This is a genomic window from Oceanobacillus halotolerans, from assembly GCF_010993955.1.
Taxonomy (GTDB): Bacteria; Bacillota; Bacilli; order Bacillales; family Amphibacillaceae; genus Oceanibacillus_A; species Oceanibacillus_A halotolerans.
Genome location: NZ_WIXL01000011.1, coordinates 57,672 through 104,108 on the forward strand (window position 1 = coordinate 57,672; position 46,437 = coordinate 104,108).

Here is a 46,437-nt window from a genome sequence, read left to right on the forward strand (position 1 = left end):
CATCATATTGCCAACATCTAATGTAGATTCTGCTACCATATGTACCATTCGTTCTAATCCTAGCCTTTGCACATAGGAATCAAAAGATTGCGTTTCAACCTCTTCTAATAAGGAATCCATATAGTTTAACGTTTCTTCTATTTTTTTTCGATCCACAAAATACATGTTATACCCCCCATGCCTACTATTACTATCATATCATATGTCAGATGAATAATTGAGTAAAACATGATATAGTTAAGGAAATGTTAAAAGTTTGGAGGAGTTGGAATATGAGAAATCAATTCGAACTTATAAGAGATGAAACGGTAACGAAAAAGGTGCGCTATGTTAGTTTTATGGGTAACTTCAAACGGTATGATTTTGCCTTTATGGAAAGTGAAGATCCTGACAAAACGGCAATTATTGATTTAACTACCAAACGATATGCGGTATTAGGCAAAAATGATTTATCAGAAGGTATATCTATTGCACACACATTTCAGTTATCTGAAATGGAGGCGGACGAAGTTAGGAAATTTTTGGAGGGCGTTTTATAACTATACATACTAATGCCATTCGTGAAATCAAATCACAAATGGCTTTTTTGGCTAATCTTCTATACTCCATCCTTTAATATTATCAAAAAATAAAACCATTTTTTCAATTTTTATTAGGATCAAACATTACATCACAAAGGGATAGTTAAAAATTCCCACGATTGATGCACCTTTTTTCGTTAAACCTAAAAACGAAGAAAGGGTGATAACATGAGTAGAAAAGATGAAAAAAGGTTTTCCGATTTTTCGAATGTAAATAATGTCAGAAATAATTTAATACCAGAAGAATTTCCTGAAGGTTCTTTTGGTTCTTCTATAAATAAAGATGAACCCGTATATGGAAAGTCAACACCATGGGGAAAAGGGCAACAACGTCAAAGTGCTTTTGTCTTTCCATACAAAGAATTGCATGAAGATTTACCTCGACAAGTTCCTGGTTCACATGTGATTCATGACGAACCTGATGATGTACACCCTCAACAAGAAGATGATCAGTAGTTCTTTAGTAACTACTGATCATTTTATCATTTATCGACTTTTTTTAAGACAAAATAGGCACAACCAAAATTACAGTATTCATATAAGTAATCCTCTAATGTGCTTATTTTTGTATCAAACGAGGCCTTACTGTTGTTATCATCATAAAACCCTTTCAAGCGTAGCTGCTCATATCCCCAATCACCTACAATATAATCATACTTTGCAAGTATATCTGAATAACGTTCTTTCAATGTTTCCATTTGAAAGCCGTTCCTATTATTTTCAATTATTTCATACTTTTTCCCTTGTATTTCAACCACTACTCCTCACCCCTTTATGCCTAGTTATAGTCTACCATACAAAAGACTATCCATGAAACGGATATTTATTGCATGAATTTCACTACTATACAACAAACTAAAACCAATAGGGAAAAATAAATCAAGAACAAGGAGGGAGAACGTTGCCTTTAAAGATCATTTATGGACTTTTGACCATAAGCTTACTAAGTTTAACAGCTTGTGGTGGGACCAATAATGCAAATGAAGACCCTGCCGATGTTGGTGATAATCTTGGCTCCAATCAAGACTATACGAATCAGAATACAACAAGTAATGAAGAGCTACATGACAAAATCGGCTATGTGCAATATACAAGAGAAGAATTAGAAAATGATCAAGAGCAAAATCGTGAAATCACGATGGATCGCAACGCAATGGCTAACATCATTACCCGTAATGTTTTACGTAGTGACGGGTTTGATGAAGTCGCTACATTAGTAACAGATGAAGAAGTGCTTATTGCGTATCGTAAGGATGACGAAGCTGATGCAGAGAATGTAGCAGATATTGCTAAAAAAACAGCGATGTCGATGATGCCAAGATATTTTGAAATATACGTTTCTGACAATGAAACGTTAATGAAGGATATACACAGCTTACACAATTCTTCATTAGAAGATCCAGATGACTATGAAAACACCATTAATTCCATTATTGATGAAATGAAAGAATCACCACAAGGTAAAGAGAATAGAGACTAGGTATCAGGTCTCCCTGTTTAAAGCTAGAACGAAGGACTAACATAGATTATCTATGTTAGTCCGCTTCCTTATGTTACCATTATATTCTCCTTAAAATGAGAAACCGTATAAATAGTATCACTTAGATGTACTTTTTAAGGTAAGAGGTGAAATCATGCTCTTGAAACGTACAATGATTGTACTTAGTATAGTGTTGATTTGTCTAACAGGATATAGTCAACATTCCATCAACGCAGAAGAAAATAATAAAGAGGAGAAGGAAGAGAATATATATGATGAACGAATGGCTTTATATAAAAAGACAGAAGCCCTGACACAAATTCCTTGGTACTATTTAGCCGCCATTGATCAATATGAACGAAACACACAGGAAGATGCAAGTGATGATGATATTGTTTCCATAACCCTTCCTTCCGAGTTGTGGTTCGGATCTGGTAATGTTACAAATATTACAAATGATGAATTGATAACGTTGTTTAATGGGAAAGGGAAAGATGGTAACGGGGATAAACATGCTGACCCAAATGATCCAGAAGATGTTCTGTATACGGTTGCAATGATGTTAAAGGAATATGGACCTACCGAAGCTGATATAAGAATTGCTTTGTGGAACTACTACAAGCGTGATCTTACTGTCCAAACCATTAAAAACACCGCCAAAGTATTTAAGGAATTTCAAGAAATTGAATTAACTGACCGCGATTTCCCTGTTTCAATTGGATACAATTATACGTACCACAACACATGGGGAGATAGACGAGGCTTTGGTGGTGCAAGAATTCATGAAGGAACTGATATTTTTGCTGACTATGGCACACCTATTTTAGCAACTACCTATGGTGTCGTTGAGTTGAAAGGATGGAATCTTTATGGCGGTTGGCGAATAGGGATTCGTGATATCCACAATATTTATCACTATTATGGTCATATGAGTGGGTATGAAGATGGAATTGAAGTTGGGGATATTGTAAAACCTGGGGATGTTTTAGGAAGTGTTGGTTCTACAGGATATGGGCCACCTGGAACATCTGGTAAATTCCCACCACATCTCCATTATGGTATGTATCGTGATACTGGTGACTCAGAATTCTCCTTTGATCCATACCCATATTTGCAGAAATGGGAGCGGATCGCTAAGGATAAACGATAATGGTAATGGAGTTTATCGACTCACAAGACATGCTTGTCCCGATATTGTTAATGCAAGATAAAGAAGAGCCGCTACCAGACGGTAATGGCTCTTCTTAAATGTTATTGTTTTGCTTTTTTTACAGCATAGGTGATACTAGCTGCTAAACCTCCCCAAATAATGACCATACCAAGAATCATCACAAATATCGCACTTCCACTCATTATTTAACCTCCTTCGTTTCGGATTGTTCTGTTGAATCAGGTGATTCTTTCCATTTTGTCAAAGCCATCACAATACCAATGACTAATGCACCTAATGCAACAAACCATCCACCGTATAAAATGAAAGCATCTGCATAACCTTCATAGTTCCCAGTAGGAGTATCGAACTGACGTAATAAGTTTTGTCTAAATAAGTCAAACATCATATAACCAAGTACGATAGGTGTTATAACACTTAAACTAAATGTCCACCAAGAACCTAACCTAATGTCTGAAATATCATCTGCATGTGTTTTCAATTCTTTCAACTTACGGAATACCCATGCAATTAGAATTACTTCAATTAAACCAAGTAACGCAACACCAAATTGGTTAATAAAGTAATCGGCAGCATCTAGGAAATATAATCCACCCTGTGTTGCATAAAGCAGGGATATAATAGCTGCTAGGCCGCCACCAAAAACAACAGCTTTTGTACGTGAAATCTTAAATTTATCAACCAAACCAGAAATGTATGTTTCCGAAATAGATATTAGTGACGATAAACCTGCTAGCACTAGTGATGCAAAGAATAAAAACCCAAACAAACCATTGAGCCCTGGTAATGTATTAATGATTTCCGGGAACACCACAAATGCTAAACCAACTCCACCTGTAACAACATCTGAAACAGCAACATCTGCTTGTGCAGCCATAAACCCTAATACACCAAATACACCAATACCTGCTAGTAATTCGAAACTGGAATTACCAAAACCTACGATAAAGGCGTTGTTCGTAATGTCTGTCTTCTTTGGTAAATAACTAGAATACGTAACCATAATAGCAAAAGCAATTGACAAACTAAAGAAGATCTGACCATACGCTGCCACCCAAACATCAGCAGATAAAATAGAACTAAAGTCTGGTGCAAAGAATGCCTCTAACCCTTGAGCTGCCCCAGGTAACGTCACAGCACGTATAACAATAATGAGAAATACCACTACTAAGGTAGGAATGAAAATGCGATTCGCAATTTCAATACCTTTTTTAACACCCTTAAACAAAACACCTAATACAATAAACCATACAATAATTAAAGGAATGAGTACTCCAGGAACAAAGCTACCTACTTGCCCTTCTGCCTCTGCAATGTTTATATGTCCATAAAAGAATGATTCTGTGTCAGCACCCCAATTTAGGTTAAACGAAAAGACGGAGTATGACATTGCCCAGGCAATAATTGTGGCATAATATGTCGAAATGACGAAAGCAACTAATACCTGCCACCAACCAATAAACTCAGATCCCTTATTAATTTTCTTATACGTTAATGGTGCGGAGCCACGATATTTATGCCCCATCGTAAATTCTAGGATTAGGATTGGAATCCCCGCAGTGAGTAACGCAAATAAGTATGGAATAAAGAATGCACCACCACCATTGGCGTACGCTTCTGCAGGGAATCGCCATATATTCCCTAAACCTACTGCAGATCCTACAGCTGCCAAAATAAATCCTGCACGTGTTCCCCATTGTGAACGAGTTTCCATTTTGTATACCTCCCTTTCTTTTACTTATTACATTGTATTTTTAGTTCGTCCAATATAATAAGTATTGAATGTTTTAACTTTTACACCTTTTCAGATATTTATGACTGTATTATAACCATACTTTCGACTTATGTCAAAGTAATATTTAAATTTTCTATATTAATGTTATTTTCTGATATCCAATTCACTTCCATCTCCACCTAGTTCAAATGGTGAAAACCCATTCTCCCACAGATGTGAGAGAATAGGCTCCATATATTTATTCTTCTTCTTCATCACCAAATGAATCTCTTGGAACCGCAATAGATGGTCCATCACTACCACCATGGCTAAAGAACTCTGGTACATCACCCATAATCACACGTGAATCAATAAATACCTTTGTGCTTACCTCTGCTGTAGATGTTGAGAACGGAATAACAATTTGTACACTCACATCCACAGGAATATATATTTCCATCAAAGCCGCATTAACACCAAATTCACTTACTTCATGAACAACATCTGATTGAATACTACCTACAATTTCAAAATGAACAGGGATTTTCGGCCCTAAGTTTGCTAAGATCGCGTTATTTGTTGCTTGACCAATGGGAATTTCTATGACAGTAGGGTCGCGGTCTGCTAATTCGTCAGCACTATCTCCATATTCAATTGGATCTAAATCTGGATCATCTGTATCAATTGTTTCTCCTTTATTCATCCCATATAAAAAATATTCTGCACGATGTGTAGCAGTTCGTAATGCACGATTGACAGCAGCAGAATTCCAGCCTAATGTTGATACATGTCCATTACTATCTGTTTCCAAATCGATTAAATCTTCAAAACTCATATTTTCCGTCGATTTTACGGCAGCATTAATGGTTCTTGTAGCAAATTCAACAGTTTTTTCCTCTGCTATTGCCATTAGTGGTGGTTCAATTCCTTCATCAATGATACGTATACTAAAAAAAACAAGTGCAACAAACAAAACAAAGGTCGCCAATAATAAGTATTTAGCTGGAGGTGGTGTTCGTTTATTCCTAAAACGGTTACGATGCCTCAACATAAAAACCCCCTTAGAACAATATTATGCTTGTTTTAAGAGGGTTAGACTATAAAGAGTAACTTCAATCAGTTGGATTTTCGATACAAATGATAGTGGTGACAATGCGACAGGACAAGGAAAGCTACGAAGCGATACGTCACAAGAAACAAAAGTTGTTTTTCTTTTGCGAGGACACCCGGGTTTATGTCGACTTGCCCGTTACATGTGGGACAATTAGCTAACATGACATGCTGTTATTGTAATATTTAACACAGTAGCTAAATCTACTTCATAAGGATTGGAGACCATTTCACCATTTTCCTTTAAGATACGGATCACTGGTCTATCACCTATAAACTTATTTTGTTTGGCAACTACACCATTTCGGCCATCACTTAGATCGACACTTAGCCCATTTGGATAAGCCGTTACACTGTTTTTAAATGCTTCAACCATTGATTTATCAAATAAATCAACAGCGCCTGCATATAAAATTTCTAATCCTTCATTTGGAAGCATCGCATCACGATAGATCCGATTACTGGTGACTGCATCAAACACATCTGCTACGCCAATTATCTTTCCATATCTATGTATTTCATCACCAACAAGTCCTCTTGGGTATCCTGATCCATCTAACCGTTCATGGTGCTGATATGCACAATGTGCCACAACAGCAGACACTGTAGCTTGTTTACGCAGAAAATCAAATCCAAATTCGGTATGCTTTTTCATTATCTCAAATTCCTTATCAGTTAATTGATCGGGTTTTTGTAAGATTTCCTGATCTATAAAAATTTTGCCTACATCATGTAACATTGCACCAGTTCCAAGTTCCGTTAAATTTTTGTCTGTTAATTGTAGTTTCATTCCAATAGCAAGCGTGTAAAGAGTGACATTTAAAGAATGCTGGAAAATGTAGTCATCCGTCACAAAAATATCTGCTAATAACGATAGTGCTTCGTCATGGTGTTTTAATTCTTGCATTAAATGATCCACGACATTCGATAATGCTTCATTTTGCTTGTTTAGTATAAACGCACTTTCCATATAACCATTGTTCTTTAAATCATCAAACGTTTCTTTCAATACCTTTGTTGCTTCAACACGTAATTCATTCGGTATAGGGGAATGAATTTGTATATCTTCTGTATGTTTATCCTCTATGTATACATAGGTAATCCCTTGCTTTAGTAAGCGTTTAAGCATTCGTTCTGATAGGTTAACACCTTTTTGAATTAATACCTGGCCATTTCCATTGTAAATAGTTTGTCCTAATATAGATCCTGGTTCAATTGATCTTGTATGTACTAGTCTCATAAAGCGCTCCTTATAAGTAGTGTTTATTGGCAAATGTACTCTTATAAATAGTATCAAACTACTGAAAATATTGCCATCTATGTGAAAAGGAAAAAGCCCTCCTTATAGGAAGGCACTTCTTTACTTAACTAACTTTAATAAAGCGTCTTTCCCAATCATACCTTCTTCCCATCCATATGCTTCTTTGGATGCATTGGTAACTTTGTTTAATGGCGCATGAAGAAGCTGGTCTATCGTTTTAACTCCCATTGCACGACCTGCTATCACTTCACGATCTGCTAATTTTTCATTTAAAACATCTACATCCAATGCTGCACACATAATATAACCGACATCGTTAGAAATGGTTAACAAGTTCGTTTTTGGAAGCTCCACTCGAGTTGCCGTAAATTGATGACCATCAATATCTAGTGGTTTTACTGTAATCATAAATTCAAAACGCCTCCTTTGCGATGTACACTATACGTTATGCACAAAGGAGGCATAATGACACAACTATTTCATGCTGATTGTTGCTTATAATCTATATAATGCGCAGTAAAGTAGTACTGTTGATTTCCGCTCCGGACAGTCGCTTTCACCACGGGCATAAGTGCGACATCTGTTCAAACTTTACGTTTTCACAGTGTCTTCTTTACCGCAGGCACGGCCTCAGCCTCCTCTATAGAAAAGCGTAAGCGCCTTGGTCACACCCGACAAGCTTAAGCCAAGCCTCGTGTGGCGGTTTTTGCCACAAAGAGGATTGACTTAAGACCTCGAGGGTGTAGGCGCTGTAGCTAGACATCGGAAGAAGACCACTTCCTGCTCGGTCTGGACACGTGCTTTTCCTGCAGGAGTCGACTGTCCTTCGCTCCAATCAACTATTATATTAGCATCAATGATGATCTAAATATGATTAGTCCACGAGCTAGCGTAGGAAAAACACGGAGACTCCTGCAGGAAGTAGGAGATCGGTGAGACCCCACAGGGCGCTAGCCCGAGGAGGCTCACCACTCCCCGCGGAAAGCGAAGTGTTTTTCCGAAGCGAAGCAATGTGCATATTCTAGTTACTGCGCATAATCCATCTTCTGTTCATTAAGCAATCATGCATACTTACTAAAGCAATATTTCAGAAAAAGGCAACGTAAAAAAGGTTATACTTATTTCCAATTCCGTAATGTATGTGCGAGTAAATCCCGCAAAAACTCAGGGAGAAAAAATCGTTTTGAATCTGAACGTGCTACCTCAGGAAGCAACCTGCCAAATGTAAATGTATCTGCTGTTGCTAATGAATATGTTTTTTCTTGGTCAATTGGATTACCATTTTGCATTACACTTACCACATATTCTTCTCCATCTTCTCTTTTTTGTGTTTTAACATCCAATCCAGAGAATATCATTTTTCCGATAACCTTCCCTCGAAAGCCAAAGCCTTTTAATGGCAGCTCAATAAATTGCCTTGTGAAGCTTGCACGGACCACTTCAATAAGTTCATCTCCTTTAACTGTCACAACACACGGATTGATTGGATGTGGACAAATACGATGAACGTCCTTATAGGTTACATTCCCTGGTGAAATATGATCTAATAGTACCCCAGCATTTAACATCGCACAATCTGCATCTGTCCAGGCTTTTAACGTATTTGTAAGCTGTTGCATTATTAGTGTATTTTTAAACCAATTAACTTCTAACTTTTTTTCTAGTTGGACAACTGTATCCCCTAGTTTTTCATCTGCAGCTTTTCTTAAATGCTGGAGAGATTGAATTGTTTTTTTATCATTTGGTAAGTGGGTAATATCGGTTGCATAAGCTTCTTTGTCAACTAGTTTTTTTTCTGTATGGTCCCATGTTAAAATTACTTCCCCTATAAATGCACAGTTCTTTCCTGCAGCGGTAATCAATGTTTGATCGACTGTCTCACCAGTTCGCAATAAATGATGTGTATGTCCCCCAATAATCACATCAATTTCTGGAAACTTTCTTGCAATTTCCTGATCTTCTGTAATGCCTAAATGGGAAAGCAATATAATAATATCCGATGATTCTTTTATTTCATTTATATACCTTTCCAATGTTTTATAAGGATCAGTTATGTGCCAATCCAACAATTCATAAAAAGCATTAAAAGGTGCTGTTAATCCAATAATTCCGATATCCACCCCATTTATGGAGTGGAGCTTTGTATAAGGTTGTAGCCACGCTGGCTTTACATCATCTAAACTATGTAAGTTAGCGCAAATAACCTGAAAACGAGCATCATCATATAAATGAAAAAGATCTGAATGCTCTAAGGTAATGCCCTCATTATTTCCAATTGTAGCCAAGTTGTACGCTGCATCATTTAACAACTGAACATTCGACTTCCCTTTAAAGGCCTCAGCTATTGGATGCACGCGATCCATATGATCTCCAATGTCTACTATCCAATAATCATCATTTCCTAGTTTTCTTTGTTCTTTTGCTTGGTTTAAATATTGAACCACTTTTGGCCATTGTTCAAAATGACTGTGTAAATCATTTGTATAGTAAAAGTAAAGTTTTTCCTGCATGGTTTCATACTCCTTATAATAGTCCTTCGAAAATTAATCGTATTCCAACTAAAATGAGTAATAGACGCAACATCCATTTCAATACTTCTCCATTTACCATTTGATTCACTTTTGCACCTAAAATCCCACCAATGATTGCCCCAGGAATAAAAAATAACGCATATTCCCAAGCAATATGGCCTAATGCAATGTGGGTACTAGCATTAATGATACTGACAAAAAAGATCATAAACATGGACGTTGCTGCTGCAATATGAGCTGGAAAACCAAAAAGTAAAATCATAGTCGGCACCATAATTGCACCGCCACCAATACCAAATAAACCGGAAAGTACCCCTACAAATAAAGAGATAATAAAACTTTGCCATATCGAAATATGATACTGATATGTTTGTCCACCAACATGAAACACTCGCATTGTTTTTCCTTGAACAGGATTATTTCGGGGTTGTCGTTTTATAAATAATAATAACGCTAAAAAAATCATGACAAAACCAAAATAGATCGAGAAAAGGTCCATGTTTATAAATTGATTTAACCATGAACCAAAAACACCACCAGGAATACTACCTGTCAGAAAAAGAAAACCAATCCGATAATCGACACGGCCTTTCCTAAAGTAGGAAATGGTTGACGATAATGCAGTAAAAACCATGGTTACTAAAGAAATACCTACAATGACTTGTGGACTCGCCCATTCAAAAGTATTGTAAGACTTATGTAAGAATAACAAGGTTGGAACTAGTATAACCCCACCACCAAGACCAACCAAACTGCCAAAAAATGCTGTTACAATCCCAATTAACACACAAATGAGATAAACCAATGAATAATTCCCTTCAATCTGTCTAGTCTTTTTTTCTTTTTAGATGTCCTACTATCCTAACATTAAATGAACACAACGACTAATTTTTTTATGGCTGTTTTCTATAAAATTGCTGCTTTTTCATGTAAATTGTAATGAAAAGTTTACCTATAATGCGACATAACTTTAACTTGAGTTACTTCCATCCTTTTTAAAATGAGCGCTAATGCAACACTGTGTGAAAATACTCGGTCACCATGAGCACAAGTGCGATATCTGTTTAAACTTGTTCGTTTTCACAGCTACTATCGAACTGAAAGTCTTTATTAGGATTGAAAGTCTTCAGCAATGAAAATATGCGGAAACCACCCTTTTAATAACATAAAAAAGAGCCCCACAAAATGGGGACTCTCTTACCATTAAATAGAAATTAACCGATTGAACCTTCCATTTCGAACTTGATTAAACGATTCATTTCGACCGCATATTCCATTGGAAGCTCCTTTGTAAATGGTTCGATAAAGCCCATTACAATCATTTCCGTAGCCTCTTCTTCAGATAGCCCTCTACTCATAAGGTAGAATAACTGTTCCTCTGAAACTTTAGAAACTTTTGCTTCGTGTTCTAACGAAATGTTGTTGTTGTACACTTCGTTATATGGAATCGTATCAGAAGTGGATTCATTATCCATAATTAACGTATCACATTCAATGTTAGAACGTGCTCCATCCGCTTTACGGCCAAAGTGAACCATTCCACGGTACGATACTTTACCACCTTGTTTTGAAATTGATTTAGATACAATCGTTGAGGAAGTGTTTGGTGCTAAGTGATACATTTTAGCACCTGCATCTTGCAATTGTCCTTTTCCTGCTAAGGCAATTGACAAAGTATTGCCACGTGCACCTTCACCTTTTAGGAGTACGGACGGGTATTTCATTGTTAATTTTGAGCCAATGTTACCATCAATCCATTCCATTGTTGCATTCGCATCAGCTGATGCACGTTTTGTTACCAAGTTATACACATTGTTTGCCCAGTTTTGGATCGTTGTATAACGGCAGTATGCATCTTTATGAATAAAAATCTCTACAACTGCACTGTGTAACGAATTTGTTGTATACACAGGTGCTGTACAACCTTCTACATAATGAACAGAAGAACCTTCATCTGCAATAATTAACGTACGTTCAAACTGACCCATATTTTCCGAGTTAATACGGAAATAGGCTTGTAATGGAGTGGTTGTTTGAACCCCTTTTGGTACATAAATGAATGATCCACCAGACCATACAGCAGAGTTTAAGGCAGCAAATTTGTTATCTGATGCTGGAATTACTTTACCGAAATACTCTTTAAAGAGATCTTCGTTTTCTTTTAATGCAGTATCTGTATCTTTAAACACAATACCCATTTCTTCCAAGTCTTCTTTAAGACTATGGTATACTACCTCTGACTCATACTGAGCAGATACACCAGCTAAATATTTTTGCTCTGCTTCCGGTATACCTAATTTATCAAATGTCTGTTTGATTTCATCTGGTACTTCATCCCATGTTTTTTCCGTTCTCTCAGATGGTTTTACATAGTAAATAATCTCATCGAAGTCAAGTTCTGATAGGTCTCCACCCCATTGTGGCATTGGCATTTTATAAAATTGTTCCAACGCCTTTAGCCGGTAGTCTAACATCCATTGTGGTTCTTCTTTCATTCGAGAAATTTCTTCTACAATTTCGCGAGTTAAACCTTTTCCTGAACGAAATACGGAAACATCTTTATCATGAAATCCATATTTATACTCATCTATTTCAGGCATGTTTTTTGCCATAAATAAACCCTCCTTTAGTTCTCATGAACACCTTTTTCCATTGCCTTCCATGCTAAGGTTGCACATTTAATTCGAGCTGGGAACTTGCTGACCCCTTGTAATGCCTCTATGTCTCCCATTTCTAATCCGTCTACATCCATCTCTTCCCCAAGCATCATTTGTGAAAAAGCTTTTGACATTTTTAATGCATCCTCTATCTGTTTTCCTTTGATAGCCTGGGTCATCATTGATGCTGATGACATACTAATGGAACAACCTTCACCTTCAAATTTAGCATCTTTTACAATGCCATCTTCCACTTGCATTTGCAACTGTATCCGGTCACCACATGTTGGATTATTCATATCAACCGTTAGTGCATCGCCTTCAACAGTACCACGATTACGTGGGTTTTTATAATGATCCATAATGACTTGTCGGTATAGTGTATCAAGGTTGTTAAAAGACATCACCAAAATACTCCTTCGTTTTTAAGAGTCCTTCTACAAGAAGATCAATATCTTCTTCCGTGTTATATAAATAAAAGCTTGCTCTTGCTGTTGCAGTAACATTAAGCCACTTCATTAATGGCTGTGCACAATGATGACCAGCACGTACAGCAATACCATCCGCATCGAGTGCCGTAGCCGTATCATGTGGATGTACATCATTTAAATTAAATGTCACAAGAGCTGCACGTTCTTCTGGTCCATAGATCGTTATACCATCTATTGTGCGTAATTGCGCCATTGCATAATCAGCTAAATTTTCTTCATGTTTTGTTATATTGTCTAATCCAACATCTGTTAGGAAATCAATCGCAGCTCCTAAGCCAATTGCACCAGCAATAATTGGTGTCCCACCTTCAAATTTCCATGGGAGTTCTTTCCAGGTGGAGTCATAGAGGTTAACGAAATCAATCATTTCACCACCAAATTCAACTGGTTCCATTGATTCTAGTAGTTCCTTTTTACCATATAAAACACCAATTCCAGTTGGTCCACACATTTTATGACCCGAAAAGCAATAAAAGTCACAATCCAGATCTTGAACATCGATCTTCATATGTGGAGCGCCTTGTGCTCCGTCTACAAGCATCACGGCACCATTCTCATGTGCAATTTTGGTCACTTCCTTGATTGGGTTAACGGTACCTAACACATTGGAAACATGTGTCATCGCAACAATCTTTGTTTGATTGGTTACGGTATTTTTTACATCTGTAATCGATACTGTTCCGTTCTCTTGGAGCGGAATATATTTTAAGGTAGCACCAGTTGCTTTTGCTGCCTGTTGCCATGGAATAATATTACTATGGTGCTCCATTGGTGTAATGACAATTTCATCGCCTTCTTTTAAGTTTGCACGTGCATAACTGTATGCAACCGTATTAATCGCTGTTGTTGTTCCTCGAGTAAAGATAATTTCTGCTGTACTGTTAGCATTAATAAAGCGACGTACTTTTTCTCTAGCACCTTCATATTTATCTGTTGCACGTGTACCTAACGTATGAACACCACGATGCACATTCGAATTATCTTGTCGGTAATAAGCATCAAGTGCCTCAATAACAGGTAACGGCTTTTGGGAGGTTGCCGATGAATCTAAATATACTAAGGGATGTCCGTTCACTTCCTGATGAAGAATCGGAAACTGTTGCCGTATGGCTTTCACATCCATTAGTATACCTTCCTTTCAATTACTTGTGTTAACTGTTCTTTAACAGATTCAATTGGCAATTGATTTACAACAGGTGCAAGGAAACCATGAATGACTAAGCGCTCTGCTTCTTTTTGCGTAATTCCACGACTCATTAAGTAATATAGCTGCAATGGATCTACACGACCAACAGAAGCTGCGTGCCCTGCTGTTACATCATCTTCGTCAATTAAAAGAATAGGGTTAGCATCGCCACGTGCTTTTTCACTTAACATAAGAACACGTGATTCTTGTTCTGCATTAGATTTTGATGCACCATGCTCAATTTTTCCAACACCATTGAAGATGGATGTAGCTTTATCTTTCATTACTCCGTGCTGTAAGATATACCCTTCTGAATTTTTTCCAAAGTGTACGATGTTGGCTGTGAAGTTTTGCGATTGGTTCCCACGTCCAACAGACACTGTTTTTGCATTGGATATAGAATTATCTCCAATTAAGTGTGTAACATTTTCGGAAACGGTATTACCGTCATTCATTTGGCCAAGTGCCCAGTCAATTGTGGCATCACGATAAGCTACACCACGACGGTTATTATAGGCTGTTGTACCACTAGCAAAGTTATCAACAGCACCAAAAGAAATTCTTGCATTATTTTGTGCAATAACTTCTGTTACAACATTTGCTACAGTTTCCTCTTCGTTATTGTGTGAGATATAGTTCTCTACATATGTAACAGAACTATTTTCATCTGCTACAACTAATACGTGGTTAAATAAAGCTACTTCTGGATCCTCTTGCCAGAAAATCACTTGTAATGGATCTTCAATTTCTACATTTTTCGGAACGTATACAAAAACGCCACCATTCATTAATGCAGCATGTAAAGCTGTTAAGCGATGCTCGTCAATGGAAACAGCATCTTTCATATAGTAACGCTGTACTAAGTCACTATGCTCTTTAATCGCTGTAAAGATATCGGTGAAAATTACTCCTTTATCTTTTAATTCCTGGCTAATTGCAGCATAAGCAACAGAATGGTTACGCTGAATGATAATGTTTTCTGGTAAATTATCTTTATCTAGAAAATCATTAATTTCAGGTGGTAATTCTGTTAAGGACGAAATCTTTTCACCTTGTGCGGTATGCTTGAAACGACTAAAATTCCATTTCCCGATCTTTGTTTTATCTGGTTTTGGCAATTCAAGTTTGTCAACTTGTTCAAGCGCTTGAAGGCGTAATTCTTTCATCCATTCGGGCTCTTGATGATCCCCTGAAAACTGATTTATATAATCTTTGTCATATGGAAGCTTTGTCTCAACAGTCATTTTACCCCTCCTAACGATTACGCTTCTTGCCCGACAGTTTCGTCTTCGATACCTAGTTCTTCTTTAATCCAGTCATACCCTTCTGCTTCTAGTCGTTGTGCTAGTTCAGGGCCACCAGATTTAACAACACGGCCTTGCATCATAACATGTACAGCATCTGGTGTAATATAGTTTAATAGGCGTTGATAGTGTGTAATAATTAAGCAGCCGAAGTTTTCATCACGTAGTTTATTAATGCCTTTTGATACAACTTTTAATGCGTCAATATCTAAACCAGAGTCAATTTCATCTAAGATCGCGATTTCAGGTTTTAATAGCATTAATTGAAGAATTTCATTACGTTTTTTCTCACCGCCAGAGAATCCTTCATTCAAATAACGCTGTGCCATATTTTTATCAATTTCTAGATAATCTAATGCTTCATCCATTTCCTTAATAAACTTCATTAAAGGAATTTCGTCGCCTTCTTCACGACGTGCATTAATAGAAGAACGTAGGAAATCAGATGTTGTTACACCACTAATCTCACTTGGGTATTGCATCGCTAGGAAAAGTCCTGCACGTGCACGTTCATCTACATCCATTTCAAGAACGTCTTCTCCATCAAGTAGAACACTACCCTCTGTGATTTCAAATTTTGGATGTCCCATTATAGCCGAAGCTAAAGTTGATTTACCTGTTCCGTTTGGTCCCATAATTGCATGGAACTCTCCACCTTTTATCGTAAGGTCTACACCCTTTAATATTTCGTTACCTTCAATCGAAACATGAAGATTTTTGATTTCTAGTGTTGATCCTGCCATAACGATACCTCCGTTTACTATTAAATGTTTATTTCTCAAATGGATTTTTATCCATTCTCAATCTATTCTCATTACAATCTTAAAGCATTTCGAATCTATTATCAACCTTTTAAACCATGTATAATATGTATAAAAATTTTACCTACTAGCATTATGCCCCACTTTTCATTTAAGTAAGCTGTTTATAATAAGATTGTTCCCTTTTTTCCAGTATGAATCTTAATGAACAGTAGATAGATTATACCTCGTAAATGTTTTCTCTATAATTACCTCTTCGGAAAAACATTTCGCTTTCCGCGGACTCCCCACGAGCCTCCTCGTGAAACCCACACTGCGGGGTCTCTTAGGCTCGTTTTTCCGCAGGAGTCTTCATGTTTTTCCTTCGCTAGTTTTGTGCTATTTTGCTTCTTATCAATATACTACTGATTAAAACTTGATTGGAGCGTAGAACAGTCGACTCCTGCGGAAAAAACAACAGCTAGATCTGAGCAGGAAGCGTCTTTTACTTCCGATGTCAAGTTGCAGTGCCTACCCCTCGAGGTCATAAGTCAATCCACATTACGCGCACAAAGCGCCACGCCGAGGCTCGGCTTAAGCTTGGCAGATAAGAAACAAAACGTTCTTACTGCATAAGTGCAACTAAGGCTTTCGCCATAAAACTTGGCGAAAAGCCTAGTTTTCTAATCGGGGGTGATCAAGACACTTCCGCTCTTCTATATAGGAAGCTAAAAGCGTTGTCCGCGGCAAAGAAGACACTGTGAAAACGTAAAGTTTGAACAGATGTCGCACCTGTGCCCATGGTTAAAGCGACTGTCTGGAGCGAAAATCAATTCGCAACCTTACGATGCATTATACAGATAATGCGTCGTACTTTTTGGAAAGTTTCTTATGTAAAAGTAAAACTGGTGCTTCATTTTGGAAAGCACCAGTATATTTTTTCTATATATGTTATGTGTGTAACTGACTATCGAGTTCTGCGACAAGATGTTTACATTTTTCATAATCTTTATTTCTCCGTTTTTCCACTGCCATGCGTTTATCTAACTTTCTTCCATACTCCTTATACCCCATGCCATGTGATTGTTGCATTGCTTTCTCCATCTCAGGTGTGTACTCCATACGTAAGCCACTATAAATAGTGAATCATCCTTTCGTTTTATTTACATAAACCATCATATCATCAAGGAGAAACCAAAACAAAACGGATTTAGGAGCATAATTCTTGATACATTTCTAAATGACTCACTGTCTCGCGAATAACAATCAATCTTCTTTACATTTAGCGAATTAATCGTATATACAATGAATTACTCTAAAATCAAAAATTTATTCGCCACCTACTGGAACAACTGCACCTTCATATTCTTCTTTAATAAAGTTTTGGATCTCTTGAGAATGTAAAATATCTACTAGTGTATTTAATGCTTCGTTATTCTTATCTTCAGATTGAACAGCCACAACGTTTACATATTCTGACTCTTCCCCTTCAACAAAGATTGCATCTTCTACTGGATTCAAACCAGCACCAATTGCATAGTTTGTGTTAATGACAACAAGTGTTTCTTCTTCTGATTCATAATACTCCGGTAAAATAGCTGGATCGTAATCCGGTGAAAATGTTAAGTTTTTGGGATTTTCAACTATATCATCAATAGTTGCTTCCGACTTTTTCACACTTTCATCTAAGACAAGTAGTCCTTCTTCTTCAAATAAAGAAAGGATACGTCCATGGTCTGGTACAGAGTTACTTAACAATACTTCAGTACCCTCTGGAATCGCATCAACACTTTCAATGGTTTGAGAATAAACCCCAATTGGCTCAATGTGAATACCACCAATATAGTCAAGGTCATAACCAGTATCATCAATAGTTTGATTTAAAAATGGTATATGTTGGAAATAGTTTGCATCCAAGTCTCCATTAGCTAGGTCATCATTAGGTAGTACATAATCTTCGTATGGTTCAATTTCTAGTGTGATACCCTCTTCCTCTAACAATGGTTTAGCTTCTTCTAAAATTTCTGCATGTGGTACACTAGACGCTCCAACCTTTATCGTATTTTCGTCTGAACTACTTTCGTCTCCACATGCTGTTAGTAAAACAACAATTAGAATTATTATAAATAAAATCCCTTTTTTCATGTTATTTCTCTCCCTTTTTATAATTTATATAATAAAGCAAACTCATTCAGTGGGGGGTTTTCTTTCATCCCCCACTTATACTTCTTTGTTTCTCAAAGTCTTGAAGTGGGGGTCTTACTGCCAGTTAATACGTGATAAATAATTTAAAAAGCTCTTATCGTTTATCCAATTTAGATGAAATATAATCCCCAAGGAATTGGAACAAAAATACAATAATGACGATTACTACAGAACAGATAAATACTAGCTCAAAATCACGCCTCTGAAACCCTGAATAATAAGCATAACTTCCCAGTCCACCAGCTCCTATAGCACCTGCCATTGCGGTATAGCCAATTAGTGCGATAGCCGTTACCGTGAGTCCTGACATTAATGCTGGCATTGACTCAGGTAATAATACCCTGAAAATAATTGTCCTTGTCTTGGCACCCATGGATTGTGCAGCCTCAACCACTCCTTTATCCACCTCTTTTAAAGCAATTTCAACTAATCTTCCATAAAATGGAGCTGCTCCGATAATAAGTGCTGGTAATGCACCATTTGGTCCACGAATAGTGCCCATCAAAAAGTCTGTAAATGGAAATAACAGTAATATTAAAATAATAAATGGAATGGCACGAAATACATTGACAAAACTGGCTACGATTAAGTTAATTACTTTGTTTTGCCATATACCACCTTTATCGGTTAAATAAAGCAATAACCCCAAGAGTGTCCCAAAAACGAAGGTACCAATTAATGCAATAATGGTCATATAAAATGTTTCATAGGTTGCTGTCAGTAACTCTTCAACATCTAAACTTTCCAATAAACTAGTCAGCATTTCGAACCACCTCCACTTCTACCGAGGTTTCATTCGTAATATAGTCAATCGCTTTTTCCATTTCCTTTTTTTCTCCATCTATTTGAACAAACAGTGTCCCATATGGTCCACGTTGTGTCTGTGTTATTTTACCTTGTAAAATATTAAGCTCAATGGAAAACTGCTTAGCTAACTGACTAATTAATGCTTGATTGGTCGTTTCCCCAACAAAATGTAATCGAACAATTTTTCCTTTTTCATACGTACTTACTAAATAGGAAACACCTTCATCTTCCTCATCTGTCCCCATTACCTGCTCCACAAACTTCTTCGTAACAGATTGCTTTGGTCGCAAGAAGACTTCCAAGACATCTCCTTGTTCCACTATTTTTCCGTTTTCCATGACAGCTACCCGATTACAAATTTTACGAATCACATGCATCTCATGAGTAATCAAGATAATAGTGAGGCCTAACTTTTTATTAATATCAACCAATAAATCTAATATAGAATTTGTCGTTTCTGGATCTAATGCTGATGTCGCCTCATCACAAAGTAATACTTTCGGATTGTTTGCTAAAGCACGCGCAATTCCAACCCGTTGCTTTTGTCCTCCGCTTAATTGAGATGGATAAGCATTCTCACGTCCACTCAACCCCACTAAATCGATTAATTCTTGGACTCTTTCCTCACGCTTGGCCTTTGAAATGCCGGCAATCTCAAGTGGAAAAGCAATATTTTCCTTTACCGTCCGTGACCATAATAAATTGAAATGCTGAAATATCATCCCTATTTCTTGTCTGGCCATTCGAAGTTGTTGTGTATTTAATCCAGTTATATCTTCATCATCAATGATAATTCGCCCACTAGATGGCTCTTCTAAACGATTTAATAATCGGACAAACGTACTTTTACCAGCTCCACTATATCCAATTACGCCAAATATTTCGCCATCGTTAATATCTAGGGTTAAATCATCAACAGCTGTAATGGTGTTATCCGATGAAGTAAACACTTTTTTTAAAGCCTGTATGGAAATCATGTATGTTCTCGCCCCCTTATTAGAAAACTTGGTATTCTCCAAGCCATTATGGTGAATACCTTTAGTTGCACTTATGCAGTAGGAAAGTTTTTATACTTTCCTAGCTGCTAAAATAAAAACGCCTTTCTGTAAGAGAACAGAAAGACGTGAAATATACACTCATCAAAGCCTTTTCGTTCTCTCATCTTCCAAAGCACTTGCTTTGCGGGAATTGGCACCTTTCAAATTCGTTCATTTGAAGGTTGCCGCGATATCGTAGGGCCGGTCCCTCCATCGCTCTTGATAAGAGATAACTATTATAATTTAAATTGATAAAGTAAATAATAGCATGCGTTTATGGTGTATGTCAATTAGTTATTGAAACAAATTAGGTTTATATTTCATCAAATACTGATAAATATTACCGATCGATTGAAATGCGTAGACTTTTTCCTTTATCTCATTTCCATCTTTAATGAGTAAACATGGAACACTTTCAATTTGATTCTCCTGCATGAATTCAGGATATAATGATGCATTCATCTCATAAAAAATAGATTGCTGGTGCACAACTTCTATTTTAGTGAGCATTGACTTTGCAAGGCTGCATGTCCCACAGAAAGGGGTATAAATATATAATAAATAATGATCTTGCTTTATTATATCATCTGTAATTTGTTGCAAAAAAATCACCCAATCTAATGAAGAAATTTAGGGTTAACGGCGATATGCCGACTGACAAGTAATGTAGCAAGCACATATTCTGGAGTTTTTGCTACCTCACGAAATTCACTGCTGACGTATAAATGCTCAGCATGTGGGAGCTCCTGTGCTAACTGCTTACGGAGCTTAGTCCCAGAATGATCCTCATCTGTTAATATAAAGACATCTTTCTCATCTAATTGATAGTCATTTAATAGCTCATCTAATCGTTCTACCCCGAGTGTTCCATTTGTACAAACAATCGTGACCTCGTCTGTAATGATTTTTTCAATTTGCTTCTTATCGGTTAACCCTTCCACAATAATAACTTTATCTATTTCTTCAGTAAACATAAATCAACACTCCTAAGAAATAAAAAAACGAAAAGTAAACACAATGAAAGTGAATCTACAATTAATGGGCCCTGGACACTACAGGGTGTGTTCAGGTTCACATCCATCATGACAAGGAAAACTACATCATCAGCACATCGCACAAAGTAAAAAAGTAATTCCTTTGGAAGGCCTCACCTTTTGGTTAATCTACCAATTACGATAGAAATTATGGTTTCTCGCATTATTTATTATTTTTTTACGCCGCAACATCCAGATTATACGTCTTAAAGAGTTATAGCTATAATTTCCGCTCCGGACAGTCGCTTTCACCACGGGCACAAGTGCGACATCTGTTCAAACTTGTTTGTTTTCACAGTGTCTACTTTACCGCGGGTGGCTGTTGAGCCTCCTCATGCTCGTCGTGTTGAAAGCTATACATTGCTGCCGCACTCCTCGCAAAAAAAGACTGCTACTCGTCTTTAGGGGTCTCACTATGCCTCTTCTACTATTCATTAAAATTCATACTGAAAAAAGTAATAAAGGCTGACTACACAATTGTGAGTCAGCCAACATAATTCATTAGTCCTCTTGAATAAATTCTTCATATTTTTCTGCAGTTAGTAAATCATCTAAGTTAGCATCATCAGAAGGCTCTACTACAACCATCCAAGCCTTCTCATATGGTGATTCATTCACAAATTCTGGGCTATCTTCTAATTCCTCATTCACTTCCACTACTTTTCCACTGACAGGAGCATAAAGCTCGGAAACCGTTTTTACAGACTCAACACTTCCAAACGGTTCGTCTGCTTCTATTTCATCGCCTACTTCTGGAAGCTCCACAAATACAATATCCCCTAATTCATCTTGGGCAAAATCGGTAATACCAATACGTACTTTGTCTCCTTCTTTTTTCACCCACTCATGTTCCTCTGAATATAGTAGTTCTTTCGGTAAACTCATTGAAATCCCTCCGTTATTCATTTCATTATTACTATACTAACATACTGTATAGTTTTCTAGTATTTTAACCTATTAAGATAACCATGTTTCCTGAAAAGTTTCCTCTTTAAAACCGACTGTTACTTGATGTCCATCCGTAACAATTGGACGTTTAATCAACATCCCATCTGATGCTAACAACTCCACCATTTCTTCTACTGAAGCATCCTTGATTTTGTCCTTTACGTTTAATTCACGATATTTCTTCCCACTCGTATTAAAAAACTTTTTTGCCGGTAATCCGCTTTTTTCAATAAGATCATGTAGTATGTCTTTTGACGGTGTTTCTTCCACAATATGTATGCTGTTATAATCAATGTTGTGTTCATCTAGCCATTTTTTTGCCTTTTTACATGTACCACAATTTGGGTACCAATAAAACGTTACTGCCATTAGCATTCCCCCTATCATCCTATTACAATTAGTATACCAAAGATTGGACTTTATAGTCGATCAAATTGATAAGAGAAATGAGCCCTTCTGCAAGAATACAGAAGGGCACTTTTTGTTAGACAATATATTTTTCTTCCTCAATCACTCTTTCAGCAATTTCACGTTTTTTCGCAATGACATTTGTTGGTGTATGACGTGTGAGCTTACGTAAGGATGATAGCATCATACGTAATGTATCTCCTTCTTCAACTGCAATGAGAGTTTCTTTAGCATCCGCCTCAATACGGTTAAAGGCTTCTTGGACATATACTTGTGTATAAAGTAATTTTTGTTTATTTTTCACTTCACCAGATTGATTGATTGCTTTTTCCGTACGTAAGATAGCAGATTCCATGTTATAAACTTCCGCTACCATATCCGCAAGATTTACTAAGATTTCCTGCTCGTTTTCTAATTTTTGCATATATTTTTGTGCTGCCAAACCTGCACCAAGGAGAACTATTTTCTTTGCATTCTTAAGTAAATATTTTTCTTGTTCTAATGGTTCTGTACCTGGTTCTTCTGGCATCATCATCATTAATTCTTCCTGCAAACCTTGTGCCTTTTGAAGTAGTGGTAATTCACCTTTCATTGCTTTTTTCATTAATGTACCTGGCACAAGTAGACGATTGATTTCATTTGTTCCTTCAAATATACGGTTAATTCTGGAATCCCGATACATACGCTCCACTTCATATTCTTGCATAAATCCATATCCACCATGCATTTGAACAGCTTCATCTACCACATAATCAAGACATTCTGTTGCTGTATATTTATTCATGGAGCACTCAATTTGATATTCTGCGATGGCTTTTGCTATTTCTCGGCCATCCTTTAGTTGCTCATCTGTTAAGGAACCCATTCGTTGTTCAAATAGGCCTACTGTACGATAAACCGCACTTTCATTTGCATAGATGCTAGCTGCCATGGTAGCTAATTTCTCTTGTGTTAAGCTAAAACTAGAGATAGGTGTACCAAATTGTTTTCGTTCATTCACATACTTTGTGGCAACTTCTAGTCCTCGTTTTGATCCTCCAACACCACCAATTGCTAACTTATAGCGTCCAACATTCAAAATGTTAAATGCAATCTTATGGCCTTTTCCTTTTTCTCCAAGTAAATTCTCCACTGGAATTTCGGCATCTTCTAAAACAAGTGTTCTTGTGGAGGAACTTTTAATTCCCATTTTCTTCTCTTCTGGTCCTGTAGAGACACCAGGGAAATCACGTTCCACAATAAATGCAGTGAAATGCTCTCCATTAATTTTAGCATAGACAACAAAGACATCAGCAAAAGCAGAGTTCGTAATCCATTGTTTTTCCCCATTTAAAATATAATGAGTACCTGCGTCGTTTAATTTTGCTGATGTTTTTGCACCTAATGCATCAGATCCTGAGCCTGGTTCTGTTAATGCATACGCAGCAATTAATTCACCAGTAGCCAATTTCGGTAAATATTTTTGCTTTTGTTCCTCATTTCCAAAAAATACAATTGGCAAGGAACCAATACCAACATGGGCACCGTGTGTGATCGAAAATCCTCCGGCTGGCGCGAATTTTTCTGTTATTAAAGAAGAACTTATTTTATCTAAAGCAAGGCCACCATACTCTTCTGGAACATCTGCACCTAACAGACCTAGCTCCCCTGCTTTTTTTAGTAAATCAACAGAATGATCAAATTCATGATTTTCTAGATTATCAATTTTCGGTACTACTTCCCCATTTACAAAGTCCTCTGTCGTTTTAGCAATCATTTTATGCTCATCTGTAAAATCCTCTGGTGTAATGACATCTTCACCAGTTATATCTTCAACTAAAAATCCCCCACCTTTAAACAACTTTTCTTTCGTTTCACTCATTTATGATCCAATCCTTTCTATTTGTTTGTTTTGGGAAGGCTCTTTTCGCACACTTTGTTGTTTTCTACGACGCATAATGTATATTGTGCGCAGTAAATGATGTTTAGAGCATTTATTCGTTTCGGAAATATACTTCGCTTTCACCAGGGGCATAAGTGCGACATCTGTTCAAACTTATGTTTTCACAGTGTCTTCTTTACCGCGGGTGTCCCGTAAGCCTCCTCGTGCTAGCGCCCTGTGGGGTCTCACCGATCTCCTACTTCCCGCAGGAGTCTTCGTGTTTTTCCTCTGCTAAGTTGTGCTGCCCTCATTTTTATCATTACTATTGACCATATAACAGTTGATCAAAGCGAATGATAGACATTGTCAATATTGTGCCTTTTTAATTTAGAAAACTATTCGAAGCTGTGGAAAATGCGAGACTCCTACGGGAAAAGGAACAGTCTGAAGACCCCACAGCGAGCGCATTTTGCTCGCGAGGAGGCTGAAGCGTTCCCCGTGGAAAGCGAGTGTTTTCCACAGCGTTGGTTTAACACTCACCTTATAAAGAATGTAAGGAAGCTATGCCAAACATTTGCAGCGTATAATCCATCTTATATGCATGAGGTTTCATACCTGATATCAACAATCTTTGCGAAAACAGCCTTTGAGAAACTAATTTTCCATATATCACACAGGATGAATGCATCAATTACAAGAGTTCAAATACACCTGCAGCCCCCATACCACCACCAATGCACATGGTAACGACACCAAATTGAACATTTCGGCGTTTCATTTCATAGGCAAGACTTAAAGTTAGCTTTGTTCCCGTACATCCTAATGGGTGTCCTAATGCAATCGCACCCCCATTAACATTAACAATTGCAGGATCTAAATTAAGTGCATCGATTACGCGTAGAGATTGTGATGCGAATGCTTCATTTAATTCAAATAACCCGATATCAGAAAGTTCTAGGCCAGCAATTTTTAGTGCTTTTGGAACAGCCTCTACTGGACCAACTCCCATAATTTCTGGTTCAACACCTGCTACTGCAAAGGAGTGAAATTTCACTAATGGTTGTAATCCTTCTGCTTCTGCTTTTTCACGGTCCATGACAAGAACAGATGCAGCACCATCACTCATTTGCGATGCATTTCCTGCAGTTACCGTCCCTTTTGCATGAAATGCTGGACGTAATTTTGCTAACACTTCTGTTGACGTTCCAGGACGAACCCCTTCATCCATATCAAATGTCATCGTTTTCTCTTCAATTTTATTGTTCTCTCCAACAAACCAATTCGTTACCTCAACAGGTACAATTTCGTCTTTAAATTTACCTTCTTGAATTGCCTTAGCAGCTCGCTCATGACTTTGAACGGCAAATTTATCCTGATCTTCTCGTGAAATGGAAAAACGATTTGCCACTTCTTCGGCTGTATGGCCCATCCCCATATAATAACCTGGTGCATCTTGAACCAGTTTTGGGTTAGGCTTTACTACATGACCTGGCATTTCAACAAGACTCATTGACTCTGCTCCACCTGCGATGATTGTATCACTTGCTCCTACCATAATTCGTTCTGCTCCGTAAGTAATACTTTGCAAACCAGAGGAACAATAACGATTAATCGTAATACCTGGAACAGCTTGATTCAAACCAGCAAGACCAGCAATATTACGTGCCATATTCATTCCTTGCTCTGCTTCTGGCATGGCACAACCAATAATGACATCATCAATATTTCCGTTATAATTCCCTGCTCGTTTTAACGTTTCCTTTATTGTTAATGCCGCTAAATCGTCAGGCCTTGTATTTGCTAATGATCCCTTTTTTGCTTTTCCTACAGGGGTTCTGGCACCTGCTACAATAACTGCTTCTCTCACATTTCTTCCCCCTCTTTCAAATTAGTTCCGTAATGGCTTTCCTTTCAGTAACATGTGTTGCATTCTTTCTTGTGTTTTTGGTTCTCCTATTAAACTTAAAAAGGCTTCACGTTCTAAATCTAGCATTACCTGTTCATCAATTAAGGTTCCTTCTTTAATCCGGCCACCTGATAAGACATAGGCTAATTTTTCAGCAATTTTCACATCATGATCTGATGCATACCCACTAAATTGTAGTGACTTTGCTCCAAGTACCATAGCAGCATAGCCAGGGTCTCCTACGACTGGGATTTTCTCTCTTCTTGGTGTACGGTATCCAGCATTTTGTAATGCAAGTACCTTTTGCTTCGCATCATGCAGCAAATGATCTGGATTTGCACTGATACTATCTTTTTGATCTAAGAAGCCATTTTCCCTTGCTTCAGCAGCTGATGTTGACACTTTTGCCATCGCTACTTTTTCAAAGACATCATTTGCAATTTTCGTTAAATCAATATCTACTCCTTTAGGCAGATTGCGAAGTTCCTTTAAGTAAAGTTCCTTCGTTCCACCACCACCTGGAATTAATCCGACACCAAATTCAACAAGACCCATGTATGTTTCAGGTGATGCTTGAATGGCAGCTGCTGGTAAGGAAACTTCCGCACCACCACCTAATGTCATATTAAATGGTGCTGTCACTACAGGTTTTGGTGAATATTTAATATTCATTGCCATGTTTTGAAATTGGCGTACAACCATATCTAATTCAAAAAAGTTAGCATCCTGTGCTTCCATAAGCATCATGCCAAGGTTAGCACCGACACAGAAGTTTTTCCCTTGGTTTCCAATGACAAGTCCTTCAAAATTCTTATCTACTTCTCCGATTGCAAAGTTAACCATTTGAATAATATCAAGTCCAATTGCATTACTTTGTGAGTGGAATTCTAAACCTGCGACCCCATCTCCTAAGTCTATTAAACTAGCACCCGTATTCTTTTTAATGACCCCTTTAGCATCTTTTAATCGCTTGATATTAATCTCTTTTGGATTAAATTGTTGTTGTTTATATTCGCCTTGATCATAGTAATAAACATTACCTTTATCTGATTTGTAAAACGACTCATAACCATTATCGATCATCGTTTGGATCCATTCTGGAATACTTTCCCCTTCTTTTTGCATCCGTTCTACACTTTTTGCTAATCCGATTGCATCCCATGTTTCAAATGGACCTATTTCCCAGCCGAACCCCCATTTCATCGCATCATCAATGGAGACAATATCATCAGCAATCTCACCAACAAGTTCTGCTGAATAAAGTAATGTCGGTTTTAAAATAGACCAAATAAGATCTCCTGCACGATCACCTTTAGCAGATACAAGCGCTTTCAATTTACGATGGGAACCTTTTTCCTGTTTGACCATCTCCACTGCTGGTGTTTTTAACTTTTTACGGTCCTCATATTCAAATGTCTCAGGATTCAACTCATATATCGTGCTACTGCTACCATCTTTTCCTTTTTTCTTCAAGAAAAATCCTTGGCCACTTTTAGCACCAAGCCAACCGTTTTCTTGCATCTTCTCCATGAATGATGGAATAGCAAATATTTCTTTTTCGTTTCCTTCTACTTGATCATAGACATTTTTGGCAACATGAATAAATGTATCTAATCCAACTACATCTAATGTACGGAAAGTTGCACTCTTTGGACGCCCAATCATTGGTCCTGTTACAGAATCTACCTCCCCTACACTATAACCACCATTTAACATTTCTCTCACGGTGACCAATAAGCCGTACGTACCAATTCGATTTGCAATAAAGTTTGGTGTATCTTTTGCTTCTACTACACCTTTACCTAACACATCTTCAGCAAATGTTTTCATAAATGCCAACACATCAGGATCTGTATCCTTTGTAGGAATAACCTCCAACAATTTTAAGTAGCGTGGTGGATTAAAAAAGTGTGTACCAAGAAAATGCTTACGGAAATCCTCTGAACAGTCTGCAGCCATTTCTTCTACTGATATCCCAGATGTATTTGAACTAACAATCGTACCAGGTTGTCGGTATTGATCCACATTAGCAAATACTTTCTTCTTAATGGATAGGTTTTCTACAACAACCTCAATGATCCAATCCACATCTTTCAATTTTTCCATATCATCTTCCATATTACCGACTTCGATTAAATCAAGGCTTTTCTTTGTTGTAATTGGCGATGGTTTTTGTTTTAATAGCGCTTTTTTACTTTCCGATGCAATGCGGTTTCGTACTACCGGGTCATCCAAGGTTAACCCCTTTTTAGCTTCTTCTTTCGTTAGCTCCCGTGGTACAATGTCAAGCATTAATGTCGGTATACCAACGTTTGCCAAGTGAGCAGCAATACCAGACCCCATCACACCAGAACCTAATACAGCCGCGCGCTTGATAGTCTGCTTCATATTTATCCCCCTATCCTTTTTTGAATGAATACTCATTCATTTTACGTGATAAAGAAAACTTGGCTATTGCCAAGTACAAGTGCTAACGCTGTTAAGCATTACACCTACCTTGGTTTCAAAACTTTAGCATATCCTCTTTCACACTAAAATTTTATCTTTCCAAGTCATTCCATCATATTTACTATCTATATTCTACTATAAAATAATTTCTGACATTTCGCAATAAAAAATAATAAAAAATTAATTAATTGTAATTTTTAATAATTGATTGGCTTTGAAAACATAGGCTGTTTTCTAAAAGTTTGTTGCTCTTACAAGTATAAATCTTCTAGTTGATGTATGATGCAAAGTAAATAGTGCTGTTGATTTCCGCTACGGACAGCTGCTTTCACCACGGGCATAAGTGCGACATCTGTTCAAACTCTCTTTTGTCGTTTTCACAGTGCCTTCTTTACCGCAGGCACGGCCTCAGCTTACTCAGAAGCAAAAAGCGCTTCTTGCGGGGTCTTCGGACGCGTGCTATTCCTACAGGAGTCGACTGTCCTTCGCTCCAAAAATTTCTTATAATTTCCTGGCTGGAGTGATGAGAAAAAACTGGCACAATCCATGCCAGTTTTTATCTAATGATTTTTCTATATTTCAGGCATTGGGGTTGGTGTTGGATCAATATCATTACCACTATATATTTCATCAATAAAGTTTCTTATATCAATCAAGGATTCTCCTTCTTCATATTTTGCTACAGCAGTCTCAGCGATTTCAATACATATCCCACAACCGAATCCCATACTATCTAATGTTGCGATATTTCCTTCAAATTGATCAACAAAACAATGGGTATTGTTTTCATGACCATCACTCTCATAACAACCACAATAACATGGCATATAGTCTAGAACATCTGCATACTGTATAGCTAGCTCATAAGCGTTTTCAACTCGAGGGTTATCTACTTCTTGAAAGAATTGAACCATCATTGGGGACCATGCTTCTCCATCTATATTATAGGAAAGGCCTTCTAATGATTCATCAATGACATGATCAGTAGAATTATGTTCTGTATTCTCTTGCTCATTCGAACAGGCTACAAGTGCAACAACCAATAGACTAAATAAGAAAATATATCTTTTCATTTTTTGTACCCCTTCTTGTGATTTTCTTCTATTATAATATCGAATAATCCAATCTTTTGGGTGTAAAAATGTGGACAAATTTCAACATATAGGGATCGTAATCATTTCTATTTACAAATCGTAATCATTACGATAATATGAATGAAGATTACTTATTGATAATAGAAAGGAACGCTATCATGAAATTAATGCAAGCTATTTTAATCGTTATTATCCTTTCGTTAACTATGTTTGGTTGTACATCAGATAATAAAGAATCAGCCAATGATACGATAATAATTCACACGTCGGTCTACCCGATCCAATATATAATAGAACGAATTGGCGGTAATACAGTTCAGGTCGAATCGGTATATCCACCTGGTGTCGACGCGCATACGTATGAACCTACATCAAAAGAAATGACGGATATTGCAAAAGGCGATGCTTTCATCTATTTAGGGGAGGGACTAGAAGGTTTTGCGGAAACTGCTGCTGAGGCCTTAGCTGAACAAGACTTAGTATTTATTGAACTTGGGAAATTTGATGACCTTTTCCATATGGAAGAAAACAACACACATAAAGAAGAAAATGAACACAAGCATGATGCACATGATGGACATAACCATGGTGATCACGATCCGCATATTTGGTTAGATCCGATTCGAATGATGGAAATGGCTAGTATTTTAAAAGAGACATTAATGGAAATCAATCCTGCCGGTGAAGCAACATATACAGAAAATCATCTTCAATTACAGGATGATTTAGAGAAGTTAGACGAAGAATATAAACAAATATTCCAAACGAAGGAAAATAAAAATATTCTAGTTTCTCATGCAGCTTATGGGTATTGGGAAAAACGATATGGTTTAAAGCAAATTGCCATCAACGGACTTTCTTCTAGTAGTGAGCCATCCCAAAAGGATCTAACAAAAATCATTGAACAAGCTGAACAATATAATTTAAATTATATTATTTTCGAGCAAAACAGCTCTAATCGTGTTTCTGAGATTATCCAAGATCACATCGATGCAAAGGCAATGCAAATTCATAACTTAGCTGTACTAACTGAAGAAGATATAAAAGAAGGTAACGATTATCTATCCCTTATGTATGATAACCTAGCCGTCCTTGACCAAGTAACTAATTAAAGACAAATTTCAAGGAGTGACTGTCACCTATGATTACGATGAAAGATGTTAGTTTTCATTATGAGAATAAAGATGTGTTAAAGAATATTAATTTTGAGATTCCCCGTGGTGCATTTATGGGACTTGTTGGACCAAACGGCGGTGGGAAAACGACTCTAATAAAATTAATTTTAGGGCTGCTTAAGCCAGATAAAGGAGACATTTTTCTGTTTGGTGAACCAATCCATAAATTTAAAGCATGGAACAAAATTGGCTTTGTCTCCCAAAAGTCTAACTCCTTTAACAAAGGCTTCCCTGCAACTGTTTATGAAGTTGTTTCCATGGGCTTAACTGCTAAAATTGGCTATTTCAAATTTCCAACGAAGAGGCATAAACAAAAAGTCCTACATGCAATCGATCAAGTTGGGATGAAAGAATATACCTATGAAAATATTGGTAATTTATCTGGTGGACAACAACAACGAGTCTTTATTGCACGATCACTCGTTAGTGAACCTGAATTACTAATATTGGACGAACCAACAGTCGGGGTGGACTATGAAAATGTACAACGATTTTATGAGTTATTGCATGATTTAAATACGAAAAAAAATATAACGTTATTACTTGTTACGCATGATACAGGAACAATGACCGAGTACGCGACAGATATTGTTTGCTTAAACCAAACTCTACATTTTCATGGGGATCCAGAAGCTTATTGTTCGTTAAGTGAAACAGAACTTTCTAAATTTTACGGGCACCCTGTCAATCTCGTCACACATGAACATTAACAGTTGGAGGAAACACGATGTTAGCAGATATCATACAATTTGACTTTTTACGCAATACATTCTTAACAGGAATAATAGTTGGAATTATTGCACCACTACTAGGTACGTTTATTATTGTTAGACGTTTATCTTTAATTGCCGACGCCTTATCACATGTCACATTAGCTGGTATTGCATTTGGTTTATTATTAGAAAAGAAATATATGGTAACACTCTCCCCTTTATATAGTGGGATGGCTTTTTCTGTTATGGGTTCTATTTTTATTGAAAAGCTACGACGTGTCTATCAAGCCTATCAAGAATTAGCTATACCGATTATTTTATCGGGAGGTGTAGGTTTAAGTGTTATCTTTATCTCTCTAGCAGATGGGTTCAACACAGACTTATTTAACTATTTATTTGGTTCTGTTTCGGCCGTTAGCAAAAATGACTTTCTAATGATTACTGGAATTTCTATCGTCATCATGATTGTAATTACCCTGTTTTATAAAGAATTATTTTCCTTGTCCTTTGATGAAGAACATGCAACTGTATCAGGGATCCATGCAAAATGGATTCACTTACTATTTATTGTCTTGACTGCTTTAGTAATCGCAGTATCCATTCGCATTGTTGGTGTGCTCCTCGTATCTGCATTAATGACATTGCCTGTGGCTGCAAGTATGCGAATTGCCAAAGGATTTAAACAAATGATCGGTTTCTCCATTGCATTTGGCGAAATTGCTGTTATTATAGGATTAATAAGTGGTTATTATTTCAGTATCCCACCTGGGGGTACAATTGTGATGGTAGCCATTATCATTTTATTACTTTCTATTAGTGTAAAACGGATAACGTTTCGAACACAAAGAAAGAGGGATCGTAAATGAATAGGGATGAAGCAATCGATCTATTAAAACAAAAAGGCTATAAAGCAACTGGTAAACGAAAAGATATTCTTTGGTTTTTTGAAGAAGCAGATGGATATCGAACTGCAAAGGATCTTACCCGTTTTATGGAGAATAATTATGAAGGGATTAGCTATGATACAATCTACCGAAACCTACATCTATATCATGATGTAGGCATTTTAGAAGCGACTGAACTAAATGGCGAAAAGCATTTTCGGATGAATTGTACGAAACACCATCATCACCATTTCATCTGTAAAGATTGTGGGAAAACAAAGGAAATCGCTGTATGTCCAATGGATGATGTAATAAATGCTCTTTCTAATTACACAATAGAAGATCACAAGTTTGAAGTATATGGCTTATGCCCAGCATGTAAAACCGCATGACACAAAAAGCGTATATCCTTATAGGTATAGGTGGTATGATTGGTGCTATTGGCCGGTATAGCCTGTCCCTTTTATTTGCCAATGCAGCGATTTTTCCATATGGAACGATAGTTGCTAACCTAATCGGGTGTTTTCTTCTTAGTCTATTACTGAACCATCCAACTATAAAACAAAAGCTGTCACCGGAGCTTTTTATGGCGTTAGGAACAGGAGTCATTGGCTCCTTTACAACATTTTCTACCTTTTCTGTAGAGACCATACAACTTTGGGACACATCTGAACTTTTAGCAATTGCCTATGTGTTGATCAGTGTCATTGCTGGTTTACTTTTTAGTTTGCTAGGTTATACATTAGCTAACAGGAAGAGGTTTTAGAAAATGAGCTTTTTATATGTTGCCCTAGGAGGATTTGTTGGCAGTATCCTTCGAGGGTATATTGCCATCAAATTTAATAAGCGATTAATTGGTACCTGGATTGCAAATGTTAGTGGATCCATCATGTTAGCATTTCTTCTTCATTATTATAGAATCGACATACTCCCCTCTGAGCTTTGGTTTGTTTTTGGGATTGGCTTTTGTGGTGCCTATACGACTTTTTCCACATTCGGTCATGAAACACTCCAATTACTCATTAACGAGGAATTCCGTAGTGCCATCTTTTATGTCATCAGTTCATTCCTTATTTCGATTTCCAGTGTTATTCTCATCCTCCTACTACTTTCTAATTAGAATTCTCATTACCAATTAACTTATGAATCCTTTAATGTTGTCTTAATCTTGCTCATAACTTCCTGTAGCTGTCGCACTTCTTCATCTTTTACTTCTAGCTCCCCATACCTCACCTTTTGATACACATCTAGTTCCGAATCAATACCGATCCGTTTAACCCACTCCTCTACTGTTTCAGATGGTTTACGAGCAAATGGACTATCTGCAAGACGATGCTCTAACTGATACACCATTTTGCGGACAGGATGAGTTGGACGTTGTTTATAGTTTCGAAATATCCGTTTCAGAAAATGGTCCTTCTCTTTTTTAACTTGATCCAACTGTTCGTAGCTAACATGATTATCTTGGACTTGACCAGGTGTTACTGCAAATTTTCTTTTCCATTGTCTTGCAATTAGATATAGCACTACTGCCGCAATCACTAGGATAATTCCCCAGATGATATAGGGGATAATAACTTCTATTAACGGCGTATCTCCTGTTTCTCTACTCTCAAAGATTCTTTCTCCCTGTTCGATTATGGACTGTGAAGAATCTTGTTCCATTGGTTCAAATGTAATCACTATCGACTCTAGGATGTTAGCAATAAAGGTAGTAACAATACCTAATATATAGGTTATTCCTTGCCACACTTTCGTTAAGACAAAACGAGCTATATCAAAAGTATATAACAAGGACACCGCACCAACTAAAAACATAGCCGCAATAAAAAGTCCTAAAGAATAATTCATTTGGGTACGATCTGATTTCTGTATGACAGATAAGTGTCCACTAATATACCCAAAAATGAGAATCAAAAACTGAATAAAAACAAAGATGATAATTTCGATATCCGGAATAAAAAGCATTAATCCAATCGAAAGAAATAATGTCAATTTAAGATACATATTTTCTCGTTTCACATCATCTTCGTTTCGAATATTCATATACCGCCACGTTAATACACTAGCAAATAAAACCGTTAAAAATAAAGGAAATCCAACTAAATAAAAACAGATACCAATGAGCGGTGCAGTGAAGATATACCACATATAACTTCGCGTTACATACGTATAAACCGAAAACACAATGCACGTAAGAATGGCGATTCCAATATAGCCCCAATATGGTATCCAATTATAATTCAAGTACATAATCGGTAATGTTACGAAAAAAAGAAGGATTGCCTCACTCATATAATGATAAGCATATAGGATTATTCTTTGTTTAGGTTGCATGCTGTATTGCATCCTTTCCCCATCGTTTCATGGCAGCAGAATCACCAATTCTTTCAATATGAACAATATGATGTTGCATCCGTTCCCAAGACTTGAGGGTCGATATCGCCTCTTCTGGAATATCTCCAATTAATACAACGGTTTTTGGTTTTAAAAATTGGTGTCCTATACGATGAAGCATTTGATGAAAAGGAATCATCATCGGTTGTTGATGGATACGTGCCAACATTTCTAGCGCATGGACATAGTGTGTTTTCCCTTCCCCTTCTGGTAAATGGAGATAAGGTACTTTACCAGGTTTTCTGGCGTTTATTGCTATTTCAAACGGAAACCCTTTATCTGTTAAATACTGACATAAATAGGCTGTATATGCTATGTTATCCTCCATGTCGCTACTTACTTCATTCCAAGAAAAACTGTTTTTTGTCCCTACATTAACGAGAAAAACATAAGACATGTCGACTACATTTTCATATACATTTGTTTGCAATTCTTGTGTTTTAACAGATGCTTTCCAATTGATACGATGAAATGGATCACTATATTGATAATCTCTTGTGCCAAGCATGCTTTGTGTGTCTTCAAATGGAGAAAATGGGCTTCTTTGTGCACCAGGTGTTAATTGAAAGCTTGCTTCTATTCCTTGAATTGGTTTAGGTTTTGGAAATACGACAAACTCTAGATAAAAAAATGGGTTAAATTTTAAGGTAATATGATCAAAATGAAATAAATGAGGAAATGTGTACTCAATGTTTCGAATTCTAGCTACTCCTCTTTTGGTTGCACGAATAGGAATTTCAATAGTTGTCTTTCGCTTTCCAATAATAGATAATGGGATCCTTAATTGACTTCGATGCCTATCATGATCAACGACATAGTCAAAAGCATCCACCGTTTGATCGATTCGAAATTGTAAATGACCATTTATCATTGGAAAAATGGATCGATTTTCTAATGTAACTGGTAATACACTATTCTCATCTACAAATAACCGAATAGATTTGCGGGGGTTTTTTAATTCCAGCCTTTTATCAATTGTATGATTATACAGTTTATTTAATAGTAAATAAGCAACAAACAGCCCAATGACCATAAAAAGAATCGAACGTTGCATGATAAAACCAATTAAAGCAAGAATGACAATTGCTGTTACTAGATAGTCCATATTTTTTGTATAGTCATAACCAAATTCTTTACGCCACATCATGAAGAGGGCATCCCTTCTTCAACTGGCACAGGAACTTCAGCTAAAATTTCTTCTACTACTTGTTGCGGTGTTTTTTTAATAGCCCCATCCATCGTTAATATGAGTCGATGCTCAAACACAAATGGGATAAGTGTTTTAATATCTGCTGGGGTAACATAATTTCGTTCTTCCATAAATGCACGGGCTTGTGCTGCACGCATTAATGCAAGAGCACCCCTTGGACTAATACCAAGTTCAACATCACGATGCTCCCTTGAATGGTGGACAAGCTGTAATAAATAATCGGATACAATGTTTGATAACGTAGCTTGCTTTACATTCTCTTGAATGGACTGTATATCTTCTAAAGTCAATGATGCCTTGAGGTCTACTAATGGATCCCTTGTGCGATATGTATGTAAAATTCGTTTTTCTTCCTCTTTTGAAGGATAACCAAGATCAATTTTAAACAGAAAACGATCTAGCTGTGCCTCTGGTAATGGAAACGTACCATAATTACTTTCAACAGGATTTTGTGTTGCAATGACGAGAAATGGCCTGTTTAACTTAACTGTTTCTCCATCAATGGTGGATTGGTACTCTTCCATGACTTCTAATAGACTTGATTGTGTTTTTGGTGTAGCTCGGTTAATTTCATCTGCTAAAAAAACATTGGTTACAACTGGACCAACTCGCATTTGGAATTCCTGCGTTTTTGGGTTGAAAAAGCGAATTCCTGTTACATCACTTGGAAGAACATCTGGTGTAAATTGCACTCGGCTATATTCTCCATCAATCACACGAGCAAAACTTTTTGCTAGCTTTGTTTTTCCTGTGCCTGGCACACTTTCTAGCAAAATATGACCTTCAGCCAATAAAGCAACAAACAATAAGTCAATGACATCTTCTTTCCCAAAAATGACTTGGTTCAATGTATCTTTAGCCTGCTTCATCTTTTCTAATTCCATCATATGTCAACCTCTCTATTTGTCAGTGGAATGAATTCGTCAAAATAAATGTTAGATAATTAATACTATTATTACATATCTTTCTCATGAAAAAAAGGGTAAATCTTAAGTTAAAATCTTTCCTCATGTTTATTGATCTTTTATCATATTTATTTTAAGAACGGGATTAGGGACAAGTTAGACAGGAGACATTAACATGATAAAACGATTTTTTGCAATACTGTTTGGCAGTACCTTTATTGCAATCGGTGTGAATTATTTTGTTGTACCACATCACCTTGTTGATGGTGGAATCATTGGCCTTGGTCTAATCTCAAAATACGCATTCGATCTAAAACCAGGTTTCATGATTATTTTGCTGAGTATTCCATTATATTTTATTGCATTTCTTCGTTTTCGTACTTATTTTTACAATGCATTACATGGTTTATTGGTTTCATCCTTTTTTATTGATTTATTTCATCCTATCGCAGCATGGAATACATCAACTCCTATTTTAATTAGTTCCCTATCTGGCGGACTATTTATTGGGATAGGTGTTAGTACACTATTATTAACAGGGACAAGCACCAGCGGAACAGATCTGCTTGCATTAATGATATCCACATCAAGAAGTGTGAATGTTGGAATTATTACGATGATTATTGATGCCAGTGTTATTTTATTAGGTTGGTTTATCATCCATGAAACAACTATTCTTTATTCCGGATTAATGGTAACCATGAATAGCTTAACCATCTATACCGTTAATCGTTATTTTGATTAAATAACTCCCACTTACAATAAATGGAGAATTAGCTTGTAGAGTAAGTGGGGAGTTTTTTCATTTGTATAAATCAACTTATAGGACCTAGCAGATCGGTTAGCTTGAGGAGGCTCAACAACTACCCGCGGCAAAGAAGACACTGTTAAAACAAGCAACGTGAGTTTGAACACTTGTGCCGAAGTGGTGAAAGCGAAGTGTGTTAAGGCTGTTATTTAACTTTTCTGTTCCTTTTTAGCTTGTTCCTTTTTTAGCATCCGTAAGAAGGCAACAACGATAATTAACAAAATAACCGTGAACGGCAATGCAGAAATGAGGGATGCTGTTTGTAATGCATCTAACCCACCAGCTAATAGTAGCACAACCGCAATGGCGGTAATAAGAATCCCCCAAAGAATTTTAACAAACAATGCAGGATTTAAACTACCTTTTGATGACATACTTCCTAAAATATAGGTTGCAGAGTCTGCAGATGTCACTAAAAATGTATAGATCAATAGGATAGACAATAAGGACAATATGGTAGATAACGGAAGATCCCCATATGTCTCAAACAATGCCACAGCAACATCCTCATTAACTGCTTCTGCGATAGCAGTGCCCTGATTTAAATCACTAAAAATGGCAGTTCCGCCGAATACCGCAATCCATAAGCAGGCAATAACCGGTGGAACAACCAATACACCGAACACAAATTCTCGAATGGTTCTCCCTCTCGATACACGTGCAACAAAAGCACCAACAAAAGGAGACCATGCGATGGCCCATGCCCAATAGAATATGGTCCAATCACGTACCCATGTACCACCTTGATATGGTGTTAAACGCAAACTATACTGCACAAAATTTGTTAAATAATCTCCTAGGCCTAATACGAATGAATTTAAAATAAAAACGGTTGGACCAGCGAAAAAGACAAATAAAAGTAAGACAAGACAAAGGCCTAAATTTAGATTACTAAGCCATTTAATCCCTTTATTCAAGCCTGTACTTGAGGAAATTAAATAGGTCACAAGCATAATCCCAGCGATAGCCATTTGAATCCAAATAGTATTTGGGATATCAAAAACATTTTTTAATCCACCATTCATTTGCAAGATTCCAAGACCTAATGATGTGGCAACCCCCATAACAGTCGCAATAACCGCTAAAGAATCAATTGTATTGCCTACCACTTTATTCAAACCGACAACTGGTTCAATCGCTGTGGAGATCAAACCACGTTTATCCTGCCTAAATTGGAGAAAGGCAATAATTAAGCCAACAATCGCAAAGACTGACCATTGACTAACACCCCAGTGAAAGAAGGAATATTGCATTGCTACTCGGGCTGCTTCTTCTGATTGTGGTGCTACTTCAGGGAATGGTGTAATAAAAAAGTGACTCATCGGTTCAGCCACACCCCAAAATACAAGTCCTGCACCAAATCCTGCCGAAAAAAGCATCCCAATCCAAGTAAAGAAAGGATACTCTGGTCGTGATTTGGCAGGGCCTAATCGTAGTTTACCATATTTACTAATCGATAGCCCAATTAAAAAGAGCACAAACACGAATACAGCTATTAAATAAAACCAACCAAAATTGACGGTTGTAAAATTAAATAATGCGTTTGCAACTTCCCCAAATCGAACAGGCATAATTGCACCAACAAGCACTAATAGTAAAATAACAGTTGCAGAAACATAGAATACGGCATTTTTATAGGAACGTCTTTCCATTACCAAAATCCTTTCCGTCACATTGTAATGAGAAAAAATGTCTATCGGTTAGTTTCCTATAAATCCACATATTTATACAATTAAAAGATGACCCTCCTCATAGAGAAAGTCATCTTTTCATTACACTTTATATTTTGTTAAATAAACCATACTTCCGTTTAAAACGATTTAATATTTTGATCCAAGCTTTACTAAAAAGAAATAGAAAAAATACATTTGATAATGCATGTGCTAAATCGAAATAAAAGCTCGTACTATTATATAGTAAAATCGTCTTCCAGTTTACTTCTTGAATAACGCCTATAATAAACCACAAATTCATGAACCATCCAAAAAGAAATCCCATTACCAAACCATAAACACATCTACCAAACATGCTTTTCATGATCCACGTATAACGCAACGAACCAGCTATCAGTCCTATCATCCCCCAGGCATACATTTGCCATGGGGTCCATGGACCTTGTCCTAAAAATAAATTCGAAACAATGGCTGCTAGTACTCCGATGACAAAGCCACTTTGTGGACCTAACACAATAGCTGCCACGATCACGACAAATGTAGTTGGTTGCACACTTGGTAAAGCACTGAAAGGAACACGGCTTACTGCAGCAATTGCTCCCAAAATCGCTAACATAACTAATTCTCTACTTGTTATCTTTTGCTTGGAGAATCGAATCATAAAAGGCATAAAAGAAGCAATCATAATTAAAAAACTTAATAAGATATAATGACGTGTATTCCATAATGGAAATCCGATTAAAATCACTAAGATAATGAAAGATATACAGATTAAGACCCACTTTGATTTTGCCATGTTTTCTTCGCCTCCTCTAATGTCACAGCAGAAGGAACATGACTATCACGTGTAATTCGACTTATAGCAGTAGTATAATACGCATTTTCTAAGAAAAATTCCCTTGTGTTTTCTGTCACCGTAATATTACCTTGAAATAGCATACTACATTTTGTCGTATGTTTCGCAGCAAATTCGATATCATGTGTGACCATTATAACCGTTAAACCTTCCTCTACTAAGTCCGTAATTAACTCGCCAAACTCATCTTTAAAATCTGGATCCATTCCTTTTGTCGGCTCATCAATCAGTAGTAATGAAGGGTTAGTTAACAATATCCCTATTAATGCCGCCTTTTGTAATTCTCCACCACTTAAATCATATGGGTGTCGATTTTTTAAATGCTGGATTTGAAACTTTTCTAACAGATAATCTATATCTTTTTCCTTTTTAGGCTGCTTCTGGACAATCTGTCTATATTCCTTGATTAGAGAATCCTGTAAAAAATAGACTTTTGGATTTTGTGGCAAATACCCGATTATTGTAGGATCCAATTGCTTTACTTTTTTCCCATTTAATTTTATGTAACCATGCTGGGGCTTCAATATATTTCCGATTATTTTTAGTAAGGTTGATTTCCCTGTTCCATTTGCGCCTACAATTGCCATCCATTCTCCATGATTAACCGTAAAGGATAAGTTTTGTAATACTGGTGGGGTATGTTTTGTATACTGGTAATCAATTTCCTTTAACTCTACTAATGGATTTCCTTTTGCTAGTCTTGTTGGTTCTAGTTGTTTACCCGATATCTTCTGATTTAATAACCATTGTCTTGATTCTTTTACAGTAATGGGTATCTCATCTAAACAAATATCAGGATTAAAATCTAAATAGACTAATGCTGTGGTTGGTAAAAAGTTCCGCATGTTATGATGTAATTTACCAACGGCATGCCTTGGTTCTGTATCCACTGTTATTTTTCCATTATCCAGCATCATGACGCGGTTTGAAACAGCGAATAACTCCTCTAAGCGATGTTCGACAATGATAATCGTGATGCCAAATTCATCATTTATCCGCTGCAGGAAATGAATGAATTCCTTGGAAGCGATAGGATCAAGTTGAGCAGTGGGTTCATCCAGTAAAATGAGCTTTGGGTTTAATAATAATATGGAGGCTAAATTAATTAACTGCTTTTCCCCTCCCGATAATTCACTTGTCTTTTTATTTACTAGATGGTTTAGTCCAAAGAAGTGGACCATTTCCGCTACTTTCTTTCTCATTTCTGTTGTTGAAAATCCTACGTTTTCCATGCCAAATAATAGTTCATCCATGACATTGTCCATCACAATTTGATTTTCTGGATCTTGAAATACCATGCCAATTTCCTTTGCAATATACAACGGATCATGTTCCTCTATCGATTTCTTTTGATAAAAGAATGTACCCTGCTTATCGCCATATGGCGCAATTTCCTTTTTTATTAGTCGTAATAATGTAGATTTCCCACTACCAGATGGTCCACAAAATACAACAAAATCGCCTTTATATATTGTAAAATTTATTTCATTAAGTACACTTTCTGATGCATCGGCATAGGTGAAATTTACACCTTTTGCTGATAAAATTTCCACTTCATTACTTCCTTTCCTTCTGCCCAAATGGGAAATCCAATTAATAGCAACCAAATCGTAAAATAAAACCATTCTCTGCCATACAACCATAGAGGTTCTAGTATAGGCAGAAGCATTAGTACACCATCGCCAAGCCACCATCCAAAAATGATAATAACGGTTGCAACACTTATAAAACTCAGTGCAAAGGTGTCTCTTTTTTGCATTGCATAGGCTTGGTACTTACTTCTTTTTTGAAGTCCATAGCCTCTAGCTGCCATGGAATCAGCAGTTTGTATAGCTTCTTCTAATGAGAATGTTAAGAGTATTTGCATTAGTAACATGCCATTTCTCGCACGCTGCCTGATAGATCCATGTTTAATGGACATACCTTTAGATTGTTGAACCTGTTCAATATCCTGTAATCTTCTTTTTAATAGGGGGACAAACCTCATCGCTAACATGGTAAGCAGTGCCCATTTGGGAAGCCACTTTGAAAAAAGAAATAAAAATTTATCCGCAGTTATAACCATGTTGAACGTAACGAAAATCATTATAATACCGATTAGAGTTAACGCTATCACAACTCCTTGTATCATTGCCTCCAGCATGATTGGGTTATTAAATAAATAAAATTCAATATGATTTCCTCTTCGGTTAAATAGTGGTGTGAGAATGAGGATAAAGGTACACATGATCACAATCATCCATCCCCACTTTTTTAATTGCTCCCCTTTATCAAGCAAGTAATTAAAACCAATAAGGAGGAAAACTGCTGTTAAAAGGAAAAAAGGATGTTGATAAAGCATGAGGCTTGTAATCACAAAAACATAATAAACCAATAAAACGAATGGGTGGAACGACCTGAATCCCCTAACCATTAATTGATCCCATTTTCCAGATAGTTTTTTGTATAAATCCATTGAATCGATTGACCTGGTTCAACTGGATAATCTCCTGTACTTCGATCAATAAGTACACCATCTACGCGAATTAACCAACCGCTTAAAGGACCTTCATCGAATTCATAGAGATTATCAATACCTTCCATATACGCTGTTGCATTAGACCCACGAACACTTAGTTGAATCCCTTTTTCTTTAGCTATTTTTTGTGTTACATCGAGAACAGTATCGCCATCTTTCATCGCTACTTGAGTTGAAGGTAATATCGTTCCCTTCACATCACCGGGAGTTGTAATCGAAATGGTAACTGTTTTCTTTGGTTGACTTGATTCATCATTCGATTTTTTATCATTGTTATCTGTTGTTTTATTTTCTTTAGATGAATTGGTTTGTTCCTTTTTTGTTGATGACTTTTCGGTAGTTCCCGATTTACTCGCATTCTCTTTCTTTGAAGATTCATTTTTTTCGATAGAATTGGCTTGGTTATTTTTTATTTCATCAGAATCAGTAGTTTGTTTATCATTAAATTCGGAGGTAACATTATTATCCTGTGATGTCTCATCATTTTCATTGGAAACTTCTAAGTCTTTTTTCTCTTCGTTCTCTGAGTTGTTCTTATCGGATTTCTCGTGGTCTGGTATATCTTTTTCTTCTAAGTCGATATCTGTTACTTCACTATGCTTCGATGAAGAATCTACTTTTTCTGCTTGTGGGGTAACGTCATCTTTTGCACATCCTACCGTAAAAATAATGAATAAAATAGCAATCATAATGACAAGAGAATTTCTCAACTGAGTATACATAGTGAACCTCCTTTCATGGATAGAGGGTAATCTATTAGTGATAGATTACCCAATATATTTATGCGTTGGTTCTTTTTCGGCGTTGAACAATAAACAGAATTACACCACCAGCTAGTAATACCATTCCAAATCCCAGTAGATTGTATATGTCTGTTGCAGTATTTGGTAATTTGTCTCCGTTGTTATTCGTATCCGTAACTTGGTCTATAGTTGGTTCAGATTTAGTTATATTACTATTTTGTTTAGACTGCTGATTTGTTTTAGATCCTGAATTTGCACCAGTTTCAGACTCTGTTTCAGACTGATTTTCTACATTTTCTTCCTTGTTTCCTGATTCATCTGGTTTAGATGGATTTTCTGGCTCACTCGGATTACTTGGTTCCACAGGATTATTTGGATTTTCTGGTGTGTCACTGTTATCCTCATCAGATGCTATCGGAAATTGATAAACTAACCCACCATCATTTAGTTGTTTTTGGTAGGCAATTAACGCTAACAATGCCTGTTGTGTTGACATTCCCATTGATTGTTCGTCATCTATAATATGACTAAATCCACCATCATCCTGTTTGAACTTCAACAAATGTTCGACTAAATTTCCGCCATCCTTTGTAAATGCATCACTGGTTGGATCTATTCCGACTGAAGTCAAACCTGTTATAACTTGGGAGACAGATTCACTTGTATCCCCACCATTAAATTCTTCATAGTAACCACTTGTATCATCCTGCTCAGTAGATAAATAATTTACTGCTCGGTCAATAGCTTGTTTAACATCTTGACGATCTTGATAAGGTGCTAATGCTGTTAATACCATCCCTGTAATATCTGCAGTAGGACGATCACCAAAAAGGGCCCAGCCGCCATCATCCTGTTCATTATCAAGAATAAAATCAATTAGTAGATTTTTATCTTCTGTAGGAACCTTATATTGACCACTATCAAGTGCTAATAGGCCATAGATTGCCATATTGATAGATGGATTTTCAAAATTTTTATGGTTTATTAGTTTTTCTACTAGATTATAGCCTTCAACAGATGTGGCATCGATCCCCGCAGCAGATAACCCAATAATTACTTTCTCTAAATCGAAAATGCTACGAAATTCTCCATCTATTTCTTTCACTTCATCCTTAACACTTGCTACATAAGTTTCGGGAAGCACTTGATTTGTATTTGCTAATCCCCATACCCACCATTCATTGCCGTATGTCAAATCGATATTATTTGCATTCGTATAAGTGATGATGTCATTTATACTTTTTTGAATTGTTTCATAGCTTACTGTGGATGATTCAGGGTCATTCGGTTCTTCTATATCACCTTCACCAGTTGAATCCTCTCCACCAGTATCAAACGTTTGAACCGTTAACTGTACATGTTCATCTGGCTGAACCTGATGAGCCACAATACCAACACTTAATGTTTGATCGTCTACCGCAATATTCCAATAGTCGCCTTCTCCAAGTTCTGTTCCAGCAATATTATTGATAAACGTAAAGTACTGGTTGTCGATTGATGCATCTATCGTTACGTTGTTTTCCTTAGCTGCTTGAAATAACGCATCATAAGCAGTAGCGCCTTCCATTAAAGTAACTGTTGTTTCGGGAATAACAGCGTTACCATCTTTATTATGTGCTGATACTGTAACATCAACAGATGGAGTAAAATTCTCTGTTAGCGTGAAAAATAAATGTTCACCATTTGATACTTCATAGGAGGAAGCTCCAACATCTGGACCTATCCCGTAAACATTAAATGACCAATAAAAGGGATCTGAACTTACAACATCTCCTATCCCCGTTAACATCTTTCCAAAATCATATTCATCATAGTGTACTTCTAAATCATGTATCTCTCCTGCTTCTACCAACACGTCAAAAGCAGTATCTCCCTCTTCAATCCCAATCGCTGTTAAAGGAAGTACATCCTCCCCATTTTCATCTAATGCACTAATAGTAACTGCATCTTCTACTGTTTCAGCATCTACTACTTGCGGTTGTATATATGCTAGATTACTAATGATTAATAGAACAGAAAAAACAATCGCTATACGTTGAAAATACGTTTTACTCATAGATAAATTCCTCCAAGTTTTTACATTTTTTGCAAAAAAACCATAAAAAAATACATCCCCGTTTGAAGAGATGTATGCGTTATACAATGCTTATGCGACATTATGTATAGGTAAACCTAACAAAAATCATGCGCTAGCACACCTCCCTATCCGCGTAGGTTGAATGGCGTAAAAAATAGGCAGGTCTCCTGGCTCATGATCATCATTTTCTATTACCTTCCCATCTGGTGACAGTGGTATTTTAATAGAAAACTCCCATTTACAGTGGCGGGACCGCGCCGGGTTTGCACCGGACTTCCCTTTTAATGATTTAAAAGCTTATGTTTTAAATCAACCCATTTTTCCCTATTCAATTAACTTAACCTTAATTAACTTTTTCTTCAAAGTCAATAGATACTAATATTTTTAAAACTCTATCTCCTATCAAAAAAAGCGTATGACTTCTATTAAGAAAGGTACCGACCCCCGAAAGTTAGAGTAATAAATCTAACTTTCGGGGGTGTTTTTTGTGGCAAAATATAGTGA

The 46,437-nt window shown here is 36.8% G+C and carries 46 protein-coding genes and 2 riboswitches (1 of these 48 cut by a window edge); of the genes, 11 read left to right on the plus strand and 35 right to left on the minus strand.

The genetic code is table 11. The annotated features are described in order from the left end of the window. Positions 1–165, minus strand: the 5' end (the start) of a protein-coding gene (locus tag GHC26_RS12265; RefSeq protein WP_163971560.1) for a DUF86 domain-containing protein. Its footprint begins 273 nt before the window's first position; the window shows 165 of its 438 coding nt (coding positions 1–165); it begins with the start codon at positions 163–165; its stop codon lies off the left edge, out of view. Positions 166–272: 107 nt separating this feature from the next. Here GHC26_RS12265 and GHC26_RS12270 point away from each other — a divergent pair, with 107 nt between their 5' ends. Next, positions 273–539: an SAV0927 family protein gene (locus tag GHC26_RS12270; RefSeq protein WP_163971561.1), complete on the plus strand. Its 267-nt coding sequence runs from the start codon at positions 273–275 to the stop codon at positions 537–539. A 210-nt stretch (positions 540–749) separates the two neighbouring features. Continuing rightward, complete coding sequence (locus tag GHC26_RS12275) at positions 750–1,037, plus strand: hypothetical protein (RefSeq protein WP_163971562.1); 288 nt, start codon at positions 750–752, stop codon at positions 1,035–1,037. 26 nt (positions 1,038–1,063) lie between these two features. Here GHC26_RS12275 and GHC26_RS12280 read toward each other — a convergent pair whose 3' ends face one another. Continuing rightward, entirely contained in the window at positions 1,064–1,339 is a 276-nt protein-coding gene (locus tag GHC26_RS12280) for a YutD family protein (RefSeq protein WP_163971563.1), read from the minus strand. Positions 1,340–1,482: 143 nt separating this feature from the next. On the opposite strand from GHC26_RS12280, the gene GHC26_RS12285 reads away from it, so the two are divergent. Continuing rightward, positions 1,483–2,061, plus strand: coding sequence for a YhcN/YlaJ family sporulation lipoprotein (locus tag GHC26_RS12285; protein ID WP_226376934.1), 579 nt, complete (start codon positions 1,483–1,485; stop codon positions 2,059–2,061). Positions 2,062–2,215: 154 nt separating this feature from the next. Further along, the gene (locus tag GHC26_RS12290; RefSeq protein WP_226376935.1) at positions 2,216–3,211 is read left to right on the plus strand and encodes a M23 family metallopeptidase; all 996 of its coding nucleotides are present in this window, start codon (positions 2,216–2,218) and stop codon (positions 3,209–3,211) included. A gap of 101 nt (positions 3,212–3,312) precedes the next feature. Here the strand turns inward: GHC26_RS12290 and GHC26_RS12295 are convergent, their stop codons facing one another. The 24 genes from GHC26_RS12295 to GHC26_RS12410 form a co-directional block, all read right to left on the minus strand. Continuing rightward, positions 3,313–3,414, minus strand: a complete 102-nt coding sequence (locus tag GHC26_RS12295) for a methionine/alanine import family NSS transporter small subunit (protein WP_163971564.1) — start codon at positions 3,412–3,414, stop codon at positions 3,313–3,315. Beyond that, positions 3,414–4,946 (minus strand): sodium-dependent transporter, encoded by a 1,533-nt coding sequence (locus GHC26_RS12300; protein ID WP_163971565.1) that lies wholly within the window; start codon positions 4,944–4,946, stop codon positions 3,414–3,416. The genes GHC26_RS12295 and GHC26_RS12300 overlap by 1 nt, the downstream gene beginning before the upstream one ends. Positions 4,947–5,205: 259 nt before the next feature. Beyond that, positions 5,206–5,997 (minus strand): sporulation protein YunB, encoded by a 792-nt coding sequence (yunB, locus tag GHC26_RS12305; protein ID WP_163971566.1) that lies wholly within the window; start codon positions 5,995–5,997, stop codon positions 5,206–5,208. Between the two features lie 213 nt (positions 5,998–6,210). After that, positions 6,211–7,296 carry an HD-GYP domain-containing protein gene (locus tag GHC26_RS12310; RefSeq protein WP_163971567.1) on the minus strand — a complete coding sequence of 362 codons (1,086 nt, stop codon included), beginning with the start codon at positions 7,294–7,296 and terminating at the stop codon, positions 6,211–6,213. A 120-nt stretch (positions 7,297–7,416) separates the two neighbouring features. Continuing rightward, positions 7,417–7,725 (minus strand): YunC family protein, encoded by a 309-nt coding sequence (locus tag GHC26_RS12315; RefSeq protein WP_163971568.1) that lies wholly within the window; start codon positions 7,723–7,725, stop codon positions 7,417–7,419. Positions 7,726–8,435: 710 nt separating this feature from the next. After that, positions 8,436–9,827 carry a bifunctional metallophosphatase/5'-nucleotidase gene (locus tag GHC26_RS12320; protein WP_163971569.1) on the minus strand — a complete coding sequence of 464 codons (1,392 nt, stop codon included), beginning with the start codon at positions 9,825–9,827 and terminating at the stop codon, positions 8,436–8,438. A gap of 13 nt (positions 9,828–9,840) precedes the next feature. Then, positions 9,841–10,653 carry a sulfite exporter TauE/SafE family protein gene (locus GHC26_RS12325; RefSeq protein WP_163971570.1) on the minus strand — a complete coding sequence of 271 codons (813 nt, stop codon included), beginning with the start codon at positions 10,651–10,653 and terminating at the stop codon, positions 9,841–9,843. A 409-nt stretch (positions 10,654–11,062) separates the two neighbouring features. Beyond that, a complete protein-coding gene (gene sufB, locus GHC26_RS12330; RefSeq protein ID WP_163971571.1) occupies positions 11,063–12,460 on the minus strand; it encodes a Fe-S cluster assembly protein SufB in 1,398 nt (465 codons plus the stop codon). A 14-nt stretch (positions 12,461–12,474) separates the two neighbouring features. Next, a complete protein-coding gene (gene sufU, locus GHC26_RS12335; protein ID WP_163971572.1) occupies positions 12,475–12,909 on the minus strand; it encodes a Fe-S cluster assembly sulfur transfer protein SufU in 435 nt (144 codons plus the stop codon). Further along, positions 12,899–14,119: a cysteine desulfurase gene (locus tag GHC26_RS12340; protein ID WP_163971573.1), complete on the minus strand. Its 1,221-nt coding sequence runs from the start codon at positions 14,117–14,119 to the stop codon at positions 12,899–12,901. The genes sufU and GHC26_RS12340 overlap by 11 nt, the downstream gene beginning before the upstream one ends. Then, positions 14,119–15,426, minus strand: a complete 1,308-nt coding sequence (sufD, locus tag GHC26_RS12345) for a Fe-S cluster assembly protein SufD (protein WP_163971574.1) — start codon at positions 15,424–15,426, stop codon at positions 14,119–14,121. The genes GHC26_RS12340 and sufD overlap by 1 nt, the downstream gene beginning before the upstream one ends. Positions 15,427–15,443: 17 nt before the next feature. Continuing rightward, a complete protein-coding gene (gene sufC, locus GHC26_RS12350; protein ID WP_163971575.1) occupies positions 15,444–16,229 on the minus strand; it encodes a Fe-S cluster assembly ATPase SufC in 786 nt (261 codons plus the stop codon). Between the two features lie 948 nt (positions 16,230–17,177). Continuing rightward, positions 17,178–17,330, minus strand: coding sequence for a hypothetical protein (locus GHC26_RS12355; protein ID WP_163971511.1), 153 nt, complete (start codon positions 17,328–17,330; stop codon positions 17,178–17,180). 225 nt (positions 17,331–17,555) lie between these two features. Beyond that, positions 17,556–18,371: a MetQ/NlpA family ABC transporter substrate-binding protein gene (locus GHC26_RS12360; protein ID WP_163971576.1), complete on the minus strand. Its 816-nt coding sequence runs from the start codon at positions 18,369–18,371 to the stop codon at positions 17,556–17,558. 154 nt (positions 18,372–18,525) lie between these two features. After that, the gene (locus GHC26_RS12365; RefSeq protein ID WP_163971577.1) at positions 18,526–19,194 is read right to left on the minus strand and encodes a methionine ABC transporter permease; all 669 of its coding nucleotides are present in this window, start codon (positions 19,192–19,194) and stop codon (positions 18,526–18,528) included. Then, positions 19,184–20,215: a methionine ABC transporter ATP-binding protein gene (locus GHC26_RS12370; protein ID WP_163971578.1), complete on the minus strand. Its 1,032-nt coding sequence runs from the start codon at positions 20,213–20,215 to the stop codon at positions 19,184–19,186. Before GHC26_RS12370 ends, GHC26_RS12365 begins: the two co-directional genes overlap by 11 nt. A gap of 178 nt (positions 20,216–20,393) precedes the next feature. Then, positions 20,394–20,504: riboswitch (SAM riboswitch) on the minus strand. Between the two features lie 65 nt (positions 20,505–20,569). Beyond that, on the minus strand, positions 20,570–20,878 hold the full coding sequence (locus GHC26_RS12375; protein ID WP_163971579.1) for a thioredoxin family protein: 309 nt from the start codon (positions 20,876–20,878) through the stop codon (positions 20,570–20,572). Positions 20,879–20,892: 14 nt separating this feature from the next. Then, positions 20,893–21,249, minus strand: a complete 357-nt coding sequence (locus GHC26_RS12380) for a toprim domain-containing protein (protein WP_163971580.1) — start codon at positions 21,247–21,249, stop codon at positions 20,893–20,895. A 561-nt stretch (positions 21,250–21,810) separates the two neighbouring features. Continuing rightward, positions 21,811–22,194: a glycine cleavage system protein GcvH gene (gcvH, locus tag GHC26_RS12385; protein ID WP_163971581.1), complete on the minus strand. Its 384-nt coding sequence runs from the start codon at positions 22,192–22,194 to the stop codon at positions 21,811–21,813. Positions 22,195–22,266: 72 nt separating this feature from the next. Then, positions 22,267–22,626, minus strand: coding sequence for an arsenate reductase family protein (locus tag GHC26_RS12390; RefSeq protein ID WP_163971582.1), 360 nt, complete (start codon positions 22,624–22,626; stop codon positions 22,267–22,269). A 115-nt stretch (positions 22,627–22,741) separates the two neighbouring features. Continuing rightward, positions 22,742–24,526, minus strand: a complete 1,785-nt coding sequence (locus GHC26_RS12395; RefSeq protein ID WP_163971583.1) for an acyl-CoA dehydrogenase family protein — start codon at positions 24,524–24,526, stop codon at positions 22,742–22,744. 691 nt (positions 24,527–25,217) lie between these two features. Then, a complete protein-coding gene (locus GHC26_RS12400; protein WP_163971584.1) occupies positions 25,218–26,393 on the minus strand; it encodes an acetyl-CoA C-acetyltransferase in 1,176 nt (391 codons plus the stop codon). Between the two features lie 21 nt (positions 26,394–26,414). Then, positions 26,415–28,820 (minus strand): 3-hydroxyacyl-CoA dehydrogenase/enoyl-CoA hydratase family protein, encoded by a 2,406-nt coding sequence (locus tag GHC26_RS12405; protein WP_163971585.1) that lies wholly within the window; start codon positions 28,818–28,820, stop codon positions 26,415–26,417. Positions 28,821–29,452: 632 nt separating this feature from the next. Beyond that, positions 29,453–29,953: a PCYCGC motif-containing (lipo)protein gene (locus GHC26_RS12410; RefSeq protein ID WP_163971586.1), complete on the minus strand. Its 501-nt coding sequence runs from the start codon at positions 29,951–29,953 to the stop codon at positions 29,453–29,455. A 179-nt stretch (positions 29,954–30,132) separates the two neighbouring features. On the opposite strand from GHC26_RS12410, the gene GHC26_RS12415 reads away from it, so the two are divergent. The 6 genes from GHC26_RS12415 to GHC26_RS12440 are packed head-to-tail and all read left to right on the plus strand — an operon-like array spanning position 30,133 to position 33,866. Next, positions 30,133–31,086 (plus strand): metal ABC transporter solute-binding protein, Zn/Mn family, encoded by a 954-nt coding sequence (locus GHC26_RS12415; RefSeq protein WP_163971587.1) that lies wholly within the window; start codon positions 30,133–30,135, stop codon positions 31,084–31,086. A 29-nt stretch (positions 31,087–31,115) separates the two neighbouring features. Further along, positions 31,116–31,859 carry a metal ABC transporter ATP-binding protein gene (locus GHC26_RS12420; protein ID WP_163971588.1) on the plus strand — a complete coding sequence of 248 codons (744 nt, stop codon included), beginning with the start codon at positions 31,116–31,118 and terminating at the stop codon, positions 31,857–31,859. A 17-nt stretch (positions 31,860–31,876) separates the two neighbouring features. Next, positions 31,877–32,728: a metal ABC transporter permease gene (locus GHC26_RS12425; protein WP_163971589.1), complete on the plus strand. Its 852-nt coding sequence runs from the start codon at positions 31,877–31,879 to the stop codon at positions 32,726–32,728. Further along, positions 32,725–33,138, plus strand: a complete 414-nt coding sequence (locus GHC26_RS12430; protein ID WP_163971590.1) for a Fur family transcriptional regulator — start codon at positions 32,725–32,727, stop codon at positions 33,136–33,138. Before GHC26_RS12425 ends, GHC26_RS12430 begins: the two co-directional genes overlap by 4 nt. Next, the gene (gene crcB, locus GHC26_RS12435) at positions 33,135–33,512 is read left to right on the plus strand and encodes a fluoride efflux transporter CrcB (protein ID WP_163971591.1); all 378 of its coding nucleotides are present in this window, start codon (positions 33,135–33,137) and stop codon (positions 33,510–33,512) included. Before GHC26_RS12430 ends, crcB begins: the two co-directional genes overlap by 4 nt. Before the next feature lie 3 nt (positions 33,513–33,515). Continuing rightward, positions 33,516–33,866 carry a fluoride efflux transporter FluC gene (locus tag GHC26_RS12440; protein ID WP_163971592.1) on the plus strand — a complete coding sequence of 117 codons (351 nt, stop codon included), beginning with the start codon at positions 33,516–33,518 and terminating at the stop codon, positions 33,864–33,866. A gap of 20 nt (positions 33,867–33,886) precedes the next feature. On the opposite strand, the gene GHC26_RS12445 is transcribed toward GHC26_RS12440, so the two are convergent. From GHC26_RS12445 to GHC26_RS12455, 3 genes are read right to left on the minus strand one after another with little or no spacing between them, the layout of a single operon-like run. Then, on the minus strand, positions 33,887–35,083 hold the full coding sequence (locus tag GHC26_RS12445) for a DUF4129 domain-containing protein (RefSeq protein ID WP_163971593.1): 1,197 nt from the start codon (positions 35,081–35,083) through the stop codon (positions 33,887–33,889). Beyond that, the gene (locus GHC26_RS12450; RefSeq protein WP_163971594.1) at positions 35,073–36,290 is read right to left on the minus strand and encodes a DUF58 domain-containing protein; all 1,218 of its coding nucleotides are present in this window, start codon (positions 36,288–36,290) and stop codon (positions 35,073–35,075) included. Before GHC26_RS12450 ends, GHC26_RS12445 begins: the two co-directional genes overlap by 11 nt. Beyond that, entirely contained in the window at positions 36,287–37,240 is a 954-nt protein-coding gene (locus tag GHC26_RS12455) for an AAA family ATPase (protein WP_163971595.1), read from the minus strand. Before GHC26_RS12455 ends, GHC26_RS12450 begins: the two co-directional genes overlap by 4 nt. 193 nt (positions 37,241–37,433) lie before the next feature. Between GHC26_RS12455 and GHC26_RS12460 the strand changes: the two genes are divergently transcribed. Then, entirely contained in the window at positions 37,434–38,003 is a 570-nt protein-coding gene (locus tag GHC26_RS12460; protein ID WP_163971596.1) for a YitT family protein, read from the plus strand. A gap of 212 nt (positions 38,004–38,215) precedes the next feature. Here GHC26_RS12460 and GHC26_RS12465 read toward each other — a convergent pair whose 3' ends face one another. From GHC26_RS12465 to GHC26_RS12490, 6 genes are all read right to left on the minus strand, one after another. After that, positions 38,216–39,718, minus strand: a complete 1,503-nt coding sequence (locus GHC26_RS12465) for a BCCT family transporter (protein ID WP_163971597.1) — start codon at positions 39,716–39,718, stop codon at positions 38,216–38,218. A 127-nt stretch (positions 39,719–39,845) separates the two neighbouring features. Continuing rightward, on the minus strand, positions 39,846–40,535 hold the full coding sequence (locus GHC26_RS12470; protein ID WP_163971598.1) for an ECF transporter S component: 690 nt from the start codon (positions 40,533–40,535) through the stop codon (positions 39,846–39,848). Next, positions 40,511–42,148 carry an ABC transporter ATP-binding protein gene (locus tag GHC26_RS12475; protein WP_163971599.1) on the minus strand — a complete coding sequence of 546 codons (1,638 nt, stop codon included), beginning with the start codon at positions 42,146–42,148 and terminating at the stop codon, positions 40,511–40,513. The genes GHC26_RS12470 and GHC26_RS12475 overlap by 25 nt, the downstream gene beginning before the upstream one ends. After that, positions 42,121–43,050: an energy-coupling factor transporter transmembrane component T gene (locus GHC26_RS12480; protein WP_226376937.1), complete on the minus strand. Its 930-nt coding sequence runs from the start codon at positions 43,048–43,050 to the stop codon at positions 42,121–42,123. Before GHC26_RS12480 ends, GHC26_RS12475 begins: the two co-directional genes overlap by 28 nt. Continuing rightward, positions 43,008–43,835, minus strand: a complete 828-nt coding sequence (locus tag GHC26_RS12485; protein WP_163971600.1) for a DUF4430 domain-containing protein — start codon at positions 43,833–43,835, stop codon at positions 43,008–43,010. The genes GHC26_RS12480 and GHC26_RS12485 overlap by 43 nt, the downstream gene beginning before the upstream one ends. Before the next feature lie 58 nt (positions 43,836–43,893). After that, on the minus strand, positions 43,894–45,912 hold the full coding sequence (locus GHC26_RS12490; protein WP_163971601.1) for a DUF4430 domain-containing protein: 2,019 nt from the start codon (positions 45,910–45,912) through the stop codon (positions 43,894–43,896). A gap of 161 nt (positions 45,913–46,073) precedes the next feature. Next, a riboswitch (cobalamin riboswitch) is annotated at positions 46,074–46,266 on the minus strand. Between the last annotated feature and the right edge of the window lie 171 nt (positions 46,267–46,437).

Bases quoted from the DNA above. Each gene is read 5' to 3' on its own strand.
- GHC26_RS12270 (WP_163971561.1), top strand. From the start codon at position 273: ATGAGAAATCAATTCGAACTTATAAGAGATGAAACGGTAACGAAAAAG.
- GHC26_RS12275 (WP_163971562.1), top strand. From the start codon at position 750: ATGAGTAGAAAAGATGAAAAAAGGTTTTCCGATTTTTCGAATGTAAAT.
- GHC26_RS12290 (WP_226376935.1), top strand. From the start codon at position 2,216: ATGCTCTTGAAACGTACAATGATTGTACTTAGTATAGTGTTGATTTGT.
- GHC26_RS12295 (WP_163971564.1), bottom strand. From the start codon at position 3,414: ATGAGTGGAAGTGCGATATTTGTGATGATTCTTGGTATGGTCATTATT.
- GHC26_RS12300 (WP_163971565.1), bottom strand. From the start codon at position 4,946: ATGGAAACTCGTTCACAATGGGGAACACGTGCAGGATTTATTTTGGCA.
- yunB (WP_163971566.1), bottom strand. From the start codon at position 5,997: ATGTTGAGGCATCGTAACCGTTTTAGGAATAAACGAACACCACCTCCA.
- GHC26_RS12310 (WP_163971567.1), bottom strand. From the start codon at position 7,296: ATGAGACTAGTACATACAAGATCAATTGAACCAGGATCTATATTAGGA.
- GHC26_RS12315 (WP_163971568.1), bottom strand. From the start codon at position 7,725: ATGATTACAGTAAAACCACTAGATATTGATGGTCATCAATTTACGGCA.
- GHC26_RS12320 (WP_163971569.1), bottom strand. From the start codon at position 9,827: ATGCAGGAAAAACTTTACTTTTACTATACAAATGATTTACACAGTCAT.
- sufB (WP_163971571.1), bottom strand. From the start codon at position 12,460: ATGGCAAAAAACATGCCTGAAATAGATGAGTATAAATATGGATTTCAT.
- sufU (WP_163971572.1), bottom strand. From the start codon at position 12,909: ATGTCTTTTAACAACCTTGATACACTATACCGACAAGTCATTATGGAT.
- GHC26_RS12340 (WP_163971573.1), bottom strand. From the start codon at position 14,119: ATGGATGTGAAAGCCATACGGCAACAGTTTCCGATTCTTCATCAGGAA.
- sufD (WP_163971574.1), bottom strand. From the start codon at position 15,426: ATGACTGTTGAGACAAAGCTTCCATATGACAAAGATTATATAAATCAG.
- sufC (WP_163971575.1), bottom strand. From the start codon at position 16,229: ATGGCAGGATCAACACTAGAAATCAAAAATCTTCATGTTTCGATTGAA.
- GHC26_RS12355 (WP_163971511.1), bottom strand. From the start codon at position 17,330: ATGGAGAAAGCAATGCAACAATCACATGGCATGGGGTATAAGGAGTAT.
- GHC26_RS12360 (WP_163971576.1), bottom strand. From the start codon at position 18,371: ATGAAAAAAGGGATTTTATTTATAATAATTCTAATTGTTGTTTTACTA.
- GHC26_RS12365 (WP_163971577.1), bottom strand. From the start codon at position 19,194: ATGCTGACTAGTTTATTGGAAAGTTTAGATGTTGAAGAGTTACTGACA.
- GHC26_RS12370 (WP_163971578.1), bottom strand. From the start codon at position 20,215: ATGATTTCCATACAGGCTTTAAAAAAAGTGTTTACTTCATCGGATAAC.
- GHC26_RS12380 (WP_163971580.1), bottom strand. From the start codon at position 21,249: ATGTTTACTGAAGAAATAGATAAAGTTATTATTGTGGAAGGGTTAACC.
- gcvH (WP_163971581.1), bottom strand. From the start codon at position 22,194: ATGAGTTTACCGAAAGAACTACTATATTCAGAGGAACATGAGTGGGTG.
- GHC26_RS12390 (WP_163971582.1), bottom strand. From the start codon at position 22,626: ATGGCAGTAACGTTTTATTGGTACCCAAATTGTGGTACATGTAAAAAG.
- GHC26_RS12395 (WP_163971583.1), bottom strand. From the start codon at position 24,526: ATGAGTGAAACGAAAGAAAAGTTGTTTAAAGGTGGGGGATTTTTAGTT.
- GHC26_RS12405 (WP_163971585.1), bottom strand. From the start codon at position 28,820: ATGAAGCAGACTATCAAGCGCGCGGCTGTATTAGGTTCTGGTGTGATG.
- GHC26_RS12410 (WP_163971586.1), bottom strand. From the start codon at position 29,953: ATGAAAAGATATATTTTCTTATTTAGTCTATTGGTTGTTGCACTTGTA.
- GHC26_RS12415 (WP_163971587.1), top strand. From the start codon at position 30,133: ATGAAATTAATGCAAGCTATTTTAATCGTTATTATCCTTTCGTTAACT.
- GHC26_RS12420 (WP_163971588.1), top strand. From the start codon at position 31,116: ATGATTACGATGAAAGATGTTAGTTTTCATTATGAGAATAAAGATGTG.
- GHC26_RS12425 (WP_163971589.1), top strand. From the start codon at position 31,877: ATGTTAGCAGATATCATACAATTTGACTTTTTACGCAATACATTCTTA.
- GHC26_RS12430 (WP_163971590.1), top strand. From the start codon at position 32,725: ATGAATAGGGATGAAGCAATCGATCTATTAAAACAAAAAGGCTATAAA.
- crcB (WP_163971591.1), top strand. From the start codon at position 33,135: ATGACACAAAAAGCGTATATCCTTATAGGTATAGGTGGTATGATTGGT.
- GHC26_RS12440 (WP_163971592.1), top strand. From the start codon at position 33,516: ATGAGCTTTTTATATGTTGCCCTAGGAGGATTTGTTGGCAGTATCCTT.
- GHC26_RS12445 (WP_163971593.1), bottom strand. From the start codon at position 35,083: ATGCAACCTAAACAAAGAATAATCCTATATGCTTATCATTATATGAGT.
- GHC26_RS12450 (WP_163971594.1), bottom strand. From the start codon at position 36,290: ATGATGTGGCGTAAAGAATTTGGTTATGACTATACAAAAAATATGGAC.
- GHC26_RS12455 (WP_163971595.1), bottom strand. From the start codon at position 37,240: ATGATGGAATTAGAAAAGATGAAGCAGGCTAAAGATACATTGAACCAA.
- GHC26_RS12460 (WP_163971596.1), top strand. From the start codon at position 37,434: ATGATAAAACGATTTTTTGCAATACTGTTTGGCAGTACCTTTATTGCA.
- GHC26_RS12465 (WP_163971597.1), bottom strand. From the start codon at position 39,718: ATGGAAAGACGTTCCTATAAAAATGCCGTATTCTATGTTTCTGCAACT.
- GHC26_RS12470 (WP_163971598.1), bottom strand. From the start codon at position 40,535: ATGGCAAAATCAAAGTGGGTCTTAATCTGTATATCTTTCATTATCTTA.
- GHC26_RS12480 (WP_226376937.1), bottom strand. From the start codon at position 43,050: ATGGATTTATACAAAAAACTATCTGGAAAATGGGATCAATTAATGGTT.
- GHC26_RS12485 (WP_163971600.1), bottom strand. From the start codon at position 43,835: ATGTATACTCAGTTGAGAAATTCTCTTGTCATTATGATTGCTATTTTA.
- GHC26_RS12490 (WP_163971601.1), bottom strand. From the start codon at position 45,912: ATGAGTAAAACGTATTTTCAACGTATAGCGATTGTTTTTTCTGTTCTA.